We start from the raw sequence: 55,142 nt of genomic DNA on the forward strand, positions 1-55,142 counted from the left end.
CATCGCGGTGTCCTTCTTCGGTCTTGAGCGGGAACTCAGGTCGAAGCATCACGCGGTGGCCGCCTCACACGTTGGTGGACACGCCCTCACCGGAGGGCGCCGTACACCACTCTGGTGGACTCCACTGGTCTGCTTCCTGGGCCCCGGTGCGGAGCCTGCGACGGGGTCGGCACTGCACGCGTTGACGCTCGCTGGACGCGGCTACTTGAAGCTGGGGACCTGACGGCGGAGATCTCGACCCGCACAACTCGCGGGATGACCGTGCGCTGCGTGCCACGACCTTGCGCAGCGTGCGGCCACGTGCGCCGTTCAGTCCAGACTGTCGCGCAGCCTGCCGATGGCGCGCATGACGTCCGGGCGGTTCTTGGCGTGCTTCATCCAGGCGGGCAGTCGCCAGGCCAGGTTCGAGGGCGGTGGGGGTCGTTCGCGCAAGGTGGCGCCGATGTAGCTGGCGAGGTAGTCCAAGTGGGCTTGGTTGGTGGCCCACAGCAGGTGCCGGCCGCAGCATTCGATCTGCAGCCACAGCGGCAGGCCGAAGCGGGGCTCGGTCATTGTGCCGGTCTCGGTGGCCTGGCTGGTGGGGGAGGTCGAGGGGCTCCAGTGGCGGGTCAGCGTGCAGTGGGGGCAGAGCAGGCGAGCTTGGTCGCGACCGTTCTTGGTGACGGTGGCCTGCTTGCTGCAGCGGGGGCAGACGACCAGGACGGGGTCCAGCCAGGGGATGCCGCCTTCTGGTTCTCGGAAGCGGCCGGGTGGCTGGTCGATCACCCGAATAGTGAAGCAGCGCACGGAGGGCGGCGAGGTGCAGGTGATCGTCGCGCTCAGCTTGACCTCGCTCATCGTCATGTCCGCGACGTCGCCGGCCGCTTGTGATCACGCACACCGCGGGATGACCGAACGTTCATCGTCAGACCAAGCGTGCTGCGAGGCCGCTGGAGGGGTGCTCGTGAGACCTCAGCGGGCCGGGCGGCGCCACACCCAGCAACCGGCACCGCCGATCAGTGCGCCGAACCCGCCGAGCCCGGCCGTGGTCACCGCTGCCGGTACCGCCTCATCGAGGTAGTAGCTGAGGTCGTCAGCAGACATCGCCTGGCTCGGTTGCGCGGGGTCGTAGAAGACCGTCAGGGGGCGTGGGGGCTGCGCGATGCCCCAGTCGGTACCGGAGCCGAGCAGTCGCACGGTCACGACCTGCTGCTGCCGGGTGCGGAAGGTTGCCTCCAGCGCGTCCTGGGCGTTGCGTCCGGAGCCGTTCTGGACCACCCGGGCGCTGTCGGCCACGGTGCTGATCCCGCTCTCGCGCAAGTGCACCGCTGTCTGCTGCAATCGGTGCTCACCGGGCAGCAACCACACCGCGCTGAGCGTGGCTGCGATCCCGAGCAGCCCCAGCAGGCTGCTGCCGGCCCGCAGCCAGGTGCGCAGGCGCGGGTACCTGCGCAACCAGCGGACTCCTCGCCCGCTTGGTCGCTGCGTCGGGCGGGGGCGCGGTCTCGGTAGGCGGTCCCAAAGATCGGAGGTGCGGGAGCGGGCGTGGCGGGGTCGGTGGGGGGAGGTGGCACTACCGCGCTGCCCTGCTGCACCGTGTGCTCCTCCCACCCCTGCAGTGTGCCGGGCATAGCGGAGGCGAGCGGGGCGCTTTCGTGGATCCTCCGCTGAAGGGCGCAGCAGGTCTCGGCCGCCTGGTACCCCAGCCCCCGCGTTCGGACAGGAGGCGACGCGCGAGGGTCACGATGGCGCGGCCCGCGGGATGACCGTGCGTTTCAGCGGCAGGTCGTGGTGGTGAGAAGTTCGCGAGCTGGCGGACGCACCCTTGTGCTGACGGATCGAGCACACCTTCTGCGCTAGCGTCCGAGCCGTGCCTGGACCTGCGGTGCTGCAGCCCTACGACCCCGCCTGGCCCGGGCGCGCAGCTCAGCTGCTCGCTGCGGTGGAGCAGGCGATAAAGCCGCTGGGGGTCGGTGAGTCCTTCGAGCACATCGGCTCCACCTCCGTCCCCGGCCTGATGGCCAAGGCCTACATCGACCTCCAGGTCGTCATCACCGCACTGCCCCAGCCCGAGCTGCTGGACCAGGTGCTGGCTCCCGCCGGCTTCGTCCCCGCTACCGGCTCTCGCCCCGACTCCCCGGGGGTCTACCGCGACATCCCCCGCGGCTCCGAGCAGGTCCCTGACGAGGTGTGGCGCAAGCGCCTCTTCGTCCACGACATCGAAGGCCCGGACGCCGCGATCTTGCACATCCGGCTCAGCGCCTCACCGTGGGGCCGCTACGCCGTCTGGTTTCGCGACTGGCTACGGGCCCACCCTGAGGCCCGCGACCGGTACGCCTCTTTCAAAGCCGGCGTGGCCGCGGAGCATGCCGGCGATGCCGATTTCGACGACTACACCCGGGCCAAGACCGCGTTCTTCGACGAGGTCCAAGGGCAGTTCGAGGCCTGGGGACGCAGCCACTGACCCCCAGTCCTCCTCAGAGGCGATTCGAACAGCCACGCTGCGCCAGATGACCGTGCGCTGCGCACCGCGAGATGACCGGGCGTCAGGTAGGGCGCGCCGCGGATGCCCGGCGTACCCAGGACAGCAGCGTCAGCACCGTGGCAGGGTCGAGGTCCTGGACGATCCGGTCGGCGGTACTCACGTCGTGAGCACCGACTGAGACGCCGTTGTCCAGGAGGAAGTCGACGATGTCGCGGCCTTCCACGCCGGGGTACTGCGCGTAGCGGCGGGGTACATCGCCTCGCCGGGAGGGGGCGTCGTCCAGGACGTGGTCGGGCACCTCGAAGTCGAGGTCGACCCGCATGATGCTCCAGTCCTCGTCGCCGTTCTCATCGCGCTGGGGGATGAAGCCGCGCGTCACCTGTCGCCTCCCGTCTGCTCGTCACCTCTGTCCTCGTCAGCGTGGCACGACGTCCAAGAGCGCAGGTTGGATCTTCCTCAACTCGTCATGACCGTGAAGTCACCCCCGCGCCGGCTGCGGTGCGGGACGGTCGCGCCCCCTAGTCGAGATGGCGGCTGATCACCCTCGCCAGTTCCGCGGCGTCGAGGTCTACGGCAGCTGCGGCCAGCACCATCTGCTCGGCTTCGTCGACGTCCATGACCAGGTCGGTGCCGTTGAGCAGGCAGAAGACGCGGGTCGCTGACCAGGCCAGGCGCTCGTGACCGTCGACGAGCGGGTGGTGCGGGCCAGGGAGTGCATCAGCGCCGCCGCCTCGTCGGCCAGGGCGGGGTAGGCCTGGCGGCCGAAGACGGTGGTACGGGGACGAGCGACGGCTGAGGCGAGCAGACCGAGGTCGCGGACCTGCACGTCCTCCACGACGCCGGCGGCGATCTCGAGCAGGTCTTCGGTGGAGAGGTGGTCGAGAGGGTGTTCGGGCTGGGTCACCGCGCGAGGCGGGCGAGGAGCTCGGCGTCCTCGGTGCGCACCCGGTCGATGGCCGCGCGCAGGCGGGCCGGACGGTCGGAGACGTACTCGCCGATGGCGGTGCGGGCGACGTCCTGCATGGAGCGGCCCTCCTGCTCGGCCCGTCGACGCAGGGCCTCGGTCTCGTCGTCGGTCAGCCGGAGGTTCATCGCCGTGAACGAACGGTACCGCCGTGGTACCAATCCGGCCGAGGACGCGGACGTCGTCGCGACGGCGTCATCGCAGCCTCCCGTGATCGCGGGGTGATCGGAAGGCCGACGGCCCACTGGGCGAGAAGGCACCGCACCGCGGACGTGGTGCGTCGCACCCCGTCCACCACGAGGACGTGGCGTGGAACGCACCGCTCCAGCGGCGGCCCGATCACACCGTCTGCTGCCGACCCCGCCGGGACCCCCGCACCGGGGAGGTGAGCCGGTCGTGGGAGACGTCCCCGCAGGCCACCACGTGCACCGGGACCTCAGTACTCCCCGCCGCTGTCCAGCCCGGACCCGTGCCGCCGTCTCAGGTGCACCTTGCGCGTCAGCCGGATCACCGGCCGGATGAGCAGTTCGACGCTGCCGGCCAGGAACAGCCAGGTGCCGATCGTCGTGGTGCTCTCCCAGAAGAAGAGGATGCTGCCGGCCACGAACCACAGCGCGACCAGGACGTCGTTGACGATGCTGAGGACTTCGTAGCGCTGCCGGAGCACCAGCTCGTCGGGGCCGAGCCGGACGTGGACGGGGTGGCCGTCGGGCACGGTGGAACCTCCCGCGGGGTCGTCGGGGTGGGCACGGCGAGAGCCGGTCCCGGCGGTGCCGGGACCGGCCCTCGTGCCCGGGGGCGGATCGGGCTCAGTCGCCCTTGGGCTGCCCGGGGGTCCCGTTCTCGGCGGGGGTGTGCGTGGTCTCGTCCGCGGCCGACGTCGAGGGGGCGGTGGCCTCCTCGAGCTTCTCGGTGCTCTTCTCGGCCGCCGGCGTGCTCGGCGTGGTGGCGGCGGGGGCCGGCGTCCAGGCCGCACCCGGGGCCGCCCACGGGTCCTCCTTCTGGGAGTTGCGCACGGCCGCGAACACCGCGGCGCCACCGGCGGCGACGAGCGTGAAGACGAGGAACTTCTTCCCCGCGCTGCCCTTCTTCTTGGCCACGGCCTCACCCCTCACGACGGCCAGGGCGTCCGCGGACCGCTGCCTGGCGACCTTGTTCGTCTGCTTCGCGGTCGCCTTCGCGGCCTTGGAACCCGCCTTGCCGGCGGCCTTCCCGGCCTTGCGGGCGGCCTTGGCCCGGCGGCCGGCCTGGTGGGCCTTCTTGCCCAGCGACTTCTCCAGGGACGCCTCGGCCTTCTTGCCGTCCGCGACGGCGTCCTTGACCGCACCGCTCGCGGAGGCGGCGGCCGCGGTGGCCGTGCCGGCGGCGGCGGTGACGGCGGGGGCGGCCGCGTCACGGGCGGTGCTGGCCGCCTCCTGCACGGCCTCGACGAGCTTGGGCAGCAGGTCGTCGACGATCTTGTCGCGGGCGCTGTCCACGGCGGGCGACACCTTGTGGGCGGCGGCCTCCACCTTGGGCGCGGCCGCCTCGACCGTGGTGTCCCACGCCTTCTCCAGGCGCGGCTGGGCCCAGTCGACGGCGGACCCGACCGCCGGTGCGACCTTACCCGCGAGCGCCGCGCTCTGGGCCTGCAGCTTCTCGGTGTGGCTCTTGGTGTGGCTCTTGGTCAACGACATCCGTTCCTCCTCGTGCTCGTCCTCTGGCCCGTTCACCCGATGTCGCGAACGTGCGGGGGGCGCGGTCCGTGCCCCACGCCGAACGGTCGGCGACGATCACCACCCGTCATCTGACCGCACCCGGGCGCTTCCCGCCACCAGACACCCCACCGGGTGCCGTGCGCGACCCGTGGAAGGATGAGCGGCATGTACGCCACCCTGCACACCAACCACGGCGACATCCGCCTGGAACTGTTCGAGAACCACGCCCCCAAGACGGTGGCGAACTTCGTGGGCCTCGCCGAGGGCACGAAGGAGTGGCAGGACCCGGCCACCGGCGAGCAGAAGACCACGCCGTTCTACGACGGGCTCACCTTCCACCGCATCATCGACGGCTTCATGATCCAGGGGGGCTGCCCCCGTGGTGACGGCCGCGGCGGCCCCGGGTACCAGTTCGACGACGAGATCCACCCGGACCTGCGCTTCGACAAGAAGTACCTGCTGGCCATGGCCAACGCCGGCAAGATCGCCGGTCACGGCACCAACGGGTCGCAGTTCTTCGTCACCGTGACGCCGACCCCGCACCTCAACGGCAAGCACACGATCTTCGGCGAGGTCGCCGACGACGCCAGCCGCGCCGTCGTGGACGCCATCGCCACCGTGCCCGTCGGCCCGGGCGACGCCCCGCGCGAGCCCGTCGTCATCTCCTCGGTCGACGTCGAGCGCGACTGACCCGCACGAGCACCCGGGACACGCCCTGAGCGTGAACGACGGGGGCGTCCCGCGCGTTGAGCCCGACGTGAGCGACGTCCCCGTCTGTCCCCGCCACCCCGACCGCGAGTCGTGGGTCCGCTGCCAGCGCTGCGGACGTCCGGTCTGCCCGCAGTGCCAGCGGCCTGCGGCCGTGGGCATCCAGTGCGTCGACTGCGTCGCCGAGGGCAACAAGGGGGTCCGTCAGGCGCGGACGACGTTCGGCGGGGCGCTGAGCAACCGCGACACCCTCGTGACGAAGGTCGTCATCGGGGCCTGCCTGCTGATGTTCCTGGCCCAGCAGGTCATGCCGACGAACGTCTTCTACCAGCTCGCGCTCGTCAACGGGCCGTTCCTCGGCTCGTTCGCCCAGGGCTCGTGGTGGCAGCCGGTCACGTCGGCGTTCCTGCACGCCGGCGTCCTGCACCTGCTGCTGAACATGTACGCCCTGTGGATCTGCGGGCAGTACCTGGAGCAGTTGCTGGGCCGGCTGCGCTTCACCGCCCTGTACGCCGTCTCCGCGCTCGGCGGGGCCGTCGGGGGCCTGGTGCTGCCCGGCACGGCCGGCAGCGTCATGGTCGGCGCCTCCGGGGCGATCTTCGGGCTGTTCGCCGCCCTGTTCGTCGTCAACCGGCACCTGGGCCGGCAGACCGGGCAGATCGCGGTGCTCATCGGCCTCAACTTCTTCATCGGCGTCTTCGTCGCCGGCATCTCCTGGCAGGCCCACCTCGGGGGTCTGGTGACCGGTGCGCTGGTGGCCGCCGCGATGGCGCGCGGGCGGCGGGGGAACGCCGTCGTGCAGTGGGCCGGGACGGCGGCGGTGGCCGTGCTCGTGCTCGCCGGGCTCGCCTACGGCGCGGCGCTGTACTGACGCGCCGTACGGGATGCGACAGCACAGTCACTGAGAGCGACTAGCCGGTGGCGGGGACGTCGTCCACAGGGTTTCGCACACCTGTGCGAAGGTCACCGGGGTCATCCACGGGGTGTGGGGCGGGCTGTGGAACGAGGAGGGCGTTACCCACACCTGTCCACAGCTTGTGGACGAGACGGTGGACAACCCTTGTGGACAGCAGGCCCGCTCGTCCACACGTCGTCCCCAGGTGGTGGACAACGGCCCTGGCTGAAGGGATTCACCACGGCACCCCAGACGACTACTACGGGTGATCTCCCGTCATCGAAGCGTCAGACGGTGAGGGACCGGGTCGCGTCCCCGTCGGTGTCCGGGGCGCTCTGCCGCTCCTGCCGGACCTGCGCCGCGAGGTCCTGCCAGAACCCCGGCCGCCCGGGCGGGGCCGGCGCCAGCCAGCCCTGCTCCATGTGCGTGCAGACCGCCGGGTCGGCCGCCACGAGCCGCCGCCGCCGCGAGGGCCGCCGCAGCGAGGCCACGTCCACGGCGCCGCGGAAGGCCGTCAGGTAGACCGCCCGCGCCGCCCGCACGGCCGGGTTCGAGGACGCGCCGGGGTGGTGCGTGACGAGGTCGCGCAGCGTGAAGCGGGGAACGCCCTGCACCGCCAGCAGGCTCGTGTGGTCGAAGTCACCGCCGGACAGGCAGCACAGCACCAGCAGCCGGTGGTCCTGGCGCAGCGCACCGAGCCGGACGGCGAAGGTGCTCGTCGTGCTCTGGTGCGGCACCCAGCGCACGACGTCGGCGGGGATGGCCTCCTCGCCCCGGCCCGCGCGCGGCCGGCGCCACACCGGCACCCGCCCGTCGATGTCGTCGTGCGTGCCCACGCCGTACGGGGCCAGGTAGTCCGCCCGGCGCTGCCGCGCCGCCCGCAGCAGGCAGACGAGGGCGTCCGGGCGCCACAGGTAGTCGTCCTCGGCGAACAGGACGACGTCCTCGTCCGCCCAGTCCGAGCGGGCGGCGAGCGCGAGACCGGACAGGTAGCTCGCCCGGTTGCTGCCCCCGGTGATGGCCCGCACGGTGCCGTGCTCGCGCATCGGCGCCAGGCGCTCGGAGGGGACGGGGCCGTCGTTGAGGAACACGACGTCGACGGCGTCGCCCGCCGCACCCGCCTCCCGCACCGACCGCAGGAAGGAGTCCAGGGCCAGGGACTTGGAGTACCAGGACGGCCGACCCTTGGCGTTCTCCCCGCCGTGGGATCGGTAGACGACGTGCAGCACTCGGCCCCCTGGTGGCTGTGGACGACAGGCGTCACCCTAACCGTGACGCGGGGGGAGGTTCCGCGCCGCGCAGCGCCCGACCACCCGTCGGGCGCAACCGCGGCACCGTCAGCGGACCGTCAGCGCCAGCGGGTCGTCATGGCGAACCCGGCGAGCACGAGCGCGAAGCCCGCGACGAGGTTCCAGTTGCCCCAGCCCGGCACCGGCAGCGACGAGCTGGACAGGTAGAACACGACGATCCAGGCCAGGCCCAGGACCATGAGTCCGACCATCGTCCAGACCCACCAGCGCGGCGTGAGCTGGTTCCTGCGCTTGACCTCGCGGTCGGCGTCGGAGACCCCTCCGCGGCGACCACCGGCGTCCGCCGCGGCGGTCGCCTCGCTCGTGACGTCCGTCTCGTCGGACTTCTTGCGCCGGGGCACGTCGACCTCCTGTCGGGGGTGGGCGGGGACGGGGAACGTCACCTCCCGGTCAGCGTAGTGCGACGATCGGTGTCCAGGGCCGGACCGACGCTCGTCGGGACCGGGGGGGCTGCGGCACGAGGGGACGGGGGAGGCGCGTGGAGGCAGGACGCATCGCCCGCCGGGCCGGGGTCGTCGGCGTCCTGGCCGCCGCCGGGCTCCTGTTCGCGACCAGCGCGCTGACCTCCGGCGGGACCGACCTGCGCTCGGAGTCCGCCGACCTCGGCTCCGTCGTCGCCCAGCGCTCGCGGGAGAACGCCGAGCGGGCCGACCGGGTGGCGGTCCTGCGCGCGCAGGTCGACACCCTCAGCCGCGACGCCGCGACGCCCGGCGCCGGGACCACCGGCGCCGGGGGGACCGACCCGCTGAGCGACCCGGCGCTGGGGACCGCCTCGGGGGCGCTCGCGGTCCGCGGGCCGGGGGTGACGGTCGTCCTGGACGACGCCCCAGCCACCGAGCGGCCCGCCGGTGCCTCCCCCGACGACCTCGTCGTGCACCAGCAGGACGTCGAGGGCGTGGTGAACGCCCTGTGGAACGGCGGCGCCGAGGCGATGGCGGTCATGGATCAGCGGATCGTGTCGACGTCCGCGGTCCGCTGCGTCGGCAGCGTCCTGGTGCTGCAGGGCCGCACCTACTCCCCGCCGTACCGGATCACGGCCGTGGGTGACGTGTCCCGGTTGCGCGCCGCGCTGGAGGGGTCGGCGCAGATCTCGGTCTACCGCGAGTACGTCGCCGCCTACGGCCTCGGCTACCAGGTCTCGACCGGCGCGGACCTGCGGCTGCCCGCCTTCGACGGCACGACCCGCCTGTCCCACGCCCGGGCGGGTGTCGCGTGATGCGCCGGGCCGTCTCCGTCGTCGGTGAGCTGCTCGTCACCGCCGGTGTCCTCACGCTGCTGTTCGTCGTGTGGCAGCTCCACTGGACCGACCTCACCTCCGGCCGGGCGCAGGCGGCGACCGTCAGCTCCCTGGAGCAGCGCTGGGAGCGCACGGACCCCACCCCGACCGCAGCACCCTCCCAGCAGCCCGCCGAGCAGCCCGCCGACCCGCCCGTCGACCCGGTCGCGGTGCCCGGCGTCGGGCAGCCGTTCGCGATCCTGCACGTGCCGCGCTTCGCGGCGGACTACGCGGTCCCCGTCGTGGAGGGCACCGGCACCGAGGAGCTCAAGGACGGCATCGGCCACTACACCCGGACCGTCATGCCCGGGCAGGTCGGCAACTTCGCCGTCGCCGGTCACCGCGTGACCTACGGCAAGCCGTTCCACCAGGTCGCCGAGCTGCGGGACGGGGACGCCGTCGTCGTCCAGACCGCGACGCAGTGGCTGACCTACCGCGTCCGCTCGCACGAGATCGTCCGGCCCCAGCAGGTCTCGGTCATCGCGCCCGTGCCCGACCAGCCCGGCGCGGCGCCCACGCAGGCGTGGCTGACGATGACGGCCTGCCACCCGATGCACTCGGCGCGCCAGCGGTACGTCGTGCACGCGCTGCTGGAGTCGGTGCGCGACCGGGCCGACGGGCCGCCGGACTCCCTCGCCCCGCCGGCCGGCTGAGAGGAGGGGACAGGTGTACGCGTGGTGGTGGCGGGTGCTGCCCGGCCCGTGGTGGGTGCGGGCGCTGCTCAGCGCGCTCGTGGCGGCCGGGGTCGTGCTGCTGTGCTTCACGGTCGTCTTCCCCGCGATCGCCGACCACCTGGCCATCAACGACGGGACCGTCGACGGGCAGTGATCGCCGGCGTCTGGGACGATCGCCGTCCACCGACCTGGGAGGACGCACAGCATGTCCAGCGAGTACGCCCCGCCCCCCGGCTACGGCGAGCACGACCGGCCCGTCGCGGTGAAGAACGGCGCCGGTGTCGCCGGGCTCGTCCTGGCGATCGTCGCCCTCGTCCTGTGCCTGACCGTCGTGGGCGGGCCGCTCGGCCTCGTCCTGGCGATCATCGGTCTGGTCCTGTCGATCGTCGGGTTCCGGCGGGTCGGCCGGCGGCGGGCCACGAACAAGGGCGTGGCCGTCACGGGCCTGGTCATCAACGTCGTCGCCCTCATCGCCGGGGCCGTCATCACGGCCTTCCTCGCCGCCGGCCTCGCCTACGCGCTGAACAACGGCGGTTCCGAGGCCTGGAACTGCTTCCTGGACGCCAACGGCGACCAGGCCGCCGTGCAGCAGTGCGTCGACGACCTGAACGCCCGCGCCGGCGTGCAGTGAGGTCACGCCCTGTGAAGGGCTCGCGCACACGCTGCGCAACCTTGACGACTCCGCTCAAGGGCACGGCCGTCCCGGCCGTAGCGTGAGGTCGTGCCCACTCCCACCGACCCCGCACCGCCCGAGGTCCCCGGGGCCAGGCGCCGCGCCCGCGGCCGTCACGCCGACCACGCCCACGGGCGGGCCTTCTCGGTCCTGCGCGGGGTCCTGGTCGCGGCGGTGGTCCTCGCGGTGGTCGCCACCGGTGGCGGCGTGTTCGCGTACTACCGGCTGCAGGGCAACATCAACGCCGAGAGCATCGACGGCCTGCTCGGCACCCGGCCCTCGGACGAGTCCGCGGTGGACCCGACCACGGGCCAGGACGACGTCAACATCCTCGTCATGGGCAGCGACACCCGAGACCTGTCCGACGGCACGGGGGACGAGTACGGCGGGGCGGACGCCGACCCCGGCGCCCGCTCGGACACGACGCTGCTGGTCCACCTCGCCGCGAACCGCAAGAGCGCGACGATGGTCAGCATCCCGCGCGACTCGATGGTCGAGATCCCCGCGTGCAAGCTGCCCGACGGCACGAGGACCGAGCCGCAGAAGGGCATGTTCAACTCCGCCTTCTCCCTCGGCGGGGCGGCCTGCACCGTCAACACGGTGCAGACCATCACGCAGGTGCCGGTCGACCACTACGTCGTCGTCGACTTCAGCGGCTTCCGCTCGATGATCGACGCCCTCGGCGGCGTGACGATCTGCACGCCGCGGGCCATCGACGACGCCAAGGCGGACCTGCACCTGGACGCCGGCACCCACGACGACGTCGACGGGCAGACCGCCCTGGCCTACGCGCGCGTGCGCCACATCGGGGACGGCTCGGACATCTCGCGCATCGGCCGGCAGCAGGCGCTGATGAGCTCGATGGTGCAGAAGGTCACCAGCTCGGCGATGCTCACGCGCCCGGACCGCCTCTACGGCTTCCTGGACGCGGCGACGAAGTCGGTGACGACCGACCCGGGTCTGGCGAGCCTGTCCGAGATCGCCTCCCTGGCCCAGTCGCTGCAGAAGATGCCGGCCGACGGGGTGCAGTTCATCACCGTGCCCACCGAGCCCTACCCGGCCAACCGCAACCGCGTGCAGTGGACGCCGGCGGCGGACGAGCTGTGGCAGCGGATCCGCACCGACACCGCCGGGCCGGCCTCGGCCGCGCCCACGGCCTCGCCGACCGCGGAGCCGGGCACGAGCTCGGAGCTGCTGGTGGCCCCGTCGAAGATCTCCGTGCGGGTGCTCAACGTCGGCGGGACCCCCGGTGCGGCCGGAGCGCTGTCCCAGGCGCTGACGGGGGTCGGGTTCGTCGCCGGGGGGACCGGGGACGGGCAGGCCACCGAGCCGGGCCAGGACGTGCTGGTCCGCTACGGCACCGACCGGCAGGACTCGGCGAACACCGTCGCGGCGGCCCTGGGGGGCGCCAAGACCGTGCTGGACCCGTCGGTGGGCCGGGAGGTCGTCGTGGAGATCGCCTCGAGCGCACCGCCGGTGAGCGACGTCCGTCCCCGCGTGACGGGCACCCCGGCGCCCGCGCCGACGCCCACCCCGACCATCACCGCGCGCGTGGCGACCGACGACATCTGCGCCTGACCTGCACCCCCGCGGGGAGCGGGGCTCAGCCGACGCGGACGGGCACCCCGGTGAGCAGCGACTCCTGCGCGGCGTCGGCGACCCTCGACGCGGCGACGGCGTCCTCGGGGCGGCACAGCTCGTCCGGCCCGCCGCCGAGGAGGTCCACGAACGCGGCGACCTCGTCCCGGTAGGCCTGCGCGAACCGGTCCGCGAACGTCGTGTGCGGGGGGCCGCCGGGGAAGGTGACACCCGGGTCGGCCGAGCGCAGGGCGCTGCGCTCGTCGAGGCCGACGACGAGCGTGTCCCGGGAGCCCTGCAGCTCCAGCCGCACGTCGTGCCCGGCGCCGTTGTAGCGCGAGGCGGTGATCACGGCGAGGGTGCCGTCGTCGAGCGTGCAGAGCGCGACCGCGGAGTCGACGTCCCCGACCTGCCCGATCGCGGGGTCGCCGTTGTTGCTGCCGCGGGCGTAGACCTCCACGACCTCCCGGCCGGTGATCCAGCGGATGACGTCGACGTCGTGGACGCTGCAGTCGCGGAACAGCCCGCCGGAGGTGGCGAGGAAGGCGACCGGTGGGGGAGTGACGTCGCAGGTCGTGGCCCGGATCGCGTGCAGCCAGCCGAGCTCGCCGGCGGCGTGGGCGCGCTTGGCCTCCCGGTAGCCGGGGTCGTACCGGCGCTGGTGCCCGATGCGCACGACGCCGTCGTGGCGGGCGATGAGGTCGAGCACGGGCAGCGAGAGGGCGACGTCGGGGGCGACGGGCTTCTCGCACAGCACGGGGACACCGGCCTCGACCCCGGCGCGGATGAGCTCGGGGTGCTGGGCGGTGCCGGTGGCGACGACGAGGCCGTCGACGCCGGCCGCGAGCAGGGCCGCCACGTCGGCGGCGGCGTCGGCGCCGACCTGGGCACCGACCTCGCGCGCGCGGGCCGCGTCGACGTCGGTGACGGTGACCCGGGCGACGCCGGGGGTGGCGACGAGCGTGCGGGCGTGCATCGCCCCGATGCGGCCGACGCCGGCCAGCCCGAGGTGCAGGTCGCTCACGGGGTTCTCCTCACTTGTGTTGGACCGGTCCAATGGCGTCTACGATCGTCGGACGGACCCCAGGTGTCAAGGAGGCGACGCGCGTGACCCGCCCGACCATCCGCAGCGTCGCCGCCCGCGCCGGGGTCTCCAAGTCCCTGGTCTCCCTCGTCCTGCAGGGCAGCCCCAGGGTCTCCCCCGAGCGCCGCGCGGCGGTCCTGGCCGCGGTGGCCGAGCTCGGCTACCGGCCCGACCCCACCGCCCGCAGCCTGGCCCGGGGCAGCACCCGGGCCGTCGGCCTCCTCCTGGACGACCTGCGCAACCCCTGGTTCGTCGACGTCCTGGACGGTCTGCGCCCGGTCCTGCACGCCGCCGGGCTGCGGCCCGTGCTCGCCGAGGCGCGCAGCGAACCCGAGGCCCCCCGCACCTTCGCCGACCTGCGCGTCGACGGCCTCGTCGTCGTCGGCACCCTGCCCGACCTGGGCCTCGTCCGGGAGGTCGCCGCCGGCGTGCCGACCGTCCTGGCCGGCACCCGCCTGGCCCCCGGCGACCCCTTCGCCGTCGACGTCGTCGCCGGGGACGACGAGGCCGGGGTGCGGCTGGCCGTGGAGCACCTGCTGACGCTGGGGCACCGCCGCCTGGCCCACGTCGCCGGCACCGGACCGGTCGGTGACCTGCGCCGGGGCGCCGTGGAGGACGCCGCCAGCGCCGGCGGGGCCGAGGTGGTCGTGCAGACCGGCCCGATGACCGAGGACACCGGGCACCGCGCCGGCCGCGCCCTGCTGACCCGCCCGGACCCGCCGACCGCGGTGGTGGCCGCGAACGACGCCGTCGCCGTCGGGGTCCTGGCCGCCGCCGCCGACCTCGGCCTCGCCGTGCCCGGCGCGCTGTCCGTCGTCGGCTACGACGACACCTCGACCGCCGGGCTGCGCGCCGTGTCGCTCACCAGCGTCGACAACGCCGCGCACGAGGTGGGGCGCCTCGCCGCGCGGCGGCTGCTGGACCGCCTCGCCGACCCCGACGCGCCCGCCGACCTGCGGCTCGTCGCGCCGCGGCTCGTGGTGCGGGCGACGACGGCCGCCCCGGTGCCCTGAGCACCGGGGCGACGCGCACCGGTGCCACAGCCGTCCGGCGACACGCCGGGGAACGCCCCCGGAACCGGGCGTGTCGGGCGCCGTCGGCAGTGCGGGCGCCCGCTCGGCCCCACGGGGCATCATGCGGGGGTGCCTGAGCGAGCCGTGGGACCCGACCACCCGTGCCCCTGCGGCTGGGGTGAACCGCTCACCGGCTGCTGCGGCCGCTACCTCGCCGGTCAGGACGCCCCCACCGCCGAGGCGCTCATGCGCTCGCGCTACACCGCGTTCGTCCTCGGCGACGTCGGGCACCTCCTGCGCAGCTGGCACCCGGCCACCCGCCCGGAGGACCTGGACCTCGACGACGACGTCCAGTGGCGCCGGCTCGTCGTCCTCGGCGCCGAACGCGGCAGCCCCTTCGACGACACCGGGACCGTCGAGTTCGAGGCGCACTACCGCCACGCGGGCCGGCGCGGGTTCCAGCACGAGGACTCCGCGTTCTGTCGCGTGGACGGCCGCTGGGTGTACGAAGGGCCGGTGGGAAACCGAGTCGCGTGACCCCTCGGACCTCCTGCACTGTGGGTGACAGGCAAGAGCGGACAGCACCATCATCACGAGGGAGCACCTGTGAAGCTGAGCTGGCTCAAGGACGTGGCCACCGACCCCGGACCCTCCGTCTCCGTCTACGTCGACGCGACCCGTGACCGGGCCACCGGCGAGCACGACATCGACCTGCGCTGGCGGGAGGCCCGCAGCGCCCTCGCCGGGCAGGGGGCACCGGAACCGGCGCTCACCGCCCTGGACGCCGTGGCCACCGAACCGACCGGTGTCGGCGGCCACGTCGGCCGCGCGCTCGTCGCCACCGCGACGGGGCTGCAGCTCGACCTCGTCCTGACCGCGCCGCCGGAGCGCGAGGAGGCCGCGACCGGGCCCGTCGCCCACCTCATGCCGCTGGTCCGCTCGATGGCCGACGACGTGCGGTACGTGCTCGTCGAGCTCGACCGCGCCGGCGCCGACGTCACCGTCGCCCGCACGGGCGCCGTCCTCGGGCACGAGACCCGCACCGTCGAGGGCGGGCACGACCTGCTGCACAAGGGGTCCGGCGACAACCGCGCCGAGCACCGCTACCAGCGGACCGTGCAGGACTCCTGGGACCACAACGCCGCCGCGGTGGCCGCCGACCTCGCCGACCTCGTCCGCCGCGAACGCCCCGACGTCGTCCTGGTCACCGGCGACCCCAAGGCGATGTCCGCGCTGAAGGACAAGGCCCCCGCCGCCCTCGCACCGCTGGTGTGCGAGGTCAAGGGCGGCGGCCGGGCCGCCGGCACCCGCGAGAAGGCCTTCGAGGCGAACGTCACCGCCGCGCTCGACGCCGTCCGCACCCGTCGCCGGCAGGCCGTCCTCGACGAGTTCGCCCAGGAACGGGGCCGGCAGGGGCGTGCCGTGGAGGGGCTCGAACCCGTCGTGGCCGCGCTGCGGGCCGGGCAGGTCCGCACGGTCCTGCTGCTCGACGACCCGACCTCCACCGAGCGGCTGTGGACCGGCCCCGGGCCGCTGGAGGTCGCCACGACGCGCGAGGACCTCGACGTCCTCGGCGTCACCGACGCCGTGCAGGTGCGCGCCGACGCGGCCCTCGTGCGGGCCCTGGCCGCCTCCGACGCCGAGATCGAGCTCGTCCCGCGCCCGCAGGAGGACGGCGAGGAGCCGCTGCTGGCGATGACCGACGGGATCGGCGCGCTGCTGCGCTACGCCGTCTGACCCCTGCCCGCCGCTGCGCGGGGAACGCCTCGTTGCCTCCCCGAGGACGATCACTGTCCCCGCGGGGCCAGCGCGGCCCGCTCCGCCGCCACACCCGGACGCCCACCGCGATACCCTCCAGGCTCCTGACCTGGGAGGACGACGCACCGTGATGGGACCGGCGCACGCCGCCAGTGGGCTGGCGGCGGGGGCCCTGACCCTCGGCCTGGCCGCCACGCACCTCGGCATCGACCGCCCTCTGGAGCAGCTGGCCTGGGTGGTCGCCTGCGGCGGGTTCGCCTACCTGCCCGACCTGGACCAGAAGGGCTCCACGGCCGGGTCGATGTGGGGCCCGCCGACGCGGTGGCTGTCCCGCGTCATCGGCGTCCTCGCGCGCCGGCACCGCGGCGGCACGCACGACGTGGTGGTGGCCCCCCTCGTCTTCGGGGTCCTCGCCGCGCTGGCCGCCACGAACCCCTGGTCGGCGCTGGTCGTGCTGGCCCTGGCGGTCGGGCTGGCCCTGCACTCGGTGGCCCAGCTCATCCCCGGCGACACCGAGAAGACCGCGCTGGGCAACCTCGTGCTGTCCTTCCTGGCCGCGTGGTGGCTGACGGCGCAGGGCGTCTCGCTGCCCTGGCTGCCGGTGGCCGTCGCGGGCGGGGTCGTCGTCCACGTCCTCGGCGACGCCCTCACCACCGACGGGGTGCCGGTGCCGTTCACGACGTGGCTGCGCAAGAAGCCCCTCACCGTGGGGCTGCGCCTGTTCCGCGCCGGCCGCGGCCCCGAGCCGCTGCTGCAGTACTTCGTGTTCCCCACGCTGACGGTGCTGGGCCTGGTGCGCCACGTCGGGCCGGTGCGGGATCTGCTGACCCCGCTGGTCTGAGGGACTCCGGCACACTGGGGGTGTGCCGAGGCAACCGTGGTGGCGGGCGACGAAGACCCTGGAGCAGTCGAAGCGGTCCGGGCTGCTGTACGCGGCGGTGGCCGCGCTGTCGTGGGGCGTGGTCCTCACCGACGGCAGCCCCCTGGCCTGGCTGGCCGCGGGCGTCTTCACCGCCGGAGCCGTCTACTTCCTCGCCGCGTGGCGGGTCCGGCGCTCGCGGGAGGGGCAGGAGCCTCCCCTCAGCTGAGGCGGGGCCGCCCCGTCGGGGCCTCGATGAGGCCCGTCGCGCGGGCCCGCCGCACGACGGCGGCGGTGCTGGTCACCCCCCACCGGTCCCGCAGGCCGGTGATGGTCGCGCTGACGGCCTGCACGTCGAGGGCCAGTTCGGCACCGGCGGCGACGAGCGAGCGCCCGTCGGCCACGAGTTCGAGGAGTCGCCGTTCGACGGCGCTGACGGCTGGCGAGCCACCCGTGTGATCGTCCACGATCCGCTCCCGGCTTGAGCGTGGTGCCCCCTGTTGGGCGCCCGGTCGCACGCTACGGTCCGCCACCGGCCCGCACCAGGGGGCTTCCGTCCCGCGGAACACTCACCCGGCCGAGCGTTCCTCCTCGGCGAGCGTGTCGGCCAGGTCGTCGTGGTCGAGCACCGTCGGGTCGACCTGCCCCGTCCGGTAGGCCGCGCGGCCCACCACGTGCGCGGCGACGGGCACCGTGAGCAGCTGGAAGGCGGCGATGGCCACGAGCGTGGCGATGTCGCTGCTGCGCTGCAGGGCGGCGCCGACCGCCACGAGGGAGAGCACGACCCCCAGCACCTGCGGTTTGGCCGTCGTGTGCATCCGGGCCAGGAGGTCGGACAGCCGGAGCAGCCCGACGGCGGCGACGAGGGTCAGCAGGCACCCCAGCAGCAGCGCCACCGACGCGACGACGGTCCCGATCGCGGTCCAGTCCATCAGCGCCTGCTCCTGTCCCGGTCGCTGCTCCTCGTGGCGTACCGCGCCACGCTGACCGACCCCACGAACCCGACGAGGGCGAGCACGACGATGACCGGCAGCGTCGTGGCGTGGCGGTTGGCCGCGGCCTCCACGCACAACCCGATGACGACGACCGCGACGACGACGTCCAGGGCGACGACGCGGTCGAGCATGGTCGGTCCCCTGGCGACGCGGACCAGCGCCAGCAGGGCCGCCACGGTCAGCATCCCCGCGCACAGGGCGATGACGACGGGGTTCACGGGCGGCTCCCTGCGCACAGGCTGTCCGAGCCGTCGGCCCGGCAGCGTTCGAGGTACTCGTCGTAGGCACGGGACGTGGCGAACGTCCGCATGACCCGCCGCTCGGTGAGCAGCACGGTCCGGCGCGTCCGCTGCCGCCCCGCCTCGCTGTCGACGCCGAGGGCGTGGAGGTAGAGGGACCCCTGCCCGCCGAGCGCGGACGGGGCACCGATCTCGACGATGACCGAACCCGGCACGAGGGAGACGAGTTCGGCCGTCATCGTCACGAACAGGTCCGAGCCGCTGTGCAGCGGCACCCGCACCACGGAGTTGCGCGGCTGCGGGCCCGGACGGACGGCGAGCCAGGCGACCTGGGCGCTCGCGGCGACCAGGTCGAGCAGGAACCGCCCGAGCAGCAGCACGATCCGCACCGGCCGCAGGCGGACGCCGAACGAGACGGCGGGCAGCGGCAGCACGACCGTGACGAGCAGACCGAGCAGCGTCCCGGACACGACGTTCGCCCACGACAGGTCGCCCCACAGCAGCAGCCACAGCACGACCAGCCAGCCGAGCAGGGGCAGGCTCACCCGCTCGCGCAGCCGGCGGATCACGGGGCCCCCTCCGAGGCGCCGCCCCGCAGGACGCTGTCGGTGTAGGGCGTGCGTTCGCGCAGGTCCTGCGCGGCCCGGTCGCTCACGCCGAACAGCGGACCGGCGACCACGGTGAGGCCGGCGCCGACGGCGACGAGGGCCGCGGTCGGGACGAGCATGCCGAGCGGGGTGCGGGTGCCCACCCGGGTGGCCGTCGGGAGCCCGGCCACCGCGTCGCGGTCGGGGGTGACCTGGGGTTCCTGCCAGAACGCCCGGTTCCACACCGCGGCGACGGCATACAGGGTCAGCAGGCTGGTGAGGACGCCCCCGGCGACGAGGACGTGCGCGGGCCGGGTGCCGACGTCGACCCCGGCCTGCAGCAGGCCCAGTTTGCCGACGAACCCCGAGAACGGCGGGATGCCGGCGAGGTTCAGCGCCGGGACGAAGAACAGCACGGCCAGCAGGGGGGTGCGCCGCGTCAGCGACCCGAGGCCGTCCAGCGAGGTGGTCCCCGCGTACCGCTCGACCAGACCCGTCACGAGGAACAGCGTCGTCTGCACGGTGATGTGGTGCACGACGTAGAACACCGCGCCGGACAACCCGGCCCCCGTCCCGAGCGCGATCCCGAACACCATGTAGCCGATGTGGCTGACGAGGGTGAACGACAGCAGACGCTTGACGTCGTTCTGCGCCACGGCGCCGAGGATCCCGACGAGCATCGTCGCCAGCGCCACCCACAGCAGCAGGTCCGCGGCCCGGCCGTCGGGGAACAGCAGCGTCTCGGTCCGGATGATCGCGTAGACCCCGACCTTGGTGAGCAACCCGGCGAACACGGCCGTCACGGGGGCCGGTGCCGTCGGGTAGGAGTCCGGCAGCCACGCCGACAGCGGGAACACCGCGGCCTTGATGCCGAACCCGACGAGCAGGAGCAGGTGCAGCACGAGCTGGACGTCGGGGTCGACGTCGCGCAGGCGCACGGACAGCTCGGCCAGGTTCACCGTGCCCGTCGCCGCGTACACGAGCGCGATCGCGGTGAGGAACACCAGCGAGGACAGCAGGCTCACGACGACGTACGTCGTCCCGGCCCGCACCCGGGCCCGCGTCCCGCCGAGGGTCAGCAGGATGTAGCTGGCGGCGAGCAGGATCTCGAACCCCACGAAGAGGTTGAACAGGTCCCCGGACAGGAACGCGTTCGAGACGCCGGCGGACAGGACGAGGTAGGTGGGGTGGTAGATCGAGACGGGGGCGCCCTCCTCGCCGTCGGCGACGCCCTGAGCCAGGGAGTACAGCAGGACCGCGAGCGTCACGACGGAACTCACGACGAGCATGAGCGTGGAGAGCCGGTCGGCGACCAGGGGGATGCCGAGCCGGGAGGGCCACCCGCCCACGGCGATCGAGTACGTCCCGTTCCCGCGGTCGGTGAGGACGAGCATCGCCACGGCGGCCGCGACGACGGTGCTCAGCGCGGTGACGCTGATGGTCCGCTGCGCCCGGGGCCGGCGGGCCAGGGCCAGCGTCAACCCGGCCGCGGACAGCGGCAGCACCACGGGCAGCGGCAGCAGGACGCGGGGCCAGTCGTCCCAGAGCAGGAGGTTCACCGGTCCACCCCCGCGCCGTCCTCGTCGCCGTTCTCGCGGGTCTCGTCGTCGTAGCCGGCCGACGTCTCGTCGAGTTCGGCGCGCCGGACGATGCGGCGGTCCTCCACGTCGTCCTGGACCTCGTCGTGACCGTCGACCTGCCAGCTGCGGTGGGCCAGGGCGAGGACGAAGGCGACCATGCCCAGGGTGATGACGATGGCCGTGAGCACCATCGCCTGCGGCAGCGGGTCGCTCATCTGCTCGGCGGTCGTGCCGCCGGTGACGAACGGCGCCCGCCCGGGGCGGCCGCTGGCCACGAGGAACAGCACGTTGATGCCGTTGCTCAGCAGGACGACGCCCACGAGCACCCGGGTCAGCGTGCGTTCGAGCAGGAGCGTCACCCCGCAGGCGACGAGCATCCCGGCGATCACGACGAGCGTCAGGTTCGGGCTCACGAGGTCTGCGTCCCCTCATCGATCTGGCGGTCGATCTCGGCGCCGAAGCTGCGGATGACGTCCACGACGAGACCGACGACGAGCAGGTAGACGCCGATGTCGAAGAACACCGACGTCACGAGCTTGACGTCGCCCAGGACGGGGACGCCGAACTCGATGACGGCCGTCTGCAGCACGCCCTGGCCGATGAGGATGCCGACCAGGCCGGTGCCGGCGGACAGGAACAGCCCGCTGCCGAGCAACCAGCCCGCGTTGACCGGCACCGCGGTGTTGAACTCGTGCCGGCCCCCGGCGAGGTAGCGGACGACCAGGGCCAGGCCGGCCACCAGACCACCGGCGAACCCGCCGCCGGGTTGGTTGTGCCCGGCGAACACCAGGTACAGCGAGAGCACGACGATCGCGTGGAAGGTCAGGCGCGTGACGACCTCGAAGACCACCGAGCGGCGTTCGGGGTCGACGGTGCTGCCCGCCGGCAGCCAGTTCTGCCGCGAGGACTCCGGCACGGCCTGCGGGGGCGGGTCGGTGGACGGGGCGAAGGCCTGGTCGGTCGAGCCCGTCCGGCGGTGGAACACGAGGCTGGCGACCCCCGTCGCCGCGACCAGCACGACCGCGAGCTCCCCCATCGTGTCCCAGGCGCGGGCGTCGACGAGGGTCACGTTGACGACGTTCCTGCCCCCGCCGAACTCGTACGCGAGGTCGGGCAGGTCCAGGGAGACCGGGGTGGCGACGCGCGCCCCGGCCGCGACGAGCGCGAACAGCGAGGCGCACGTGCCGACGGCGACGCCGATCGCGATGCGCACCCAGCGGGTCCCGGCGAGGGGGCGGGCGGAGAAGAACGGCGGCAGCCGCCGCAGCGCCAGGACGAACACGACGAGGGTGATGGTCTCGGCGAGGGCCTGCGTGAGGGCGAGGTCGGGGCCGGCGTGCAGGACGAACAGCAGCGTCGTGCCGTACCCGGTGACGCCGGCGAGCACGACGGCCCGCAACCGGCGGCGGGCCCGCACGGTGAGCACGGCGGCCACCACGACGACGATCCCCACGAGGACCTGGCCGGGGGTGTCGTAGGGGACGACGTCGGCCGGCCACGGCCGCGTCCACAGCAGCGCACCGCCGGGGACGGCGACCACCACGAGCAGGATCGAGGCGAGGTAGACCGGCAGCGACCCGCGCTGGGTGGCCCCGGTGACCTCGACGGCGACGCGGTCCAGGGCACGGACGGTGCGGCGGTACCCGCGGTCGGCGCTCGGGACGGCCGGACCGCGCGCCTGCCACGCCTCCACCCGGCCCCTGCCGACGACGAGCAGCGCGGCCAGCGCGAACGTGACGACGGTCAGCAGCAGGGGTGCGGAGAACCCGTGCCACAGCGCCAGGTGCTCGGCCTCGCCGGGGAGTTCCTGCGCCACGAGCGCGGCGGGCCGGTCCACCAGCGGCGCGAGGGGCCCGGCGAGCAGCGTCACCGTCGCCAGCGCGAGCGGGGCGGCGGTGAACCCGGGCGAGGGCCGCGGCGCGGTGGAGTCGGGCACGCCCGGTTTGCGCCAGAACGTCCCCCACACGAACCGCGCGGAGTACGCGGCCGTCAGCACCGAACCGAGGACGAGACCGGCCAGCACGAGGGGGTCGTCGAGGAAGGCGTCGTACGCGGCCTCCTTGGCCACGAAACCCGCCGCCACGGGCACCCCGGCCATCGAGGCGGCCGCGACCGTGCCGGCCACCGCGAGCAGCGGCATCCGCCGCCCCAGCCCGGACAGTTCGCGCAGGTCCCGCGTCCCGGTCTGGTGGTCGACGATCCCCACGACGAGGAACAGGGCGGACTTGAACGTCGCGTGGGCCACCAGCAGGGCGATCCCGGCCGTGGTCGCGGCCGCCGTCCCGGCCCCGACGAGGACGGTGAGGAAACCGAGCTGGCTGACGGTGCCGAAGGCGAGCAGCAGTTTCACGTCGTGCTGGCGCAGCGCGCGGTAGGCGCCGATCAGCATCGTCGCCAGGCCCAGGACGAGGACGGTCGTGCGCCACTGCGGCAGGTCCGCGGCGGCCGGGGCGAAGCGCGCGACGAGGTAGACCCCGGCCTTCACCATCGCGGCGGCGTGCAGGTAGGCGCTGACGGGGGTGGGGGCGGCCATCGCCGCGGGCAGCCAGAAGTGGAACGGCACGAGCGCGGACTTCGTGATCGCCCCGACGAGCAGCAGGACGACGGCGACCGTCGCGGTCGTCCCCGTGGGCAGGTCCGCGACGACCTCCGAGAGCCGGTACGTCCCGGCCTGCTGACCGAGGAGGACGAACCCCACCAGCATGGCCAGCCCGCCGAACGTCGTGACGACGAGGGCCTGGGTCGCGGCCCGGCGCGCGGACCGCTGGTCCGCGTCGTACCCGATGAGCAGGTACGAGAACACCGTGGTGAGTTCCCAGAACACGTAGAGCTGGATCAGGTCGTCGGCCAGGACGAGCCCCGTCATGGCCCCGGTGAACGCCGTGAAGACCGCCGCGAACCGCGCCGACCCCGGATCTCGTTCGTGGAAGTAGCTGCCGCAGTAGAGGAGGACGAGCGCCCCCACACCGCCGACGAGCAGCGTCAGGACCCAGGACAGCGGGTCGAGGCGGAAGGCGAGCTCGGCGCCGAGGGAGGGGACCCACGGGACGACGACCTCGGGGTTCTCCCCCCGCAGGACGGCCGGCCCTTGGAACCCCGCCCAGACCGTCGTGGCCGCGGGCGCCAGGGCGAGCACGGCGAAACCGCGGCGGTCGACCCGCTTCACCAGGGGCACGGCGAGGACGGCGGCGACAGCGTGGACGAGCAGCAGTGTCAGCACGGCCGGTCCTCACGTTCGGGGGGCAGGTCGGTTTCCCCAGCGTAACGCAGACTTTCGTTCTGTTCGATTCGAGATTCGTGCCTGTTACGGTGGGCCGGTGTCGTCGTCCGTCGCCCGCCACGGCGCCGAGGTCACCGTCCGACCCGGCCTCGAAGGTCTCGCCGAACTCGCCGAACTCCTCGCCGCCCAGCCCGACGCGCAGTTGTCGGTCAAGGCCGGCCGCCACGGGGTCACGCTGCCCCCGGAACTGGCCCACGCCCTGCGCGAGACCGTGACTGCGCTCGCCCACGGCGAGGCCGTGACGCTCACCCCGCACGAGGCGCTGCTCACCACGCAGGAGGCCGCCGACGTCCTCGGCGTCAGCCGGCCCACGATGGTGCGACTGCTGGAGTCCGGCGCCCTGCCCTACACGAAACCCGGCACGCACCGCCGGGTTCGGCTGGAAGACGTGTTGACCTACGTCGAGGAGCACCGGACGCCCCGGCAGGTGTGACGTGATCCGCGGCCCGTCCTGGACCGGAGAACCCGAACCCCTCGCCGTCAGTCCCTGCCGTTGTCCCGGCCCGGGAAGTACCAGGCGACGATGGCACCGACGAACGGTCCCAGAGCCACGAGGGCGGCCGACACCGGCACCGTGGTGATGCCGAGAGAGCCCAGCACGATCCAGACGACGATCCCCGCGAGGTAGACGGCCACGGACCACCGAGCCAGGGCGTTGCGGGTCCTGCGGTTCTCCGGGTGCTCGGGATCGGGCACGTACCGCACCTCGAGCGGGCCGGGGGCAGGCTCCGGGTCGGTGTCGTCGTGGACGTCCAGGCTGGGGTCGTGGTCGTCCTCGGGAGCGGGGATGGTCCTCATGCTGGGCTCCAGTGCTCGTACGGGCGCCCATCGACCGGGGGCGAAGATCACCTTATCGTCGTCTGCTCCACCTGGTGTGCATCTGCACACCAGGTGGAGTGAATGTGGCGTCGACAGGTGTGCGATCGACGCCGACCCCGTGTAGCGTCTTGTCGTCGGCGGGGAGCAGGGCCGTGAGACGTGCGACCAGCGGACGACCGCACCGGACGGTTGGGTCCGGTGGGGCCGCACACCGCAGGAGGGTGGACGAGATGACCGCGACGACGCAGCACGTGGGCCAGGGAGCAGGCGTACCCAGTGCCGGCCGCAGCGGCCGGCTCAACATCAGGATCAACGCTGCGACCAGTGAGGCGCTGAAGCAGTTGTCGGCCGATGACGCGACTCCGACCGAGGTCGTGCGGCGGGCGGTGGCGCTGCTGAAGCTGGTGGAAGACCGACGTCGCGAAGGACTGTCGGTGGAGTTCGTGGACGGTGACGGCCACCGACAAGGACGGCTGGAGCTGCTCTACTGACTACTCGGTGCTGGGGGCTTCCAGGGCCTCACCCGTCGGTCGTCCACAGGATCGACGGGCAGCCGTCCACTGGCTGGGGCCGCGCGTGAGCATCACCAGGCCGGTCGCGGGTGAGGGGGAAGCGAGCGAAACGGTGGCGGAACGGGGTGCGGTGACCGACGTCGTCGTCACCCCCGCCGACCCGACGTCGTCCCCGGCCCGCGCGGCGCTGCGCGCCTACTACGACGACATCGTCACCCGCTGGCACGCCCGCCCGGCCACGGCGGCCGAGGTGGACGAGCTGGTCGCCGGAGCCGGGGACGACCGGCTCACCCCGCCGCACGGCCTGTTCCTGCTCGCCCGCCGCGGCGGGGAGGTCCTGGGCTGCGCGGGGTTGCGCGTGCTCGGCGAGGTCGGGGAGGTCACCCGGCTGCACGTCACCGCCGCCGCCCGCGGCCGCGGGGTGGGCACCCGGCTGCTGAGGGCCGTCGAGGACGAGGCCCGCGGCCGGGGGCTCGCGCTCCTGCGGCTGGAGACCCGGCGCGACCTCGTCGAGGCCCGTCGCCTCTACGCCCGGCACGGGTTCACCGAGACCGAGCGGTTCACCGACGACCCCTACGCCCACCACTGCCTCGCCAAGCGGCTGGACCGGCCCACTGCCTGAGAAGCGGATCAGCGCTCGCGCCGCAGCTCCCACAACCCGTAGTGCACGACGTACCCGTACTCCTCGTGCCGCCACCCGGGCACGTACCGGTACCCGTACGGCGCGAGGCCGGCCGCGGTGACGGCGGCGAGCTGGGCGGTGGCGTCGTAGGCGTGCATCGCCACCCCCGGCAACCCCTCGGCGGAGAACTCCCGCGTCGTCGCCCCCGGCCCCAGCGTCCGGTCCTCCACCGCCCCGACGAGGACGCGCGCCCCCGGCGCGCACGCGGCGGCGAGGTGGGTGAGCGTGGCACCGAGGTCCCGGCAGAACTCCAGGCAGCCGACGGCCAGCACGACGTCGAACCGCCCCCAGTCCGCCGGCACCGGGTCGTGCAGGTCGTGCAGCTCGTAGCGCCCGCCCGGCCGGGCCTCCCGCGCGCTCGCCAGCATCTGCGGTGACACGTCGCCACCGGTCACCTCGACGTCGGGCGCGAGGTCGCGGGTCAGTTGCCCCGGCCCGCAGCCCACGTCGAGGACCCGGCACTCGGGGGTGACGGCGCGCAGCAGGAAGTCGGCGACGAGCGGGCCGTAGTACTGCACCGAACGCCAGCCCGGGACGTAGTGCGGCGCGAACTCGTCGTAGTACGTCGCGATGTCGTCGACGGGGGAATCGTTCACCCCCACCCCAACGCCCGCAGCCCGGCGGCCGTGCCCGCGGCGAGCACGACGACGACGATGAACGGCGCCCGGCAGGCGAGCGCCACGACGGCCACGGCCAGTCCCGCCGCGCGGGCGTCGAGGACGAGGTCGCGTCCGGTGGAGAACGTCTGCAGGACCACGAGGGAGGCCAGCAGCGCCACCGGCAGCATCCCCGTGACCCGCTTCACGCGCGGCGCCTCCAGCGCGGCGGGCGGCACGACGTACCCGGCGAACTTCGTCGCGAAGGCGACGGCCGAGGCCGCGAGGACGGCGATCCAGAACGTCACGCCGCCTCCTGCGTCCGGCGTTGCGGCCAGCACCACGCCACCAGCGACCCCACGGCGGCAGCGGCGATGACGGGCAGCCCCTGCGGGATGACGGGGACGAGGACGGTCGTGACGAGCGCGCCGACGACGGCGATCGCGACGGGTTCGCGGCCCGTCAGCCGTGGCCACAGCAACCCGACGAACGCGGCCGCCGCGGCGGCGTCGAGGCCGAACCGTTGCGGGTCGCCCAGGGAGTTCCCGGCCAGCGCCCCGAGGAGCGTCGTGAGGTTCCAGCCGAGGTAGACGCCGATCCCGGTGACCCAGAACCCCAGGCGCCGCAACGGGTTCGAGGACTGGGCGACGGCGACGGCGGTGGACTCGTCGATGGTCAGGTGCGCGACCGGCATGCGTCGCCAGCCGCGCGGGCGCATCACCGGCGTCAGCTGCAGGCCGTACAGCGCGTTGCGCACCCCCAGCAGCGAGGACGCCGCGACCGCCGCCCCGGCCGTCCCGCCCCCGCCGAGCACCCCGACGAGGGCGAACTGCGACCCCCCGCTGAACAGCAGGAGGGACAGCACGCACGTCTGCCACACCGACAGGCCGCTGGTGACGCTGAGGGCGCCGAAGCTCACCCCGTACAGGCCGGTGGCGACGGCGACGGACAACCCTTGCCGGACCACGGCCGAGCGGGCCTCGCTCTGCGGGTCGGTCACGGGTCCAGCATGTCAGCCGCTCGGGCGGCCCCCGGCCGGACGTGGGTCCGGTGTCCGCGTGCACCCGTCCGCGAACGCCCCGACGATGGGCCCGTGCAGAGGACGACGTTCGACTTCCAGGACTCCGTGGTGCTCATCACCGGAGGGGGCAGCGGCATCGGTGCGGCCGTCGCCACCGCCTTCCTCCAGGCCGGTGCCACCGTTGCGGTCACGGGCCGCCGGCGTGAGCGGCTCGAGCAGGTCCTCGCCCCGCACCCCGCCGAGCGCGGCCTGGCTCTGCCCGCGGACGTCTCCGACGGAGCCCAGGTCCGGCGGCTGGTCGCCGACGTGGTCGAGCGGTTCGGGCGCCTCGACGTGGTGGTGAGCAACGCGGGCGTCAACGCGCCGGGCCAGATCACCGAGCTGGGCGAGGACGAGTGGGCCGCGATGCGGGCCGTGAACGTCGACGGGTTCTTCCACCTGGCCAAGGCGGTCCTGCCGCACCTGGCGTCCTCGGGCGGGAACCTGGTCGCCGTCTCCTCCGTGTCCGGCGACCGCGGTGACTGGGGTCAGGCCGGGTACAACGCCACCAAGGCCGCCGTGACGAACTTCGTCCGGTCCCTGGCCCTGGACTGGGGGTCGCGCGGGGTCCGGCTCAACGCCGTGGCCCCGGCGTTCACCCTCACGGAGATGACCGAGGGCGTGGGCCGCGACGAGGAGTCCCTGGCGCCGTTCGTCGACCGCACCGCCCTCGGCCGTCCCGGCGAACCCGGGGACATCGCCCCCGCGGTGCTGTTCCTGGCCAGCGACGCGGCCCGGTACGTCACGGGCGCCGTGCTCGCCGTGGACGGCGGGACCAGCGCGTCCACCGGCCAGCCCCCCGGCTGACGGGGGACCGGGGCCCGGGAGGCGTCAGCCGCGCGCGGCGAAGGCCCCGCCCACGTCGGCACCGGCCCGCAGCAGCGCGGCCAGCAGCACCCGAGCCTGACCGGCCTTGAGCCGCCCCGCGGGCACGGCCCCGGCGGCGGCGAGGTCGGCGCCCCCGCCCCCGTCGCCGTAGCTGGTGACGACGGGCCCGGCCGGTACCCGGGTCGTCAGCACGACGGCGACGCCGGCGTCCCGCGCCCGCGCGACGGCGGCCACGACGGCCGGGGTCGCGTTGCCCGATCCCAGCCCCTGCAGCACGATCCCGCGCGCACCCGCGGCGACGCAGGCGTCGAGGAGCACCCCGTCCATCCCCGGGTACCCGGCGACGACGTCGACCCGCGGCCACGGGGCGTCCACCGGGGCGAGGGGCACGCGGGGCAGGGGGCCGTCGGGGGCGGCGAACGCGGCGAGGTCGCTGGTGTGCCGCTTGGCGACGCCGGCGGCCGGGAGCAGAGCGCCGCCGAACGCGACCTGGACGCCGGTCGCCGACGTCGCCGCCCGCAGGGCGTCGCGGACGTTCGCGGGGGCGTCCGGTTCGGGGTGGTCCGCCGTCCGCTGCGACCCCGTCAGCACCACCGGCCGCGGGTCGTCGTGGTGCAGGTCGAGCAGGTAGGCGGTCTCCTCCAGGGAGTCCGTGCCGTGCAGCACGACGACCCCGGCGACGTCGGGGTCGGTGAGCGCGCCGTGGACGGTGGACACGACCGTCCACGCGTCGGCGAGGGTGAGGGTCGAGGAGTCGACCCGCAGCGCCTCGACGACCCGCGTCCGCACCCCGACCCGCGCGGCGGCGGCGCCGACGAGCTCGTCCCCGCCGAGGGTCGGACGGCTGACCCCGCCGGTGTCCACGGTGCTGGCGATGGTGCCGCCGGTGGTCACCACCGCGACCAGCGGGCTCGCCAGCGGGGTCGTCGACGGGGTGGTCACGGTCCTCCTCGGTCCTGCGCGGTTCCCGGCGGCCCACGCTTCCACACGGGGGCTGCGCCGCGCGCCCGCCCCGGGCCTCTCCTACGGTGGCGCCCATGGCGCCCACCCACCGTCCGCACCGCTCCTCCGACGCGCGTCGCACCGGTGGCTGGTTGCCCGATCCCGAGAGCGTCGCCGCCTGGGTGGCCGACCTGCGCCGGCGCCTCGACGAGGACGGCGACCCGGAACGCCACCCCGTCATGGCCGAGTTCGACCGGCTCCTGCACCGGGACGCGATCGCACGGATGCAGTTCGAGCGGATGATCGCCGAGGTCCCCGAGGGGCCGGGGCACCCGGAACGGCACGTGCGGGACCTGCCCGACCTGCTGCGCCTGCTCAACGCCGTGCTCCTCACCGCCCCGGAGTTCAGCGGCGACTCGATGGTCATGACGCCGGTGCAGGCCGTCCTGGACCAGACCACCGCGACACCGTCCGGGCTGGCGGCCTACCGGAACCCGGCCGTCAACGCGGTGCTGCAGCAGTACCTCACCGCCTGGTGCGAGCACCTCGACAGCCCCGCCTCCCTGTCCGTGCTCAACGACGGTGAGGTCGGGTGGATGTCCCCCGCGGCGGCGCAGACCATCGGGATCGGGCAGTACCGGCACGACCCCGACGACGAGCACTGGGGTTTCACGTCCTGGAACGACTTCTTCACCCGCCGGTTCCGCGACGGCGAGCGCCCCGTCGAATCCCCCGACGACGACAAGGTCGTCGTCAGCGCCTGCGAATCGACCCCGTACGCGCTCGCGCGCGACGTCCGGCGGACCGACGAGTTCTGGCTGAAGGGCCAGCCGTACTCGTTGCAGGACATGCTCGCCGGTGATCCCGCGGCCGAGGAGTTCGTCGGTGGGACCGTCTACCAGGCCTACCTCAGCGCCACCGACTACCACCGCTGGCACGCCCCCGTCTCCGGGACGGTCGAACGCGCGTTCGTCGTCGGCGGGACGTACTTCTCCGACGCGGACACCGAGGGGGCGGACGCCGCCGTCCCGCAGGACTCCCAGGGGTACATGGCGCACGTCGCGGCGCGCGCCGTCGTCCTCATCCGCGCCGACGACCCGGTGCTCGGGCTCGTGGCGTTCGTGCCGGTCGGCATGGCCGACGTCTCCTCCTGCCTGCTCGACGACGCGATCGTGCCGGGCGCGCGGGTGGAGAAGGGGGACGAGATCGGCCGGTTCCAGTTCGGCGGGTCCACGCACTGCCTGGTGTTCCGCCCCGGTGCGCTGGCCGAGGTGTCCCTCCAGGCGCTGCCGCGCGACGCGGCGTCCACGACCCCGCTCGTGCACGTCCGCTCCCGGATCGCCCGCGCGGCCGACGCCCCGGCCTGACCCGGGGATCCGCCGGCACGGTGGGTGCAGCTCACCGCCCTTCGACGGCGGGTAACCCGCTGGCGCGCAGATCGGCCACGGCCGCGGTCAGCACGGTGGTGAGTTCGGCGACCTGGGAGGCCTCGTCCTGGGAGGGGTGCAGCACGGTGATGCCGACGATGAGGTCCCCGACACGAGCGGCGCCGGAGACGAACGGCAACCCGTTGCTGTCGGTGTGCGCGGCCCAGGTCTCGTCGGCTCCGGCGACGGTGATGGCGAAGGGCGTGGTGGGCTCGGTGAACCGGCACACGCCGGTGTCGGCGACCAGGGCGTCGAAGGCGATCGGCCCCCCGCCGGGGGCGCGGCCGGTGACGACCAGGTCCACCGCGTTCTGCGTGGCCGACCGCTGGCTCCCGTTCCACCAGCTGATCTGCCGGCCGGCCACCATCGGCGGGTCGAAGGGACGCGAACTGCACTCCTGACCCATCACCGTCGGGCTCCTGGGGTACTGCCCGTAGTCGCCGAGCACCGTGAGTCCGGTGGGCAGCGCCGCTCGGGTGCGGGTCATGTCGGGGATGTCGTAGGCGACGGGGACGTCCGGGTTGGCCAGCCCCACCGAGGAGCCGGACGTCGAGGTGCTGCTCGTCGGAACGACGGGTGGGGAGGTGCTGGAGGTGGCGGTCGCCGTCGACGTCGCCGTGCTCGTGGGCGCCGACGTCGGTGAGGTCGCCGGGGTGGTGCGCACGCTGGGCTGCGAGGTCCACTGCAACCCCAGGGGAACGCCCACCGCGGCGACCAGGGCGAAGGCGCCGACGACGGCGCGGGTGCGGCGACGGCGCCGGAGGCGTCGGCGCAGCCGGTGGCGGGTGCCGGTGTGGAGCCCGGGTTCGTCGATGCGCCCGGCGTGCAGCTCGTCGTGCAGGGCGCTCCGCAGGTCGCGTTGCAGCTCGAGCAGGTCATCACGACCGGCGTCGCCCTCGCCGCCGGGGTGCGGATCACGGGGTCGCGGGTTCATCGGGACTCCTTCGCAGTGGGGGCGTCCTGGTCCAGGAGGCGACGCAGGGTGCGCAGGCCGCGGTGGGCGTGGCTGCGGACGGTGGCCTGGGAGCAGCGCAGGAGGTCGGCGATCTAGGCGTCGGGCAGGCCCTCGTACAGGCGCAGGACGAGGGTGGCCCGTTGAGCGTCGGGCAGACGGCGCAGCAGCGCGAGGTAGTGCTGCCGGTCGCCGTAGCCGGCGCCGTCGTCGTGGACGGGGGCGTCGGGCAGCTCGGCGGGGTCGCTGACCCGCTCGCGGCGCCAGGGTCGGCGGTGGTGGGAGACGACGGCGTTGACGACCATGCGGTTCAGGTAGGCCGAGGGGTCCTCGACCGCCTGGATGCGGGACCACTTCAGCACGCAGCGGGCCAGGACGTCCTGCACGACGTCCTCGGCCTGGTGGGGGTCCCTGAGCAGGCCGCGGGCCAGGCGGACCAGTTCCGGGCCCTTCCAGGAGACCAGGGACTCCAGGTCCCACACCCCGGTTCGGGCAGGGTTCCGGCGCGAGGGGGCGTCGGGTCCGCGGTGATCCCGGGAAGTGCTCACACCGTGTCAACGCTGTCCGCGGACGAGCTGTTGCGGTTGCCGCCGACCGGATCGGCCTGCGTCACCCGATCGCTGCGGGGGTGTCGCAGCCGGTGAGGTCGACGACCCTGGCACGGCCGGCGTGGGGCGAGCATCCTGACGGGGTGCCCGAGCCCTCCGGTCAGCCCTCCGGGGGCCACCTGCGCCCACCGGGGAGTCGCCGGCACGAGGGCACCGGTCGGTTCGGCCGTCCACCCGACGGCGTCGTGGGGGAACCACCCGTCGAGCACACCGACGTCCTCGTCGTCGGCGCCGGCCCGACCGGGCTCCTGGCCGCCCTCGTCCTGGCCCGCCGCGGCGTCCGCGCCGTCCTCGTCGACGGGAAGGCCGGCCCGACGAGGGAGTCGCGGGCTCTCGCGGTCCAGGCGCGGACGGTGGAGGTCTACGACCAGCTCGGCCTCGCCGAGGAGTTCCTCGCCCGCGCGCACCGCGCCGCCCGCGTGCAGATCGGCCCGCCCGGACGTCCCGTCGTGATCGACCTCGCTGCCGCCCAGCGGGGCCAGACCCCGTTCCCGGGGTTGCACGTCCTGGAGCAGAGCCGCACGGAGGAACTCCTCGTCGGCGCGCTCAGGGCGGCCGGTGGCGACGTCCGCTGGAACCACGCGCTGCTCGACCTCGACGACCGGACGGCCGAGCCCGGCGGTCGTGTCGAGGCGCTGCTGAGCGGGGACGGCGCGGTGAGCCGCCTCCACGCCCGCTGGTGCGTCGGTGCGGACGGTGCGGGGTCCCTCGTCCGTCGCTCGCTGGGCCTGGCGTTCGAGGGCGTCACGGACGACGCGGTGTTCTGGGTCGCGGACCTGCGGGGCGCGACCGGCCTGCCCGAGGACTGCCTCGCGATGCGGGCGGGAGGCCGGGGTTTCGGCGTGTTCTACCCGCTCGGTCCGGGCGGTCACGCCCGGGTGATCTCCATCGCCGCCGGTCCCGACGTCGGGCCGGCGGAGGCTCTCGCCACCGCTCACGACGACCTCGGCGTCGGCCACGAGTCCGTCGACTGGTTCTCCACGTACCGCGTCCACCACCGCGTCGCCGAACGGTTCCGCCACGGCGCGGTGTTCCTCGCCGGTGACGCGGCCCACGTCCACTCCCCGGTCGGCGGGCAGGGGATGAATACCGGACTGCAGGACGCCCAGGACCTCGCCCACCTCCTCGCCGACGTCGTCCACGGTCACGTCACCCACGACGCCCTCGACCGGTACGAACGGGAACGTCGGCGCGTCGCCCTGCGGCTGGTCCGCGTCACCGACCGCGCGTTCGGCCTCCTCGCCCGACCCAGCCGCGGAACCGCCCTGCTGCGGCGGGGGTTCGCCACCGCGGCCGCCCCGCTGGCCGCGCGGGGCGTGCGGAACCCCGTCGGCCGGCGGGTCGCCGGGTACGTGGGGCAGTACCGGATCCGCCACCACGTCGCCTCGGCCCCGCTGCCCGTCTGGGCCGACGACCGCGTCGTCGGACGCCGGTTGCTCCCCACCGAGGAGAACCGTCCGTCCCTGCGGTCCCTCGCCTGGCAACTGCACTCCTACGGCACGCAACCGGCACGCCCGGCGGACCTGCCGGACTGGATCGAGGGGCCGCACGCGTTCCCCGCCGACCCCGCCGGCCGGTGGCGGGCCGACCGCACCTACCTCGTCCGCCCCGACGGTTTCGTCGCCGCTGCGATCCCCACCTCCGGGGGTTTCCTCGACGAGGCGGTGCTGCACACCGCGTTCCGCGCTCACCACCTGCGCGTCTGATCCGCGGCGGCCGGCAGCGGTAGCGTCCGCGCATGGCCTTCGACCGGCAACCGGTGCTCGTGAGCGACCTCGTCCGGCTGCGGCCGCTGCGCGCGGACGACGCGGAACCGTTGCGCCGCATCGCCGCCGACCCGCTGCTGTGGGAACAGCACCCCGCGAAGGACCGCACGCAGGAACCCGTGTTCCGCGCCTGGTTCCAGGACGCGCTGGGTTCCGGCGGGGCGCTCGTCGCGCAGGACCGGGCGGACAGTGAGGTGTTCGGGGTCTCCCGGTACGTCCCGCGGGGCACGGACGCCGTCGAGATCGGGTGGACGTTCCTGGCCCGCTCCCGCTGGGGTGGCCGGTGGAACGGGGAGGTGAAACGCCTCATGCTCGACCACGCGTTCGCGGCCCTGCCGACCGTGCTGTTCACCGTCCACGCCGACAACCTCCGGTCCCAGCGGGCCGTGGAACGTCTCGGCGCCCGACGCACGGGAACCCACGTCGACGTCGCGGGGCTGCACCAGGTGACGTACCGGCTGGACCGCTCCGACGTCCGCGAGGTGGCCCGGTGATCGGTGCCCTCACCCTCCCCGTGACCCTGCGGGCCCGGGACCGGGACGTCGTGCTGCGCCGCGCGGTCGAGGACGACCTGACCGCGGTCGTGGAACTGCTCGCGGACGACACCGTGAGCACCGCCCGCGGCGACCGCGCGTCGGCGGCCGACGAACCCCTCCACCGCGCGGCGATGCGGGAGATCCTGGCCGACCCCGCCAACGACCTCCTCGTGGCCACCGACGCCGCGGGTACCGTCGTGGGAACCCTGCAGCTCACCCGGATCCCGGGGATGGCGCGGCGGGGCGCGACGCGGTTGCGCGTCGAGGCGGTCCGCGTGCGCAGCACCCAGCGCTCGGGCGGGATCGGCGCCGCGGTGGTGCGGTGGGTCACCGATGTCGCGGCCCCCGCCACGGGGTCCGCGCTCGTCCAGCTCACGTCGGACGACGCCCGCACCGACGCGCACCGGTTCTACGAACGGCTGGGCTTCACCGGGTCGCACCGGGGTTTCACGTACGCGGTGGCCCCTCCTGCCCGGGCGGCGGACTGACCCCCGGAGCTGCGGAACCACAGCGCGGTGGGCCGCGTCCGACGGGGATGCTGCGCCGTCGCGACGTCCTCGTCCTCGGTGCCGTCGGTGCGCTCGCCGCCTGCGGCGACGAACCCGGCGGAGCACCGGGGTCACCCAGCGCATGGCCGGGTGACCTGCCGGCCGCGCCGGGCACCTGGCAGGAGATCCCGGCCGCGCCGATGAGCGCCCGCCGGATGCCGACGCTGACCTGGACGGGCACCGAACTGCTCGTGACGGGCGGGACGGGCCGGGTCGTCGGACCCACCGTGAGCTGCCCGCCGAACGCGCTGTGCGAGGCCCCGCCGACCGAACCGCTGGAGGGCAGCGGCGCGTTCGACCCCGCGACCGGCACCTGGCGCGCCCTGACCGGCGGGAACACCTTCCACCACGGCCCCACCTGGACCGGGCGGCTCCTGAGCGACGGCTGGACCTGGTTCGACCCCGCCACCGACACCACGGGTCCGGCCCCGGAGAGCGACCTGCTCGTCCGCGCCCCCGCGGCCTGGTCCGGCACCGAGGTGCTGTGCGTCGGCACGGACGGCAGCGGGCAGCCCGTCCCGCACACACTGTGGGCGTGGGACCCGGCGACGGGGGCGACGAGGACGGTGCGGGTCCCGGGGCCGGACTCCGGCGAGACGTGCCACACGCTCTGGGCCGGTGACGAACTCCTCGTCGGCCTGACCCAGCTGCCGCCGGGGGCGCCGGCCGTGCAGGCCTTCGACCCGGCTGCGGACGCGTGGCACACGGTCCCGATGGACGTCGCGGTGCAGCTCCTGCCGCCGGGGGGCTGGGACGGCGAGCGCGTCGTCGGTCTCGGGTTCGCCGAGGCCGAGGTCCCCCGGCTCGAGCGCACCGACCCCACCGACGGCGCGACGTCCCCGGTGCCGCTGCCCGCGGCGCTGGACAGCCGGCAGTCGGTGCCGGACGTCGCGGTCGGCACCGGCCGCGTCGCCGTCGGGGTCGGCCCCCGCTACGCGGTCCTGGACGGCGGCACCTGGACGGCGCTGCCGGCGCTGCCGGCGCTGCCGGGCGTCGGGGACGACGAGCGGGTCACGACGACCTGGGCCGGTGACCGGTTCGTCGCCTGGGACGACACGCTGCGCCGGACGGGGTGGTGGATCGAGCTGGGGTGAGGGTCACCCGAGCGCGGTGAGGACCCGGTGGCACCGCACCGGGTCGGTCGTCAGACCGACCGCGTGGGCCCAGAGCCAGTAGTCGACCGTCCGCGCGACGACCCAGTCCCGCGCGCGGCCCTCGTCGAGGTCCCCGGCGGCGCACACCGTGCGCAGCAGTCCGCGGACGTCCCGGGCAGCGGGGTGGTCGGCGAGGGTCCACAGCAGTTCCGGCAGGGCGCGTTCGGGTGGGCCCGCCACCGGTTTCGGGTCGATCACCACCCACCGCCCGGGGGTGGTGCCGGTGGCCGGGCGCCACAGGACGTTGTCCGGGGTGAGGTCGGCGTGCACCAGAACGTCCCCGCCGTCCCCGCCGTCCCGCAGGTGCTCGGCCCGCCGCACGGCGTCCCGCACCCACCGCTCCGGCAGCGGGTTCCCCTGCCGGTGCTGGCGTTCGGCCACGCCACCGGCGATCGCGGCGGCCTGCGACCGCGCCGTGGTCGTGCCCGCCGGGGCCGGGACGGCGAGTTCGCGCACCAGCCGGCCGACGACCCCGCCCAGGTCGCCCGGTGGGCAGCTCGACAGGGTGCGGGTCGCGTCGAGGCGTTCGAGCAGGAGCACGTCCCCACCGTCGTCGGAGTCCAGGAGCCGGACCGCGCCCCGGCCGGCCCAGGCCCGCAACGCGATCACCTCGCCGAGCGTGTCGTCGCCGCGGTGGGAGAGTTTGAGCACGCACGGCTGCCCGCCGCGGCGCACGGGCAGGACGAGGGCGTGCGCGCCGTGTGCGGGCGCGGTGTCCTCGTCGTCTTCCCCGACCCGCAGCCCCCACCGCTCGCACCACGCGACGAGCAGGTCCGGCAGGTCGCGCAGCCACCGCTGGGCGTCGTCGTCCGTGAGTGCGGGGCTCGCGGTCAGGCCCGCCGGTACGAGGCCGCGGGCGGTACGGACGTCCACCCGCCCAGCCTCCCCCGACCTCACCCCGCGCGCCGCACCCAGACCGTCGTCTCACCCGGCAGCTCGGTGAGCCCATCACCGACGGGGTCACCGGAACTGCTCAGCAGCACCTCCCCCTCCGGCAGCGGCACCGCGGAGGTGGTGAAGTTCGTCGCGCACACCCAGCCGCCGGGGCGGGCGAACGCCACGACACCGGCGGGGGAGTCGAGGAACTCCAGGTCCTCCCCGGCCACCAGCTCCCGCCGTCGCGCGAGCGCGGCCCGGTAGAACGCCAGCGTCGAGGCCGGGTCGGCGGCCTGCGCCTCGACGGCGAAGCGGGCGAACCACGGCGGCTGCGGGAGGTGGGCGGGACGACCGTCGTCGGGGCCGAACCCGAACGACGGCCCCGACGAGATCCACGGCAGCGGTACCCGGCACCCGTCACGGCCCTTCGCGGTCCCGAGGGACCGGATCCACGTCGGGTCCTGCAGGACGGTGCCGGGCAGGTCGGCGACCTCGGGCAGATCCCGTTCCTCGTCGGCCCTGGGGCCGGTGAGGTTCTCCATGAGGTAGGGCGCGACGTCGATGCGGAACCCGGCGACACCGCGGCCGGCCCAGGGGGGTGGATTCCGCCTGACGCGGCAGGCGGTCGGTGGGGTGGTCCAGGTCGGTGACCCCGGCACCCGTCGGCACTGCCCCGGATCGATCGTCGGCCCGACGTCCAGCGCCCGCAGCCGGTGATTACCCGCGCGCGTGCCGCCACCGGGTGCCGGGCGAGGTCCTTCTCGAGCTGCCTGCGGTGCAGGTGGTCCGTCATGGACCTGGCATGTCGTAAGCACGGATGAGGACGAACGTCGGCTGTAGTTCTCGGCATCACTGCGCCCGTATCCTCCTCCGCAGTGCCGACCAGACGATGACGTGACCACACGTCACCACGAGATGTGAGGAGCCCGAGCGTGATGCGCCGAGACCGCGCGACTCCCCAGGCCGGCGAGGGGAAACCGAGCAAGCCGCTCGAAGAGGTCTTTCACGACCGCCTCACAGCGGAGCACGACTTCATCAGCAACAGGATGACGTGGCTCATGGCTCTGAACGGTTTCTTGGCGGCCGGGTCGACGATCCTGGCGGCGAACGCCGAGAAGTTCGACGGTAGCTTCACCCTCAACGGGGGGATCTTCCTCATCGCCGTCCTGGGGGCGATGAGCAACGCTTCTTGTCTCTTCTCGAACTACTGGGCGACCGTCGCGATCCGCGGCGCCGGCGAGGCACTGCTCGAGGCGTGGAGGGACCTGAGTCCGGACGTCAAGGGCAAGAAAGTCTCACGGATGCGGTTGTACGGACGTGACCCGCTCTCCTTCCGGAGGAAGGGACGGGCCCTGACGTGGTGGATGCACCCGTGGTTGCTCCTGCCCGGACTCTTCCTCGTCGTCTTCGCCGTCCTGCCCTTCATGTCGGCGGGCATCAGCCGGGACGACCGGGACCTGCCGTGGGTGGTCCAGTTCATTCCCCTTGCTCTGTTGACGACTTTCGTCGTCCTCCCCGCCGTCGAGGCCGCCCGCAAGCGTCGGGAACGCTGAGGATCCGGGCGGCGGATCGGTACCGGTGATCCGTTCCGCCGTGCGTCGCGGACCCGAGCCGGTGTCCGGCAGTTCTGCGGAGAGGCATCACTCCGGCAGGAGCCGGCCGTTACGCAGGAGTGCGATGTCAGGGGTGAAACCGGAGTATTCCCAGGACTCACCCGTGCGGGATTCTGAGCAACCGGCGGCGTCCACTTGTTTATTCTCCCGGATTCGGAAGGCGAGGACTCGCACAGGTGCCTTCGCGGTCCCGTCCTGCAACCCCCGGACGGCCGCGGCCAGCCGGTGGTTGCCGTCCAGCACGAGCGTCTCCCGGCGACCGTCCTTCTTCAGCTCGTAGAGCAGGACGCACACGGTGGCCTGCGGACCCGAGAGCAGGGGCGTCATCTGGGCGATCCCGTCCGGTCGCAGTCCCAACGGCAGGGCACCGTGCCGGAGGGGCTGCGGGTACGTCGGCAACGACTCGCCGCCGACGATGGAATCGCCGCGGGCGGCCTCCCGCAGCTCCTCGCACTTCGCGTTCACAGGCTTGACGACCGGTCCGTCCACGGTGACGTACCAGGGAGCGTGCCAGCCCAGAGCCGAGGTGAGGCTGCGCAGCTCGACGTCGCAGGCGACAATCTTGTCGCTCAAAGCATTCCACCGCTTGATGACTCGCAGCTCGTCGGCGTACAGCTGCTCCAGACGCCGGACGGTGAGCAGCTTCGAGGACTCGTCGAGTCGCGTGTCGGCGCCTGCGCGGGACGACCAGGAGACCTGCCGGATGTCGGCGCCCACCTGCCGTGCGAAGTTGACGTGGTCGGCGAGGTCCTGCAGATCCGCCTGCTGCTTGCGCCCGCGGACACGCCCGGCCAGTTCGGTCGAGAGCGAGGACAGGGCTTTGCCGCCGGCGTCGAGGAGTTCCCACACCGAGTTGCTGAGTGCATCGGCGCGGCAGAGGTTGCCGAAGACCAGGTCGTTCCAGGACCTCCGGATCGTCTCGATCAGCTCGTCCTGCTCCTCCGGACTGGCGAAGGGGTAGTGCTGCAGAGCGGCCCGGGCCTCGGCGGACAGCCGCAGGACCGAGGGCTCGGTGTTGGCGAAGGCCCGCGCCCGCGTCGTGTTCATCGAGCCGACGGCGCGCAGGAGCCCGGCGTCGGCGGCAGCACGTGCCCGACGCTGCGACCCGCGATCGACGAGGTTCCCCAGGACCAGGAACGCGGTCGCCAGCAGTACCGCCGTGAGGAGGTTCGACCAGTCCGACCCCTCGTACGCCGTGGGGCCTTTGCCCTCCAAAGCCGCCTTGAGGAGTACGGGAACCGCGACCGCGAGGGGCAGGACGACCAGCCAGGGCCAGGTGCTGCGCCACCGGTCGGGCAGACTGTGTCGACCCTTGCCTGATCCATCCGCGGGCATCCGACCTCCCATGCACGTCGACGACCGCGGTCGGCCGTCGGTGTCGATGATGGTCGACGTCCTGCGGGTTTCGCCAGGGGCCGCCCTCCACACCGCCATCGGTGGGTCGCCTCCGGCACCACGGCCCCGCCGTTGGAGTGGACGCCGGGTCGCGGGCCGGTGGGTGGCGGGTAGCGTCCCGACCCGTGCACTCCTACAGCCCTCGCGACGGCCACCGCCTCGCGCACGACCCGCTGAACTCCATCGTCGCCCCGCGGCCCATCGGCTGGGTCTCCACGGTGGCCGAGGACGGCACCCGCAACCTGGCGCCGTACAGCTTCTTCAACCTGTTCAACTACCGGCCGCCCATCGTGGGGTTCTCCAGCACCGGTCACAAGGACAGCGTGAGCAACGCCGAGGCGACCGGGGAGTTCGTCTGGAACCTGGCGACCCGCTCCCTGGCCGGGCCGATGAACGAGACGTCGGCCTCGGTCGGGCCGGAGGTCGACGAGTTCGCCCTTGCCGGGCTCACCCCCGAGGCCTCCGCCCTCGTCCGCCCGCCGCGGGTGGCCCAGAGCCCCGTCGCCTTCGAGTGCCGGGTGACGCGGATCCAGGAACTCACCGACGTGCAGGAGCGGGGCGTGGGGGCCTGGCTCGTGCTCGGCGAGGTCGTCCAGGTGCACCTCGAGGAGTCCCTCCTCGTGGACGGGGTGTTCGACACCCTCGCCGCCGACCCGCTGCTGCGCGGCGGGGGCCCGGCCGACTACTTCACGATCAGCGCGGGGAGCCGGTTGCGGATGACGCGGCCGGACGCGCGGTAGGCCGGTCCCACCCGCCCCGGCGTGGTCTCCGTCCCGGAACGGAGACCACGCTGGGAGGAGGTGCTCCTGGTACCCGGAGGCAGTGGTCCCCACCACGACGACCTGGCCACCGGCGGTCCGCTGGCGACGGGGATGCGCGTCGAGCCGCGCGCCGAACCGTCAGACCTGGACCGGCCCGAAGATGCGACTGTCGGGAGTCGAGGCTCGTCGGCAGCGCCGTTCCACCGCAGAGCGCTACTGTGCGTCGACTGGTCATTACGGGGTGGCGCCAGAGCGAGGGGGATGACGTGCGAGGACGGACGGTCGTGACGGCGGTGGCGCTGCTCACCGGGTTCACGGGGCTCTCGGGAGGAACGGTCCTGGCGGCAGGTGCGGCGCAGGCCGCCGATTGCCTCCAGCCGGCGGTGCAGGCGCGCTGGGACCAGCTCGGCGGAGCGACGGGCGCCCTGGGCCCGGTCGCGGCGTGCGAGCAGCCGACGGCGACAGGCAGCTTCGCGACGTTCCGCGACGGTGCCGTGTACGTCAGCCCGGCGACGGGCGCGTGGGACGTCTCGGGGTCCTTCCGCGACCTGTGGGCCTCGACGGGGTGGGAGAACGGGTTCCTCGGGTACCCGACGTCCGGAGAGGGTTCCGCCGCTCGCGGCGGGGTGTTCCAGCAGTACCAGGGCGGCACTCTCTACTGGTCGCCCGCCACCGCGGCGCACTCGGTGTCCGGTGCGTTCCTCGGGTTGTACGCCGACCTGGGCTGGGAGAACGGGTTCCTCGGCTACCCCACCTCGCAGGAGGTCCCGGTCCGCGGTGGGGTGTTCCAGCTCTTCAAGGGCGGGGTGGCCTACTGGTCGCCGGCGACGGGCGCGCACACCGTGTCCGGCTCGTTCCGCGACCTCTACGGTCGGTTCGGCTACGAGAACGGCTGCCTCGGGTACCCGGCGACGCAGGAACTGCCGAGCGTCGCGAGCGGGGTGTACCAGCGGTTCCAGGGCGGGACGGCCTACTGGTCCCCGGTGTCGGGCGCGCACGCCCTGTGCGGGAACCTCCTGGCGGCCTACGGGTCGACGGGGTACGAGGGTGGGCGCCTCGGGTACCCCGTGAGCGACGAGCACGACGTGCCCGGCGGTCGCCGCGTCGACTTCCAGCACGGTTTCATCGAGTGGTCGGAGGCGACCGGAGCCCTGGTCAACCGGACGATCGGGTCCGTGACGGCTCCGGCCCCGGCGCCCGCTCCGGCCCCCGCTCCTGCGCCGCCGACCGGGACGTACTACGCGAACTGCGCCGCAGCCCGGGCGGCGGGAGTCGCCCCGCTGTACAGGGGCGAGCCCGGTTACCGGCCCGGTCTCGACCGGGACGGGGACGGCATCGCCTGCGAGTAGGTGCCTGGGGCGCGCTCAGCGCAGGTCGCTCGGGTCCGTGTTCGCCCCGCACACCACGACCGCGACCCGTTCCCCCGTCGCGGGCCGGTAGGAGGCCAGCCCGGCCCACGCGGTCGCCGCGCCGTGCTCGGCGACGACGCGGAACCGCGACCACAGGTCCTGCCGTGCCGCGCGGATCGCGTCGTCGTCGACAAGCAGGCTGACGGGTCCGGTGCGCCGGGCGAGGTCGAACCCGAGGTCCCCGACGCGCCGGGCGCCGAGGGAGTCCGCCGCGACCCCGGACACGGCGACGTCGACGGGTTCGGCGGCGGCCAGGGCGGCGTGCAGGGTGGGGGCGCTCTCCGGCTCGACCGCGACGACCCGCACCGACCCCTCCAGCGCGGCGGCCACCCCGGCGAACAGCCCGCCCCCGCCGACGGCGACCACGACCGTGTCCAGGCCGGGCACGTCCTGGGCAATCTCCAGGGCCAGCGTGCCCGCCCCGGCGGCGACCTCCACCTGGTCGTAGGCGTGGCAGAACACCGCACCCCGCTCCCGGGCGAACCGCACCGCGGCCTCGTGGGCGCGGGCGTACTCGGTCCCCACCGGTCGCACGTCGGCCCCCAGGGCCCGCAGCCTGCGCACCTTGACCGCCGGGGCGGTCTCGGGGACGAACACCGTCGCGGGGACCCCGAGCTCGGCGGCGGCGTGCGCGTGGGCCAGGCCCGCGTTCCCGCCCGAGGCGGTGACGACCCCACGGGCCGGGTCGAGCTCACCGCGCTCGCGCGCGGCCAGCTGCCGGTTGAAGGCGCCGCGGGCCTTGAAGGTGCCGGTGTGCTGGAGCTGCTCCAGCTTCAGCCACCACCCGGTCTGCACCTGCAGGACGGGGGTGCGCAGCACGCGGCCGGCGGTGCGGTCGGCCGCGGCGTGGACGTCGGCGGCGGTGAGGGTGTGCATCCCGCGATCCTGCCCGCCCCGGCGGCGGTGGTCCTCGACGGCCCGCGAGGCTGGGCGCATCGGGTGATTCCGGACCGCCGACCTCACCGACGTGGACCCCTGCGCCGACACACCCGTGTGCCACCTCCGCGCTCCCGCCGCGCCCTGCGTCCCCTCGTCACCGACCGTCCCGGCCCGGTCGAGCGGGACGACCGGGTCCCGGTGGTGGCGCTCGGGTTGCTGGCGGTGAGCGCATCGGCCCAGGTCCTGCTGGCGTTCACCGGCGACGGCCCGTGGGCCCCGCTGCGCTTGCTGCTGGCTCTGGTGACCGTGGCGTCCACCTGGCGGGTGCTGGTGTGGCGGGCCCGGACCGCGACCGCGGAACGTCTCGTGTGGCAGATGTTCAGCTGGGGCTGCCTGCTGCACGGGGTCGGGGCGGTCTCCAGCGCGGCCTTCACCGTCGTACCCGCGCTGCGGTCCTCCGCGGCCGTGCCCAGCGCGGTCTGCGCGGTCCTCACCTTCCCGCTGGCCTACCGCGCGCTGGTCCGGTGGAGCCGGCGCAGCGCTGGGGTGGACCCCGACGACCTGCTGAACGGGGGGAGCGCGGTGCTCGTCGTGACCGCCGCCCTCGGGTTCGTCCTGACGCCCGGCACGGGGGGCACGGGCCCCCTGCTGGTCCCCTCGCCGTGGCCCGTGCAGCTGCTCGTCCTGCAGAACGCCTGCGGGGTCGTGCTGCTCGGTGCCGCGCTGACGGCGGCCTTCACCGCCCGGCTGCACCGCGACGTGCGGGTCTGGCTGGTCTTCACCACCTACGTCCTGACCGGGGCGGGCGGCGTGGCGGCGCTCCTGGACGCCGGCGCCCACCCGGCGTGGGCGCTGCCGCTGTGGGCCGCCGGCCTGCTGGCGCTCGCCGGGGCGGCTGTGCTCCGGCCCCGGTTCGAGCCGACGCAGACCTCCGACCCCGTGAAGTCCACCATCGGCTCCTTCCTCGTCGTCAGCGCGGGACTGGCGACCACTACCGTGGGGCTGCTGATCGGCGCCCCCGGCGCGCTCGCCCTGTGCGCCCTGCTCGGCGTGCTCGGGTCGAGCGTGCGGCTGTTGGTCAACCTCTTCGAGCTCGCTCAGCTCGCGGTGAGCCGGCGGGAGGCCCTGACCGACGACCTCACCGGCATCGCCAACCGCCGGGCCCTCCTGCGCCACCTCGACGCCCTCCTCCTCCAGCGCCGACCGGGGGCCGGCCCCGGCGGGCCGGCCCCGGGCGTGCAGGTGCTCGTCGTCGACCTCGACCACTTCAAGGAGGTCAACGACGGCCTCGGGCACGGGGCCGGGGACGCGCTGCTGCAGATGCTCACCCAGCGCATCGCACCGGAACTGCCGGCGACGGCCCTCTTCGCCCGCCTCGGCGGGGACGAGTTCGTGGTCGTCAGCGACGACGGCGCCCCGGGCGAGCGCGTGCTGGCCGTGCTCGAGAACGTCCAGCGCGAACCGTTCCCCGTCGGCGGGATCAGCGTCCACGCTGACCTCAGCGTGGGCCGCGCGACCTGGACGGCGGCCTGCCCGCACACCGACGGTGAGAGGGAGCAGCTCGCCGACGCGGCCTTCCTGCTGCGCCGGGCGGACAGCGCGATGTACGACGCGAAGCGGACGGGCGCGTCCGTGGTGACGTTCGACCCCGACCGCCACGGGGACACGCAGGGGTTGCTGTCGACGGTGACCGAGCTGCGCCACGCCATCACCGCCGGTCAGCTCCGCGTCCACTTCCAACCCCAGCTGCACACCGGCGACGGGACCCTGGCCGGGGTCGAGGCGCTGGTGCGGTGGCAGCACCCGGTCCGTGGCCTGCTCGCGCCCGCGCAGTTCCTGCCGCTGGCCGAGACGCACGGCCTCATGGACGCGGTGACGCGGGAGGTGCTGCGCCAGAGCGTGGCGCAGCAGGCGCTCTGGCGCCGCCGCGGTCTGCTGGTCCGGGTGTCGGTGAACCTGTCGGCGGGCACGCTGCTGGACGTCTCGCTACCCGCGATGGTCGCGGCGCTGCTGGCGCACCACGAGGTCCCGGCCACCTCCCTGGTCCTGGAGGTCACCGAGACGGCCCTGCTGCGCGAACCCGACCGCAGCCTGGCGGTCGTGGAGGCGCTGCGCGCCCTCGGGGTGCAGGGCAGCATCGACGACTTCGGCACCGGCTACTCCTCGCTGACGCAGCTGCGCCAGCTCCCGGTCAGCGAGCTGAAGCTGGACCGCTCGTTCACCGCCGACCTGCTCGCCGACCCGCGGGCGGCCGCGATCATCGCCCACACCATCGGCCTGGCCCACGCCCTGCGGCTGCGGGTCGTCGCCGAGGGCGTCGAGGACGAGGCGACCCTCGCGGCACTCACCGCCCTGGGGTGCGACGAGACGCAGGGCTTCCTGCACGCCCGCCCGTTGCCGGCGCCGGAGTTCGAGGCGTGGTGCGCCGCGCGGCGGGGCACCGCCCCCGGTGCCCCGGGGGCGCTGGTCCGTTCAGGGTGATTCGGGCGACGGTCGGTGTGGCGCGGTGGGGTTCGTGCCGACACAGCAGGGGAGGTGAGACGCCCGTGCGGGTCACCGTGACCCGACCGACGACGAGCCCGACGACGTGGACCCCGGCCACCCGGCCGCGGCCGTCCACCGCCACACCCTGCGGAGGAGCGCGATGAAGACTGTGCTGGCCATCGAGACGACCAGGCCGATCGGCGTGCGCGACCTGAACGGCTTCATCTCCGGGATCTCCGAGCGCGTCCCCGGGTGCTTCGTGTCCCAGGGACCGAGCAGCCGCGGCAAGGTCACCGTGACGATCCTGTCGCCCCAGGCCGTCTCCCTGGAGATCGCCGAGCAGGTGCTGGAGTCCCTGCCGGAGCTGTGCGACGCCATCAGCGGGATGACGATGCAGGAGGCGGTCCGCCGGCCCAACCCGCGCCAGCAGCCGCGCCCCGCCCCCGCCACCGCCCCCGCCACCCCCGTCGGCTGACGCGCCGCGGGCCCTCACAGCAGCCGGTGGGCGCGTCCGCCGGTGAGCAGGTGCACGCCGAGCACCGCGACGGACTCGCCGCGACAGGCCGACACCAGCGCCTGACCCCACACCAGGTCACCGGCGACGACGTCGCGGGCCACGTGCGGGGCCAGGGCGAGCGCGACCGTCCCCGCACCGGCCGTCTCCAGGGTCAGCAGGTGGGCCAGGACCCCGGCGAGGTTGCCGGTCAGCTCCTCGTCGGGTTCGGGCCGGACGCCCTCCACGGCGACGAGGAACCCCTGCTGGTGCCCGGCGGGGTCGAAGAGCTGGATCAGCAGGTCCGCACCGTCCCCGTCGCGGTCCTCGTCCCGGTCCTCGTCGCGGTCCTCGGGGTCGTGCCCCAGCGCGGCGAGGAACTCCCACCGCGCGGTGAGCTCCTCGGGGGTGCGGACGGGACGCAGCAGGGTGGGGTGGGGGTTCGACACGGCGCCAGCCTGCGGCCGGGCGCCGGGACGCCCCGGCCGTCGTCCACAGCCGGACGCCCCCGGGGGCGGGGACGAGGCCTGTGGAGACCGCGGTGACGCCGGGGTCAGCTGCCGGAGGGGGACCCGCCACCGCGGCGGTGCGCCATCGGCACGGACCCGGCCAGGTCCCAGTCGCCGCGGTGCGGCACGTCCCGGGCGGACCTGTCCCGGCCACGGTCGCGCACCAGCAGGGTGACGATCAGCGCGACGAGGACGAGCGCGGAGACGACCAGCGTGACGAGGACGACGGTGACCGAACCCATGACCTGCTCCTCTACGGCGAGTGGTTCCACGGTCGCACGGGACGGCCCGGAGCGGTACCCCTGCGGCGAGGTCAGCCCCAGGACGACTCCCGGGCGAGGTCGGCCCGCACCACCTCCCAGCACCGGTCCACGTCCGTCGGGGTGCCGTCCGGGGTGGCGTCGAGGGTGAGGACGTCGCGCAGGAGGGTCCCGGGGCCGTCCAGCTGCAGGGCCGCGGCGGACTCCTCACCCGTGCGACGCCCCAGGACGGTGACGGTCCGCAGCCGGCGCGAGGCGCCGAGGACGGCCGGGGAGCGGCGCAGGACGTCGTCGCGCAGGTCGAGGTCCTCGACCAGCAGGTCCTCCCCGTCCAGCCGGGCGTGCGTCCGGGCGCGGAGGCGGCCGCCGGCCTCCCCGGTCCGGCCGAGGACGACGTCCTCGCGCAGCGCGACGACGGCCCCCGCCGCGAGGTCGATCCGCACGGACCGGTCCACGTCGGCCCCCGTGGCGACGACGAGGGGCTGCGCGTCCCAGACGACCCGGGCCCCCGGGCCGGCGTCGACGGTCGTGCGCCAGCGGGCGGGCGGACCGCCGCGACCGTCGTGGGCGACGGTCGCGGCGACCTCGACGAGCTCCAGCGAGCACCCGGCGGCCACCTCGACGTGCACGTCGACGCGGTCTCCGGCCAGCAGGAGGGCCCGCGTCCCGACGAGCGCGACGCGGGCGTGCGACCGGCTGCGCTGCAGCACCTTCGGGGCCAGTGCTCCGACGCCCAGCTCCAGGGCGCCGTCGACGCGGACGACGACGCGGGTGCTCACGCGTGCGTGTGCACCGTGCCGTCGGCGTGGGAGTGCGGGGCCATCGGACCGGGGTCGACGGGGGAGTGCTCCCCGGCCCGGAAGCTCGTGAGCACCCCGTCCAGCCAGCCGGTCAGCGCGTCGATCGAGGTGCGGTCCGCGCGCGAGAGGGCGATGACGGGGCGGCCGTCGCGGGCCGCGAGCGCGTCGGCCCGCATCCGCTCGACGTCGACGCCCACGTGCGGGGCGAGGTCGGTCTTGTTGACGACGAGCAGGTCCGCGCGGCCGATGCCCGGGCCGCCCTTGCGCGCGACGTCACCGCCGCCGGCGACGTCGAGGACGAAGATCTGCGCGTCGACCAGCGCGGGGGAGAACGTCGCGGTGAGGTTGTCCCCGCCGGACTCCACGAGCACGACGTCGAGGGGGTCGAAGTCGTGCTCGAGGTCCTCGACGGCCGACAGGTTGGCGGTGACGTCGTCGCGGATGGCGGTGTGCGGGCACGCGCCGGTCTCGACGGCCCGGATGCGTTCGGGTTCCAGGACGCCCTCGGAACGCAGGAACCGCGCGTCCTCGTCGGTGTAGATGTCGTTGGTGATGACCCCGAGGCGGTGGGTGTCGCGCAGTTCCCGGCACAGCAGCGCGATGAGGGAGCTCTTGCCGGTGCCGACGGGGCCGGCGATGCCGAGGCGCAGGGCCCGGGTCGGGTTTCGGGTCGGGTCAGGCATGGAACAACCTCTGTCTCGTCGTGGCGTGCTGGAGGGAGAACTGCTCGACGAGCGGGGCCGCGGTGGCCGGGACCTCGTCGGGGTCGGTGAGCCGGGCGCAGCGGTCGACGAGGTCCTCCACGGCGTCGTGCGCGCGCAGGACCCAGCCGGTGGCGACCAGCGGGTCGAGGGGGTCGAGCTTGAGCACCGCGGCGGCGGCGGTGGCGACGTCCTCGTGGGCGCACAAGCGCACGAGCCGTCCGGCGTCGAGGCCGGCGACCGCGGCGAGCGCGCCGAGCACGAGCGGGCGCGGCGGGGTCCGGCCGCACGTCCGCTCGAACCCGGCCCAGCCCCCGTCGAGGTGCGGGGGGTCGGGCCACAGGGTCCGGGCGAGCCGGAGGTAGCCGCGGCCGAGGGTTTCCGACGCCGCGCGCAGCGGGGCCGACGGCGTGCGCGCCGCCCACGCGCGGTGGACGCGGGCCAGGTCGGCGCCGGCGAGGACGTGGTGGCGGGAGACGACGGCCGTGCCCGCCTCGACGGCCACCACGGTGCGCAGGCGCCCCGCGACGAACGCGGGCACGTCCTGCGCGGTCAGACCGCCGTGCGTCATGGCGGGTTCGACGCCGGCCGACTGCGTGTGCCCGCCCACGGGCAGCCGCGCGTCGGCCAGCAGCGCCAGCAGCAGGTCGGGGGAACCCATCAGAACAACTGGTACCGCTGGGCCAGCGGCAGTTCGACGGCCGGCGCGGGTTCGACGAGGTCGCCGTCGATGACGATGGCGAACGTCTCCGGGTCGACCTCGATGCGGGGCAGGGCGTCGTTGTGCACCATCTGCGCCTTGCCCACCGACCGGGTGTCGCGCACCGCTTCCAGCCTGCGCCGCAACCCGAGCCGCCCCTCCAGCCCGTCGGCCAGCGCTGCGGGGGAGACGAAGCTGATCGAGACGTCGGCTCCGACCGGGTGGGCCAGGGCCGGGCGCAGCAGCACCGGCTGGGGGGTGGGGATCGAGGCGTTCGGGTCACCCAGCGCCCCGAGCACGAGCGCACCGCCTTTGAGGACGACCGAGGGCCGGACGCCGAAGAACGCCGGGTCCCACAGGACGAGGTCGGCGAGCTTGCCCACCTCGACCGACCCGACGCGGTGGTCGATGCCGTGGGCGATGGCGGGGTTGATCGTGTACTTCGCCACGTAGCGCTTCGCGCGTTCGTTGTCGGCGCGCGCGTCCATCCCGCCGCGGGCGAGCTTCATGACGTGCGCGACCTGCCAGGTGCGGGTGATGACCTCCCCGATGCGGCCCATGGCCTGCGCGTCCGAACTCGTGATCGACAGCGCGCCGAGGTCGTGCAGGACGTCCTCGGCCGCGATGGTCGTCGCGCGGATCCGCGACTCGGCGAACGCGAGGTCCTCGGGCACGGCCGGGTTCAGGTGGTGGCAGACCAGGAGCATGTCGAGGTGCTCGGGGACGGTGTTCACCGTGTGCGGCAGCGTCGGGTTCGTCGAGCCGGGGACGACGTGCGGCAGTCCCGCGACGGTGATGATGTCGGGCGCGTGCCCGCCGCCGGCGCCCTCGGTGTGGAACGCGTGGATCGACCGCCCCGCGATGGCGGCGATCGTGGAGTCGACGTACCCGGCCTCGTTGAGGGAGTCCGAGTGCAGGGCCACCTGCAGGCCGAACTCCTCCGCGGCGCGCAGGGCGGCGTCGATGGCGGCGGGCGTCGACCCCCAGTCCTCGTGGACCTTGTACCCGGCCGCGCCCGCGAGGGCCTGCTCGGCCAGGCCCGCCGCGGAGACGGTGTTCCCCTTGCCGAGCAGCAGGACGTTGACGGGCAGGTCGTCCAGGGCGCGGTGGGTGTTCGCCAGGTGCCACGCGCCGGGGGTGACCGTCGTGGCCTTCGTCCCCTCGCTGGGCCCGGTGCCGCCCCCGGCGATCGTGGTGATCCCCGCCGCCAGGGCCTCGTGGACCTGGGAGGGGGAGATGAGGTGCACGTGGGTGTCGATGCCGCCGGCGGTGAGGATGCGGCCCTCGCCGGAGACGACGTCGGTCGACGGGCCGATGCGCAGCGCCGGGTGGACCCCGTCGGCGACGTCGGGGTTCCCCGCGCGGCCGATGCCGCAGACGACCCCGTCGCGGATGCCGACGTCGGCGCGGTAGACGCCGGTGTGGTCCAGCACGATCGCGTTGGTGACCACGGTGTCCGGGGCGCCCTGCGCCCGGGTCGTGGTGCCTTGGGCCATGGACTCGCGGATGGACTTCCCGCCGCCGAAGACGGCCTCCTCACCGCCCGCGGTGAGGTCGGCCTCGACCTCGATCCACAGGTCGGTGTCGCCCAGGCGGACCTGGTCGCCCGTGGTGGGCCCGTAGAGCGCGGCGTACGCGGCGCGGTCGACCTCAACCATCGAGACGGCCTCCTTCGCCGAGGTGCGTGCGGTCGGGCTGCAGGCCGGGGACCCGGCGCTCGCCGCGCAGGGCCACGGCGGCCACGGTGCGCTCGACACCGGGTTCGAACCGCACCGAGGTTCCCGAGGGGACGTCGAGGCGGAACCCGTGCGCGGCGGCGCGGTCGAAGCGGAGCGCGGGGTTCGCGTCCGGCAGGTGCAGGTGCGAACCGATCTGGACGGGGCGGTCCCCGGTGTTCTCGATCCGCAGGGTGAGCCGTTCGGCGTCGGTGCGGTCGGCGTTGAGGGTGACCGTGCCGGGGCGGACCCGCACGGCACCCGGGGCCTCGACCGGTCCGCCGGTCCCGCCGTCGGTGACGGGGTGGTGCAGGGTGACGAGCTTGCGGCCGTCGGGGAACGTCGCCTCGACCTGCACGTCGTGCAGCATCTCCGCGACCCCGGGCATGACCTGGTCGGTGCGCAGGACGTGCCGGCCGGCCTCCATGAGGTCCACGACGCGGGCGCCCTCGCGGGCGCGTTCGACGACCCAGGTCGACAGGAGGGCGACGGCCTCGGGGTGGTTCAGCAGCACGCCGCGCTGCAGGCGGTCGCGGGCGACCATGCCCGCGACCGCCAGGAGCAGCTTCTCGGTGTCGGCCGGACTGATGTTCACGGGAGCGGACACTAGCCCTTCGTGGTGCGGAGGCCGAGGACTCCGGACGAGGTGAGCACCGAGGTCACCGGGGGGCCGGGACGGCGCCGGCCGCCGGCAGGACGTGGTCGCCGACCGCGTCGGTGCTCAGGCACAGGGAGCAGACGACGTCGTCGTGGGTGAGGCAGGCCGTGACGTCGGGGCGCTCGTAGTCCTGGCGGCAGACGTGGCACGTGAGGACCGCGCCGGAGGGGTTGCCGTCCGCGTCGTGCATCGGCAGGTCCAGGCCGTCGTCGGTGCGGCGCAGGTAGTACCGGCCCCGGGTGGCCAGTGCGAGCACGGGCGGGCAGACGACGGCGAGGACGACCGCCACGACGGGGGAGTACGGCTGCACCCCCGGGCCGAACCCCCCGAAGAACACGACGATGGACAGGCCCGCCGACAGCAGGACCGACACGAAGCCGACGGGGTTCACGGGGTAGAGCATCCCGCGGCGGAACTCCGCGACCTTCGGGGAGATCCCCAGGAGGTGCTTGTTGACGACGATGTCGGTCGCCACCGTGATGACCCAGGCCATCGCGCAGTTGGCGTAGAACCCCAGGATGGTGTTGAGGAAGTCGAACATGTTCGCCTCCATCAACGTCAGGGCGATCGCCAGGTTCACGACCACGAAGACGATGCGACCGGGGTAGTGCTTGGTGACGCGGGTGAAGGAGTTCGTCCAGGCCAGGGAACCGGAGTAGGCGTTCGTGACGTTGATCTTGAGCTGGCTGATGACGACGAGGACGACGGCCAGCGTCATGGCCAGCCAGCCCGGCACCATCTGCTCGTACACGCCGAGGAACTGGTGGACGGGCTCGTTGGCGTTCGCCGCGGCCTGCGGGTCCAGCCGGGCGATGAGGTAGACGGCGAGGAACAGGCCGACGGCCTGCTTGAGCGCCCCGAACACGACCCAGCCGGGACCGGCGAGCACGACGGCGGTCCACCACTGCCGCTCGTTCTCGGCCGTCCGGGGCGGCATGAACCGCAGGTAGTCGATCTGCTCGGCGATCTGGGCGATGAGCGAGAGGCAGACCCCGGCGGCCAGCAGCACCGACGCCACGCTGACGGTCGACCCGGACCCGTCCTGGCCGGTGTAGGCGAAGAACTCGCCGACGCTGTCGGGGTTGGTGGCGACGAGGTATCCGAACGGGATCACCATGAGGACGAGCCACAGCGGGGTCGTCCACACCTGCATCGTCGACAGCGCCTTCATGCCGTAGACGACGAGGGGGATGACGACGAGGGTGGAGACGGCGTAGCCGATCCACTTCGGGATGCCCAGACCCAGTTCCAGGCCCTGGGCCATGATGGAACCCTCGAGGGCGAAGAAGATGAAGGTGAACGTCGCGAAGATGACGTTGGTGACCACCGACCCGTAGTACCCGAAACCCGATCCACGGGTGATGAGGTCGAGGTCGATGTTGTAGCGGGCCGCGTAGTAGGCCAGCGGGAACCCGCTGACGAAGATGACGACGGCTGCGACCGCGATGCCGAGCAGGGCGTTGGTGGTCCCGTGGGCGATGCCGATGTTCGCGCCGATGGAGAAGTCGGCGAGGTAGGCGATCCCGCCGAGGGCGGAGGTGGCGACGACGGCGGGCGTCCACCGCCGGTAGCTGCGCGGGGCGAAGCGGAGCGTGTAGTCCTCGAGGGTCTCCGAGGTGGCGGCGCTGAGGTGCTCGGTGCCGGGCGCGGCCGGCTGGGCGCCTCGGGTGTCGTGGGTCATCGCGGACCTCCGGGCCAGGGCTGGGGACGCTTCCAAGTGGAAGCGAATCGAACCTAGGGGCACGCCGACAGGCGGGTCAATCGCCCGGCTCTGTCGATTATGTTGCCCTGCAACGGGTTTGGAATGTTCACGGCGCTGGAACGGTCGCGAAACACGGGTGTAACACCCCGATCGTTCCCGGGTGGCGCGTCCGTCAGCCGCCCTCGCCCGTCGTCACGTCCGCCAGGACCTCGAACTCCGCGCCCGTCGCGACCGCGAGGTGGACCCGGTGGTGCGCCCGGCCCGCGTCCAGCCGCACCGTCCCGTGCGGGGTGTCCCAGGCCCACGCGGACCGAGCCGCGTCGACGTCGCGCGGGCCGGGGACGGCGCGGTGCCCGACGTCGGCCAGCAGCCGCAACCCCAGGTAGGTGCTCTCCGCCATCGTCCCGGGTGAGGGGGTCGCGAGACCGCCGACGCCGACGAGCCGCTCGTAGTGCCGCCCGAACCCCGCGCTGAACTCCAGCGCCGCCGCGGACGTCAGCCCGGCGAACCAGCCCGCCGAGGCGAACAGCCCGCGGGTGCTCTCCGGACCGGCGCCGAGCAGCATCGTCTCGTCCATGAACGGGCTGAACCGGACGAGCTCGGCGTCCAGGCCCGCCGCGTGGAAGGCGCGGTTGAACCGCACGCCGTCGGCCCCGACGAGCAGCATGAGCACCCCGTCGGGGGCGGTCGGGCCCGAGGCGTGCCGCCCCACGGCGGCGACGACCCGCGTCCACACGTCGTCGTCGGTGCAGCCCAGGGGGACCCAGACGGGTTCGTGCAGGACGACCCCCTCGGCGGCGAGGACCGCCGCGGCGTCCCGGGCCGTCGCCCGCGGCCAGACGTAGTCGTCCCCGACGACGAGCCACCGGCGCCACCCGAACTCCCGCCGCAGGAACCGCAGCGCGGACACGACCTGCTCGCCGGGCAGTTCCCCCGTGCAGACGACGCCGTCGCCGGCCTCCCCGCCCTCGTACGCGGTGGCGTAGACGTACGGGACGCGGCCCGCGACGGCCGGTGCGAGGGCCTGACGGACGCTGGACAGGTGCCAGCCGGCGACGGCGTCCACCTCGCCACGCCCCACCAGACCCGCCACGGCACGGGCCACCTCGGCGGGTGGCGCACCCGCGTCCACCTCGACGAGGTGCACCGGGCGGCCCGCCACGCCTCCGGCGGCGTCGACCTCCTCCACGGCGAGGTGCGCGGCCGCGCGGCAGGACGGGCCGAACATGCCCGCCGGGCCCTGCCGCGGCACGACGAGGGCCACCCGGTAGGCCACGCGCTGCGGGGGAACCGGTCCGGGTGGCACCTGGTGGGGCCGCTCCGATCCGTCCGGGCCCTCTGGCATGCTGGCCACGATTCCACACCGACCCCGCCCGTCCGGGGTTCCCGAGGTCGTCGGAGGATCCATGCCCCAGGTCCAGCCGGAGGCCGCCGCGCCGCCGGGCGTCTCGCGCGCGGTCCTGGCGAACCTCCGCGCCGCCGCCGCGGTGCAGGCCGGGCTCGCCGACGTCCTGCGGGACGCCGGGCTCACCGTCGACCGGTGGCGCTGCCTGGCGCACGTGGCCCAGGTCCCCGGGTCCTCGATGAGCGACGTCGTCGACGCCCTGCTCATCGCCCCGGCCACCGCCAGCCGCGCCGTCGACGCCCTCGTCGACGACGGGTCCCTCGCCCGCGCGCTCGACCCCCAGGACCGGCGCCGCGTCGTCCTGCACGTCACCCGTGACGGCGCCCAGCTCCTGCGGCGGGCCGACGCGGGCGTCGCGGCCGTGGCGCGGCTCCACCGCATCTGACGAGAACGGCCCGCGCACGCTCCTGGCTGGTTACTCTTCCGCCTCATGCGTCCGGTGCAGCGTTCGACCTCCCGCGACGTCGCGCTCGTCGCGACCTTCGCCGCCGTCATCGTCGTCCTGGGCGCGCCCGGGCAGTTGCCGTTGTTCGGCAACCAGGTCCCCATCACCCTCCAGACCCTCGGCGTCATGCTCGCCGGCGCCCTCCTCGGGGCCCGGCGGGGGGCGTTCGCGGTGCTCGTCGTGCTCGTCCTGTGCGCCGCCGGGCTGCCCGTGCTGGCCGGGGGGCGCGGTGGGCTCAGCGTCTTCGCCGGGCCCAGCGTCGGCTACCTCCTG

Annotated in this window: 66 protein-coding genes (1 of these 66 running past the window's edge); 29 read left to right on the top strand and 37 right to left on the bottom strand. The window is 74.2% G+C overall.

The window, feature by feature from the left end; translation table 11 throughout:
- Positions 1-309: 309 nt before the first annotated feature.
- Positions 310-837 (bottom strand): TFIIB-type zinc ribbon-containing protein, encoded by a 528-nt coding sequence (locus AB2L27_RS00005; protein ID WP_370439402.1) that lies wholly within the window; start codon positions 835-837, stop codon positions 310-312.
- A gap of 114 nt (positions 838-951) precedes the next feature.
- Positions 952-1,434 (bottom strand): hypothetical protein, encoded by a 483-nt coding sequence (locus AB2L27_RS00010; RefSeq protein ID WP_370439403.1) that lies wholly within the window; start codon positions 1,432-1,434, stop codon positions 952-954.
- 415 nt (positions 1,435-1,849) lie between these two features.
- Here AB2L27_RS00010 and AB2L27_RS00015 point away from each other — a divergent pair, with 415 nt between their 5' ends.
- Positions 1,850-2,443 (top strand): GrpB family protein, encoded by a 594-nt coding sequence (locus tag AB2L27_RS00015; protein WP_370439404.1) that lies wholly within the window; start codon positions 1,850-1,852, stop codon positions 2,441-2,443.
- An 82-nt stretch (positions 2,444-2,525) separates the two neighbouring features.
- On the opposite strand, the gene AB2L27_RS00020 is transcribed toward AB2L27_RS00015, so the two are convergent.
- The 5 genes from AB2L27_RS00020 to AB2L27_RS00040 form a co-directional block, all read right to left on the bottom strand.
- On the bottom strand, positions 2,526-2,843 hold the full coding sequence (locus tag AB2L27_RS00020) for a hypothetical protein (RefSeq protein ID WP_370439405.1): 318 nt from the start codon (positions 2,841-2,843) through the stop codon (positions 2,526-2,528).
- Between the two features lie 189 nt (positions 2,844-3,032).
- Positions 3,033-3,368: a hypothetical protein gene (locus tag AB2L27_RS00025; RefSeq protein WP_370439406.1), complete on the bottom strand. Its 336-nt coding sequence runs from the start codon at positions 3,366-3,368 to the stop codon at positions 3,033-3,035.
- Positions 3,365-3,556: a DNA-binding protein gene (locus AB2L27_RS00030; RefSeq protein WP_370439407.1), complete on the bottom strand. Its 192-nt coding sequence runs from the start codon at positions 3,554-3,556 to the stop codon at positions 3,365-3,367. The genes AB2L27_RS00025 and AB2L27_RS00030 overlap by 4 nt, the downstream gene beginning before the upstream one ends.
- Positions 3,557-3,864: 308 nt before the next feature.
- Positions 3,865-4,143: a YrhK family protein gene (locus AB2L27_RS00035; RefSeq protein WP_370439408.1), complete on the bottom strand. Its 279-nt coding sequence runs from the start codon at positions 4,141-4,143 to the stop codon at positions 3,865-3,867.
- 94 nt (positions 4,144-4,237) lie between these two features.
- Positions 4,238-5,104, bottom strand: a complete 867-nt coding sequence (locus AB2L27_RS00040) for a hypothetical protein (protein ID WP_370439409.1) — start codon at positions 5,102-5,104, stop codon at positions 4,238-4,240.
- 186 nt (positions 5,105-5,290) lie between these two features.
- On the opposite strand from AB2L27_RS00040, the gene AB2L27_RS00045 reads away from it, so the two are divergent.
- Positions 5,291-5,815 (top strand): peptidylprolyl isomerase, encoded by a 525-nt coding sequence (locus AB2L27_RS00045; protein WP_370439410.1) that lies wholly within the window; start codon positions 5,291-5,293, stop codon positions 5,813-5,815.
- Positions 5,816-5,987: 172 nt separating this feature from the next.
- Positions 5,988-6,704, top strand: a complete 717-nt coding sequence (locus tag AB2L27_RS00050) for a rhomboid family intramembrane serine protease (RefSeq protein WP_370439411.1) — start codon at positions 5,988-5,990, stop codon at positions 6,702-6,704.
- Positions 6,705-7,015: 311 nt separating this feature from the next.
- Here the strand turns inward: AB2L27_RS00050 and AB2L27_RS00055 are convergent, their stop codons facing one another.
- Together AB2L27_RS00055 and AB2L27_RS00060 are read right to left on the bottom strand one after the other, a co-directional pair.
- Positions 7,016-7,957: a hypothetical protein gene (locus AB2L27_RS00055; RefSeq protein ID WP_370439412.1), complete on the bottom strand. Its 942-nt coding sequence runs from the start codon at positions 7,955-7,957 to the stop codon at positions 7,016-7,018.
- Positions 7,958-8,076: 119 nt separating this feature from the next.
- Positions 8,077-8,421: a cell division protein CrgA gene (locus AB2L27_RS00060; protein WP_370439413.1), complete on the bottom strand. Its 345-nt coding sequence runs from the start codon at positions 8,419-8,421 to the stop codon at positions 8,077-8,079.
- Positions 8,422-8,516: 95 nt separating this feature from the next.
- On the opposite strand from AB2L27_RS00060, the gene AB2L27_RS00065 reads away from it, so the two are divergent.
- The 5 genes from AB2L27_RS00065 to AB2L27_RS00085 all read left to right on the top strand — a co-directional run bounded on the left by AB2L27_RS00065 (position 8,517) and on the right by AB2L27_RS00085 (position 12,239).
- Positions 8,517-9,254 carry a DUF881 domain-containing protein gene (locus AB2L27_RS00065; RefSeq protein WP_370439414.1) on the top strand — a complete coding sequence of 246 codons (738 nt, stop codon included), beginning with the start codon at positions 8,517-8,519 and terminating at the stop codon, positions 9,252-9,254.
- Positions 9,254-9,967, top strand: coding sequence for a class E sortase (locus AB2L27_RS00070; protein ID WP_370439723.1), 714 nt, complete (start codon positions 9,254-9,256; stop codon positions 9,965-9,967). The genes AB2L27_RS00065 and AB2L27_RS00070 overlap by 1 nt, the downstream gene beginning before the upstream one ends.
- Positions 9,968-9,980: 13 nt before the next feature.
- Positions 9,981-10,142, top strand: coding sequence for a hypothetical protein (locus AB2L27_RS00075; RefSeq protein ID WP_370439415.1), 162 nt, complete (start codon positions 9,981-9,983; stop codon positions 10,140-10,142).
- Positions 10,143-10,193: 51 nt separating this feature from the next.
- Positions 10,194-10,619, top strand: a complete 426-nt coding sequence (locus AB2L27_RS00080; protein WP_370439416.1) for a DUF4190 domain-containing protein — start codon at positions 10,194-10,196, stop codon at positions 10,617-10,619.
- Between the two features lie 90 nt (positions 10,620-10,709).
- The gene (locus tag AB2L27_RS00085; RefSeq protein WP_370439417.1) at positions 10,710-12,239 is read left to right on the top strand and encodes an LCP family protein; all 1,530 of its coding nucleotides are present in this window, start codon (positions 10,710-10,712) and stop codon (positions 12,237-12,239) included.
- A gap of 25 nt (positions 12,240-12,264) precedes the next feature.
- On the opposite strand, the gene AB2L27_RS00090 is transcribed toward AB2L27_RS00085, so the two are convergent.
- Positions 12,265-13,263, bottom strand: coding sequence for a Gfo/Idh/MocA family protein (locus tag AB2L27_RS00090; protein ID WP_370439418.1), 999 nt, complete (start codon positions 13,261-13,263; stop codon positions 12,265-12,267).
- An 83-nt stretch (positions 13,264-13,346) separates the two neighbouring features.
- On the opposite strand from AB2L27_RS00090, the gene AB2L27_RS00095 reads away from it, so the two are divergent.
- From AB2L27_RS00095 to AB2L27_RS00115, 5 genes are all read left to right on the top strand, one after another.
- Positions 13,347-14,336, top strand: a complete 990-nt coding sequence (locus tag AB2L27_RS00095) for a LacI family DNA-binding transcriptional regulator (protein ID WP_370439419.1) — start codon at positions 13,347-13,349, stop codon at positions 14,334-14,336.
- A gap of 129 nt (positions 14,337-14,465) precedes the next feature.
- Complete coding sequence (locus AB2L27_RS00100) at positions 14,466-14,873, top strand: YchJ family protein (RefSeq protein ID WP_370439420.1); 408 nt, start codon at positions 14,466-14,468, stop codon at positions 14,871-14,873.
- A 69-nt stretch (positions 14,874-14,942) separates the two neighbouring features.
- Positions 14,943-16,073 (top strand): baeRF2 domain-containing protein, encoded by a 1,131-nt coding sequence (locus AB2L27_RS00105; RefSeq protein WP_370439421.1) that lies wholly within the window; start codon positions 14,943-14,945, stop codon positions 16,071-16,073.
- Positions 16,074-16,224: 151 nt separating this feature from the next.
- Entirely contained in the window at positions 16,225-16,935 is a 711-nt protein-coding gene (locus AB2L27_RS00110) for a metal-dependent hydrolase (RefSeq protein WP_370439724.1), read from the top strand.
- A gap of 22 nt (positions 16,936-16,957) precedes the next feature.
- Complete coding sequence (locus AB2L27_RS00115; RefSeq protein ID WP_370439422.1) at positions 16,958-17,182, top strand: hypothetical protein; 225 nt, start codon at positions 16,958-16,960, stop codon at positions 17,180-17,182.
- Here AB2L27_RS00115 and AB2L27_RS00120 read toward each other — a convergent pair.
- The 7 genes from AB2L27_RS00120 to AB2L27_RS00150 form a co-directional block, all read right to left on the bottom strand.
- Positions 17,175-17,420, bottom strand: a complete 246-nt coding sequence (locus tag AB2L27_RS00120) for a helix-turn-helix domain-containing protein (RefSeq protein WP_370439423.1) — start codon at positions 17,418-17,420, stop codon at positions 17,175-17,177. The two genes, AB2L27_RS00115 and AB2L27_RS00120, sit on opposite strands and share 8 nt — an antisense overlap.
- Positions 17,421-17,522: 102 nt before the next feature.
- Positions 17,523-17,885, bottom strand: coding sequence for a monovalent cation/H(+) antiporter subunit G (gene mnhG, locus AB2L27_RS00125; protein ID WP_370439424.1), 363 nt, complete (start codon positions 17,883-17,885; stop codon positions 17,523-17,525).
- Positions 17,885-18,166: an MrpF/PhaF family protein gene (locus AB2L27_RS00130; protein WP_370439425.1), complete on the bottom strand. Its 282-nt coding sequence runs from the start codon at positions 18,164-18,166 to the stop codon at positions 17,885-17,887. Before AB2L27_RS00130 ends, mnhG begins: the two co-directional genes overlap by 1 nt.
- The gene (locus tag AB2L27_RS00135) at positions 18,163-18,756 is read right to left on the bottom strand and encodes a Na+/H+ antiporter subunit E (RefSeq protein ID WP_370439426.1); all 594 of its coding nucleotides are present in this window, start codon (positions 18,754-18,756) and stop codon (positions 18,163-18,165) included. Before AB2L27_RS00135 ends, AB2L27_RS00130 begins: the two co-directional genes overlap by 4 nt.
- On the bottom strand, positions 18,753-20,333 hold the full coding sequence (locus AB2L27_RS00140) for a Na+/H+ antiporter subunit D (RefSeq protein WP_370439427.1): 1,581 nt from the start codon (positions 20,331-20,333) through the stop codon (positions 18,753-18,755). The genes AB2L27_RS00135 and AB2L27_RS00140 overlap by 4 nt, the downstream gene beginning before the upstream one ends.
- A complete protein-coding gene (locus AB2L27_RS00145) occupies positions 20,330-20,767 on the bottom strand; it encodes a Na(+)/H(+) antiporter subunit C (RefSeq protein WP_370439428.1) in 438 nt (145 codons plus the stop codon). The genes AB2L27_RS00140 and AB2L27_RS00145 overlap by 4 nt, the downstream gene beginning before the upstream one ends.
- Positions 20,764-23,574, bottom strand: a complete 2,811-nt coding sequence (locus AB2L27_RS00150) for a Na+/H+ antiporter subunit A (RefSeq protein ID WP_370439429.1) — start codon at positions 23,572-23,574, stop codon at positions 20,764-20,766. Before AB2L27_RS00150 ends, AB2L27_RS00145 begins: the two co-directional genes overlap by 4 nt.
- 97 nt (positions 23,575-23,671) lie before the next feature.
- Here AB2L27_RS00150 and AB2L27_RS00155 point away from each other — a divergent pair, with 97 nt between their 5' ends.
- Positions 23,672-24,067, top strand: coding sequence for a helix-turn-helix domain-containing protein (locus AB2L27_RS00155; RefSeq protein WP_370439430.1), 396 nt, complete (start codon positions 23,672-23,674; stop codon positions 24,065-24,067).
- A gap of 47 nt (positions 24,068-24,114) precedes the next feature.
- Here AB2L27_RS00155 and AB2L27_RS00160 read toward each other — a convergent pair whose 3' ends face one another.
- Positions 24,115-24,432, bottom strand: coding sequence for a hypothetical protein (locus tag AB2L27_RS00160; protein WP_370439431.1), 318 nt, complete (start codon positions 24,430-24,432; stop codon positions 24,115-24,117).
- Positions 24,433-24,674: 242 nt separating this feature from the next.
- Here AB2L27_RS00160 and AB2L27_RS00165 point away from each other — a divergent pair, with 242 nt between their 5' ends.
- On the top strand, positions 24,675-24,944 hold the full coding sequence (locus AB2L27_RS00165; RefSeq protein WP_370439432.1) for a hypothetical protein: 270 nt from the start codon (positions 24,675-24,677) through the stop codon (positions 24,942-24,944).
- 151 nt (positions 24,945-25,095) lie between these two features.
- Positions 25,096-25,587: a GNAT family N-acetyltransferase gene (locus tag AB2L27_RS00170; RefSeq protein ID WP_370439433.1), complete on the top strand. Its 492-nt coding sequence runs from the start codon at positions 25,096-25,098 to the stop codon at positions 25,585-25,587.
- 8 nt (positions 25,588-25,595) lie between these two features.
- Here AB2L27_RS00170 and AB2L27_RS00175 read toward each other — a convergent pair whose 3' ends face one another.
- Genes AB2L27_RS00175 through AB2L27_RS00185 form a run of 3 tightly spaced genes read right to left on the bottom strand, consistent with a single transcriptional unit; the run spans position 25,596 to position 27,243 of the window.
- Positions 25,596-26,243, bottom strand: a complete 648-nt coding sequence (locus AB2L27_RS00175) for a class I SAM-dependent methyltransferase (protein WP_370439434.1) — start codon at positions 26,241-26,243, stop codon at positions 25,596-25,598.
- Positions 26,240-26,551 (bottom strand): AzlD domain-containing protein, encoded by a 312-nt coding sequence (locus AB2L27_RS00180; RefSeq protein ID WP_370439435.1) that lies wholly within the window; start codon positions 26,549-26,551, stop codon positions 26,240-26,242. Before AB2L27_RS00180 ends, AB2L27_RS00175 begins: the two co-directional genes overlap by 4 nt.
- Positions 26,548-27,243, bottom strand: a complete 696-nt coding sequence (locus AB2L27_RS00185) for an AzlC family ABC transporter permease (RefSeq protein ID WP_370439436.1) — start codon at positions 27,241-27,243, stop codon at positions 26,548-26,550. The genes AB2L27_RS00180 and AB2L27_RS00185 overlap by 4 nt, the downstream gene beginning before the upstream one ends.
- Positions 27,244-27,336: 93 nt before the next feature.
- Between AB2L27_RS00185 and budC the strand changes: the two genes are divergently transcribed.
- Entirely contained in the window at positions 27,337-28,110 is a 774-nt protein-coding gene (gene budC, locus AB2L27_RS00190) for a meso-2,3-butanediol dehydrogenase (protein WP_370439437.1), read from the top strand.
- Between the two features lie 24 nt (positions 28,111-28,134).
- On the opposite strand, the gene AB2L27_RS00195 is transcribed toward budC, so the two are convergent.
- Positions 28,135-29,073, bottom strand: a complete 939-nt coding sequence (locus AB2L27_RS00195; protein ID WP_370439438.1) for an asparaginase — start codon at positions 29,071-29,073, stop codon at positions 28,135-28,137.
- A gap of 95 nt (positions 29,074-29,168) precedes the next feature.
- Between AB2L27_RS00195 and AB2L27_RS00200 the strand changes: the two genes are divergently transcribed.
- Positions 29,169-30,440 (top strand): phophatidylserine decarboxylase associated domain-containing protein, encoded by a 1,272-nt coding sequence (locus AB2L27_RS00200; RefSeq protein WP_370439439.1) that lies wholly within the window; start codon positions 29,169-29,171, stop codon positions 30,438-30,440.
- A gap of 31 nt (positions 30,441-30,471) precedes the next feature.
- On the opposite strand, the gene AB2L27_RS00205 is transcribed toward AB2L27_RS00200, so the two are convergent.
- Complete coding sequence (locus tag AB2L27_RS00205; RefSeq protein ID WP_370439440.1) at positions 30,472-31,434, bottom strand: hypothetical protein; 963 nt, start codon at positions 31,432-31,434, stop codon at positions 30,472-30,474.
- A 113-nt stretch (positions 31,435-31,547) separates the two neighbouring features.
- Positions 31,548-31,934 carry a sigma factor gene (locus AB2L27_RS00210; protein ID WP_370439441.1) on the bottom strand — a complete coding sequence of 129 codons (387 nt, stop codon included), beginning with the start codon at positions 31,932-31,934 and terminating at the stop codon, positions 31,548-31,550.
- 209 nt (positions 31,935-32,143) lie between these two features.
- Here AB2L27_RS00210 and AB2L27_RS00215 point away from each other — a divergent pair, with 209 nt between their 5' ends.
- The 4 genes from AB2L27_RS00215 to AB2L27_RS00230 are packed head-to-tail and all read left to right on the top strand — an operon-like array spanning position 32,144 to position 36,004.
- Positions 32,144-33,766 carry an FAD-dependent monooxygenase gene (locus tag AB2L27_RS00215; protein ID WP_370439442.1) on the top strand — a complete coding sequence of 541 codons (1,623 nt, stop codon included), beginning with the start codon at positions 32,144-32,146 and terminating at the stop codon, positions 33,764-33,766.
- 32 nt (positions 33,767-33,798) lie between these two features.
- Complete coding sequence (locus tag AB2L27_RS00220; protein ID WP_370439443.1) at positions 33,799-34,320, top strand: GNAT family N-acetyltransferase; 522 nt, start codon at positions 33,799-33,801, stop codon at positions 34,318-34,320.
- Positions 34,317-34,850 (top strand): GNAT family N-acetyltransferase, encoded by a 534-nt coding sequence (locus AB2L27_RS00225; protein ID WP_370439444.1) that lies wholly within the window; start codon positions 34,317-34,319, stop codon positions 34,848-34,850. The genes AB2L27_RS00220 and AB2L27_RS00225 overlap by 4 nt, the downstream gene beginning before the upstream one ends.
- Before the next feature lie 47 nt (positions 34,851-34,897).
- Positions 34,898-36,004, top strand: a complete 1,107-nt coding sequence (locus tag AB2L27_RS00230) for a Kelch repeat-containing protein (protein WP_370439445.1) — start codon at positions 34,898-34,900, stop codon at positions 36,002-36,004.
- Positions 36,005-36,007: 3 nt separating this feature from the next.
- Here the strand turns inward: AB2L27_RS00230 and AB2L27_RS00235 are convergent, their stop codons facing one another.
- Positions 36,008-36,937 carry an aminoglycoside phosphotransferase family protein gene (locus AB2L27_RS00235; protein WP_370439446.1) on the bottom strand — a complete coding sequence of 310 codons (930 nt, stop codon included), beginning with the start codon at positions 36,935-36,937 and terminating at the stop codon, positions 36,008-36,010.
- A 20-nt stretch (positions 36,938-36,957) separates the two neighbouring features.
- A complete protein-coding gene (locus AB2L27_RS00240) occupies positions 36,958-37,482 on the bottom strand; it encodes a DUF3459 domain-containing protein (RefSeq protein ID WP_370439447.1) in 525 nt (174 codons plus the stop codon).
- 390 nt (positions 37,483-37,872) lie between these two features.
- Between AB2L27_RS00240 and AB2L27_RS00245 the strand changes: the two genes are divergently transcribed.
- Positions 37,873-38,493, top strand: coding sequence for a hypothetical protein (locus tag AB2L27_RS00245; protein ID WP_370439448.1), 621 nt, complete (start codon positions 37,873-37,875; stop codon positions 38,491-38,493).
- An 87-nt stretch (positions 38,494-38,580) separates the two neighbouring features.
- On the opposite strand, the gene AB2L27_RS00250 is transcribed toward AB2L27_RS00245, so the two are convergent.
- Complete coding sequence (locus AB2L27_RS00250) at positions 38,581-39,888, bottom strand: hypothetical protein (protein ID WP_370439449.1); 1,308 nt, start codon at positions 39,886-39,888, stop codon at positions 38,581-38,583.
- A 185-nt stretch (positions 39,889-40,073) separates the two neighbouring features.
- On the opposite strand from AB2L27_RS00250, the gene AB2L27_RS00255 reads away from it, so the two are divergent.
- Positions 40,074-40,688: a flavin reductase family protein gene (locus AB2L27_RS00255; protein WP_370439450.1), complete on the top strand. Its 615-nt coding sequence runs from the start codon at positions 40,074-40,076 to the stop codon at positions 40,686-40,688.
- A 287-nt stretch (positions 40,689-40,975) separates the two neighbouring features.
- Entirely contained in the window at positions 40,976-42,058 is a 1,083-nt protein-coding gene (locus AB2L27_RS00260; RefSeq protein ID WP_370439451.1) for an excalibur calcium-binding domain-containing protein, read from the top strand.
- A gap of 15 nt (positions 42,059-42,073) precedes the next feature.
- Here the strand turns inward: AB2L27_RS00260 and AB2L27_RS00265 are convergent, their stop codons facing one another.
- A complete protein-coding gene (locus tag AB2L27_RS00265) occupies positions 42,074-42,994 on the bottom strand; it encodes a threonine/serine dehydratase (protein ID WP_370439452.1) in 921 nt (306 codons plus the stop codon).
- 225 nt (positions 42,995-43,219) lie between these two features.
- Between AB2L27_RS00265 and AB2L27_RS00270 the strand changes: the two genes are divergently transcribed.
- Positions 43,220-45,478 (top strand): putative bifunctional diguanylate cyclase/phosphodiesterase, encoded by a 2,259-nt coding sequence (locus AB2L27_RS00270; protein ID WP_370439453.1) that lies wholly within the window; start codon positions 43,220-43,222, stop codon positions 45,476-45,478.
- Positions 45,479-45,641: 163 nt separating this feature from the next.
- Entirely contained in the window at positions 45,642-45,956 is a 315-nt protein-coding gene (locus AB2L27_RS00275; protein ID WP_370439454.1) for a hypothetical protein, read from the top strand.
- 14 nt (positions 45,957-45,970) lie between these two features.
- On the opposite strand, the gene AB2L27_RS00280 is transcribed toward AB2L27_RS00275, so the two are convergent.
- From AB2L27_RS00280 to AB2L27_RS00320, 9 genes are all read right to left on the bottom strand, one after another.
- Entirely contained in the window at positions 45,971-46,423 is a 453-nt protein-coding gene (locus AB2L27_RS00280) for a hypothetical protein (RefSeq protein WP_370439455.1), read from the bottom strand.
- A gap of 104 nt (positions 46,424-46,527) precedes the next feature.
- On the bottom strand, positions 46,528-46,725 hold the full coding sequence (locus AB2L27_RS00285) for a hypothetical protein (RefSeq protein ID WP_370439456.1): 198 nt from the start codon (positions 46,723-46,725) through the stop codon (positions 46,528-46,530).
- A gap of 71 nt (positions 46,726-46,796) precedes the next feature.
- Complete coding sequence (locus AB2L27_RS00290) at positions 46,797-47,522, bottom strand: urease accessory protein UreD (RefSeq protein ID WP_370439457.1); 726 nt, start codon at positions 47,520-47,522, stop codon at positions 46,797-46,799.
- Complete coding sequence (gene ureG, locus AB2L27_RS00295; protein ID WP_370439458.1) at positions 47,519-48,226, bottom strand: urease accessory protein UreG; 708 nt, start codon at positions 48,224-48,226, stop codon at positions 47,519-47,521. The genes AB2L27_RS00290 and ureG overlap by 4 nt, the downstream gene beginning before the upstream one ends.
- Positions 48,219-48,905, bottom strand: coding sequence for an urease accessory protein UreF (locus AB2L27_RS00300; protein ID WP_370439459.1), 687 nt, complete (start codon positions 48,903-48,905; stop codon positions 48,219-48,221). The genes ureG and AB2L27_RS00300 overlap by 8 nt, the downstream gene beginning before the upstream one ends.
- A complete protein-coding gene (locus AB2L27_RS00305) occupies positions 48,905-50,602 on the bottom strand; it encodes an urease subunit alpha (RefSeq protein ID WP_370439460.1) in 1,698 nt (565 codons plus the stop codon). The genes AB2L27_RS00300 and AB2L27_RS00305 overlap by 1 nt, the downstream gene beginning before the upstream one ends.
- Complete coding sequence (locus AB2L27_RS00310) at positions 50,595-51,254, bottom strand: urease subunit gamma (protein WP_370439461.1); 660 nt, start codon at positions 51,252-51,254, stop codon at positions 50,595-50,597. The genes AB2L27_RS00305 and AB2L27_RS00310 overlap by 8 nt, the downstream gene beginning before the upstream one ends.
- Positions 51,255-51,318: 64 nt before the next feature.
- Positions 51,319-52,998, bottom strand: a complete 1,680-nt coding sequence (locus AB2L27_RS00315) for a purine-cytosine permease family protein (protein ID WP_370439462.1) — start codon at positions 52,996-52,998, stop codon at positions 51,319-51,321.
- Positions 52,999-53,191: 193 nt separating this feature from the next.
- Complete coding sequence (locus AB2L27_RS00320; RefSeq protein ID WP_370439463.1) at positions 53,192-54,325, bottom strand: substrate-binding domain-containing protein; 1,134 nt, start codon at positions 54,323-54,325, stop codon at positions 53,192-53,194.
- Positions 54,326-54,425: 100 nt separating this feature from the next.
- On the opposite strand from AB2L27_RS00320, the gene AB2L27_RS00325 reads away from it, so the two are divergent.
- Both AB2L27_RS00325 and AB2L27_RS00330 read left to right on the top strand, forming a co-directional pair.
- Positions 54,426-54,809, top strand: a complete 384-nt coding sequence (locus AB2L27_RS00325; protein WP_370439464.1) for a MarR family winged helix-turn-helix transcriptional regulator — start codon at positions 54,426-54,428, stop codon at positions 54,807-54,809.
- A 45-nt stretch (positions 54,810-54,854) separates the two neighbouring features.
- Positions 54,855-55,142: the beginning of a biotin transporter BioY gene (locus AB2L27_RS00330; protein ID WP_370439465.1), read on the top strand. 297 nt of this gene lie beyond the right edge of the window; the window shows 288 of its 585 coding nt (coding positions 1-288); its start codon is at positions 54,855-54,857; its stop codon lies off the right edge, out of view.

It is taken from the genome of Kineococcus halophytocola, assembly GCF_041276425.1.
Lineage (GTDB): Bacteria > Actinomycetota > Actinomycetes > Actinomycetales > Kineococcaceae > Kineococcus > Kineococcus halophytocola.

Excerpts from the sequence above, each read along its gene's own strand:
- AB2L27_RS00005 (WP_370439402.1), bottom strand. The coding sequence starts at position 837 with ATGAGCGAGGTCAAGCTGAGCGCGACGATCACCTGCACCTCGCCGCCC.
- AB2L27_RS00030 (WP_370439407.1), bottom strand. The coding sequence starts at position 3,556 with ATGAACCTCCGGCTGACCGACGACGAGACCGAGGCCCTGCGTCGACGG.
- AB2L27_RS00040 (WP_370439409.1), bottom strand. The coding sequence starts at position 5,104 with ATGTCGTTGACCAAGAGCCACACCAAGAGCCACACCGAGAAGCTGCAG.
- AB2L27_RS00045 (WP_370439410.1), top strand. The coding sequence starts at position 5,291 with ATGTACGCCACCCTGCACACCAACCACGGCGACATCCGCCTGGAACTG.
- AB2L27_RS00070 (WP_370439723.1), top strand. The coding sequence starts at position 9,254 with ATGCGCCGGGCCGTCTCCGTCGTCGGTGAGCTGCTCGTCACCGCCGGT.
- AB2L27_RS00080 (WP_370439416.1), top strand. The coding sequence starts at position 10,194 with ATGTCCAGCGAGTACGCCCCGCCCCCCGGCTACGGCGAGCACGACCGG.
- AB2L27_RS00110 (WP_370439724.1), top strand. The coding sequence starts at position 16,225 with ATGGGACCGGCGCACGCCGCCAGTGGGCTGGCGGCGGGGGCCCTGACC.
- mnhG (WP_370439424.1), bottom strand. The coding sequence starts at position 17,885 with ATGGACTGGACCGCGATCGGGACCGTCGTCGCGTCGGTGGCGCTGCTG.
- AB2L27_RS00160 (WP_370439431.1), bottom strand. The coding sequence starts at position 24,432 with ATGAGGACCATCCCCGCTCCCGAGGACGACCACGACCCCAGCCTGGAC.
- AB2L27_RS00200 (WP_370439439.1), top strand. The coding sequence starts at position 29,169 with ATGGCGCCCACCCACCGTCCGCACCGCTCCTCCGACGCGCGTCGCACC.
- AB2L27_RS00205 (WP_370439440.1), bottom strand. The coding sequence starts at position 31,434 with ATGAACCCGCGACCCCGTGATCCGCACCCCGGCGGCGAGGGCGACGCC.
- AB2L27_RS00220 (WP_370439443.1), top strand. The coding sequence starts at position 33,799 with ATGGCCTTCGACCGGCAACCGGTGCTCGTGAGCGACCTCGTCCGGCTG.
- AB2L27_RS00230 (WP_370439445.1), top strand. The coding sequence starts at position 34,898 with ATGCTGCGCCGTCGCGACGTCCTCGTCCTCGGTGCCGTCGGTGCGCTC.
- AB2L27_RS00240 (WP_370439447.1), bottom strand. The coding sequence starts at position 37,482 with ATGGAGAACCTCACCGGCCCCAGGGCCGACGAGGAACGGGATCTGCCC.
- AB2L27_RS00250 (WP_370439449.1), bottom strand. The coding sequence starts at position 39,888 with ATGCCCGCGGATGGATCAGGCAAGGGTCGACACAGTCTGCCCGACCGG.
- AB2L27_RS00265 (WP_370439452.1), bottom strand. The coding sequence starts at position 42,994 with ATGCACACCCTCACCGCCGCCGACGTCCACGCCGCGGCCGACCGCACC.
- AB2L27_RS00275 (WP_370439454.1), top strand. The coding sequence starts at position 45,642 with ATGAAGACTGTGCTGGCCATCGAGACGACCAGGCCGATCGGCGTGCGC.
- AB2L27_RS00285 (WP_370439456.1), bottom strand. The coding sequence starts at position 46,725 with ATGGGTTCGGTCACCGTCGTCCTCGTCACGCTGGTCGTCTCCGCGCTC.
- ureG (WP_370439458.1), bottom strand. The coding sequence starts at position 48,226 with ATGCCTGACCCGACCCGAAACCCGACCCGGGCCCTGCGCCTCGGCATC.
- AB2L27_RS00300 (WP_370439459.1), bottom strand. The coding sequence starts at position 48,905 with ATGGGTTCCCCCGACCTGCTGCTGGCGCTGCTGGCCGACGCGCGGCTG.
- AB2L27_RS00305 (WP_370439460.1), bottom strand. The coding sequence starts at position 50,602 with ATGGTTGAGGTCGACCGCGCCGCGTACGCCGCGCTCTACGGGCCCACC.
- AB2L27_RS00315 (WP_370439462.1), bottom strand. The coding sequence starts at position 52,998 with ATGACCCACGACACCCGAGGCGCCCAGCCGGCCGCGCCCGGCACCGAG.
- AB2L27_RS00325 (WP_370439464.1), top strand. The coding sequence starts at position 54,426 with ATGCCCCAGGTCCAGCCGGAGGCCGCCGCGCCGCCGGGCGTCTCGCGC.